44 protein-coding genes and 4 tRNA genes (2 of these 48 cut by a window edge) are annotated in these 57,671 nt (G+C 66.3%); 14 read left to right on the forward strand and 34 right to left on the reverse strand.

What is annotated here, in order from left to right:
- The 4 genes from recJ to HT136_RS12005 all read left to right on the forward strand — a co-directional run.
- Window positions 1-1,251, forward strand: partial view of a single-stranded-DNA-specific exonuclease RecJ gene (gene recJ / locus HT136_RS11990; protein WP_214200003.1) — the 3' portion only. Its footprint begins 546 nt before the window's first position; 1,251 of the gene's 1,797 nt are visible here — the last part of the coding sequence; its start codon lies beyond the left edge, outside the window; its stop codon occupies window positions 1,249-1,251.
- 104 nt (window positions 1,252-1,355) lie between these two features.
- Window positions 1,356-1,431 (forward strand) — tRNA-Glu (locus HT136_RS11995).
- 39 nt (window positions 1,432-1,470) lie between these two features.
- Window positions 1,471-1,546 (forward strand) — tRNA-Glu (locus HT136_RS12000).
- A 32-nt stretch (window positions 1,547-1,578) separates the two neighbouring features.
- Window positions 1,579-1,654 (forward strand) — tRNA-Glu (locus HT136_RS12005).
- 62 nt (window positions 1,655-1,716) lie between these two features.
- Here the strand turns inward: HT136_RS12005 and HT136_RS12010 are convergent.
- From HT136_RS12010 to HT136_RS12020, 3 genes are all read right to left on the reverse strand, one after another.
- On the reverse strand, window positions 1,717-2,454 hold the full coding sequence (locus HT136_RS12010) for an extensin-like domain-containing protein (RefSeq protein WP_214200004.1): 738 nt from the start codon (window positions 2,452-2,454) through the stop codon (window positions 1,717-1,719).
- A 48-nt stretch (window positions 2,455-2,502) separates the two neighbouring features.
- A complete protein-coding gene (locus HT136_RS12015) occupies window positions 2,503-2,703 on the reverse strand; it encodes a hypothetical protein (protein WP_214200005.1) in 201 nt (66 codons plus the stop codon).
- A gap of 86 nt (window positions 2,704-2,789) precedes the next feature.
- Window positions 2,790-6,338: an error-prone DNA polymerase gene (locus HT136_RS12020; protein WP_214200006.1), complete on the reverse strand. Its 3,549-nt coding sequence runs from the start codon at window positions 6,336-6,338 to the stop codon at window positions 2,790-2,792.
- A gap of 169 nt (window positions 6,339-6,507) precedes the next feature.
- On the opposite strand from HT136_RS12020, the gene HT136_RS12025 reads away from it, so the two are divergent.
- Window positions 6,508-7,356, forward strand: coding sequence for a pirin family protein (locus HT136_RS12025; RefSeq protein WP_214200007.1), 849 nt, complete (start codon window positions 6,508-6,510; stop codon window positions 7,354-7,356).
- Window positions 7,357-7,371: 15 nt separating this feature from the next.
- Here the strand turns inward: HT136_RS12025 and HT136_RS12030 are convergent, their stop codons facing one another.
- The 5 genes from HT136_RS12030 to HT136_RS12050 all read right to left on the reverse strand — a co-directional run bounded on the left by HT136_RS12030 (window position 7,372) and on the right by HT136_RS12050 (window position 12,207).
- Window positions 7,372-7,566 carry a hypothetical protein gene (locus HT136_RS12030; protein WP_214200008.1) on the reverse strand — a complete coding sequence of 65 codons (195 nt, stop codon included), beginning with the start codon at window positions 7,564-7,566 and terminating at the stop codon, window positions 7,372-7,374.
- A gap of 73 nt (window positions 7,567-7,639) precedes the next feature.
- Complete coding sequence (locus tag HT136_RS12035) at window positions 7,640-8,023, reverse strand: reverse transcriptase-like protein (RefSeq protein WP_214200009.1); 384 nt, start codon at window positions 8,021-8,023, stop codon at window positions 7,640-7,642.
- Window positions 8,024-8,082: 59 nt separating this feature from the next.
- On the reverse strand, window positions 8,083-9,648 hold the full coding sequence (locus tag HT136_RS12040; RefSeq protein WP_214200010.1) for a Y-family DNA polymerase: 1,566 nt from the start codon (window positions 9,646-9,648) through the stop codon (window positions 8,083-8,085).
- A 6-nt stretch (window positions 9,649-9,654) separates the two neighbouring features.
- Window positions 9,655-10,413 (reverse strand): hypothetical protein, encoded by a 759-nt coding sequence (locus tag HT136_RS12045; RefSeq protein ID WP_246543640.1) that lies wholly within the window; start codon window positions 10,411-10,413, stop codon window positions 9,655-9,657.
- Window positions 10,414-10,656: 243 nt separating this feature from the next.
- Window positions 10,657-12,207, reverse strand: coding sequence for an amino acid permease (locus HT136_RS12050; protein ID WP_214200011.1), 1,551 nt, complete (start codon window positions 12,205-12,207; stop codon window positions 10,657-10,659).
- A 162-nt stretch (window positions 12,208-12,369) separates the two neighbouring features.
- On the opposite strand from HT136_RS12050, the gene panB reads away from it, so the two are divergent.
- Entirely contained in the window at window positions 12,370-13,239 is an 870-nt protein-coding gene (gene panB / locus HT136_RS12055; RefSeq protein ID WP_214200012.1) for a 3-methyl-2-oxobutanoate hydroxymethyltransferase, read from the forward strand.
- Window positions 13,240-13,269: 30 nt separating this feature from the next.
- On the opposite strand, the gene HT136_RS12060 is transcribed toward panB, so the two are convergent.
- From HT136_RS12060 to HT136_RS12075, 4 genes are read right to left on the reverse strand one after another with little or no spacing between them, the layout of a single operon-like run.
- Window positions 13,270-15,123, reverse strand: a complete 1,854-nt coding sequence (locus HT136_RS12060; RefSeq protein WP_246543642.1) for a tetratricopeptide repeat protein — start codon at window positions 15,121-15,123, stop codon at window positions 13,270-13,272.
- Window positions 15,107-16,483, reverse strand: a complete 1,377-nt coding sequence (gene prsR / locus HT136_RS12065; RefSeq protein WP_214200013.1) for a PEP-CTERM-box response regulator transcription factor — start codon at window positions 16,481-16,483, stop codon at window positions 15,107-15,109. Before prsR ends, HT136_RS12060 begins: the two co-directional genes overlap by 17 nt.
- A complete protein-coding gene (prsK, locus tag HT136_RS12070; RefSeq protein ID WP_214200014.1) occupies window positions 16,483-18,618 on the reverse strand; it encodes an XrtA/PEP-CTERM system histidine kinase PrsK in 2,136 nt (711 codons plus the stop codon). The genes prsR and prsK overlap by 1 nt, the downstream gene beginning before the upstream one ends.
- Window positions 18,615-20,000, reverse strand: a complete 1,386-nt coding sequence (locus tag HT136_RS12075) for a TIGR03013 family XrtA/PEP-CTERM system glycosyltransferase (RefSeq protein WP_214200015.1) — start codon at window positions 19,998-20,000, stop codon at window positions 18,615-18,617. Before HT136_RS12075 ends, prsK begins: the two co-directional genes overlap by 4 nt.
- A gap of 300 nt (window positions 20,001-20,300) precedes the next feature.
- On the opposite strand from HT136_RS12075, the gene HT136_RS12080 reads away from it, so the two are divergent.
- Window positions 20,301-20,840 carry a hypothetical protein gene (locus HT136_RS12080; RefSeq protein WP_214200016.1) on the forward strand — a complete coding sequence of 180 codons (540 nt, stop codon included), beginning with the start codon at window positions 20,301-20,303 and terminating at the stop codon, window positions 20,838-20,840.
- A 12-nt stretch (window positions 20,841-20,852) separates the two neighbouring features.
- Here the strand turns inward: HT136_RS12080 and HT136_RS12085 are convergent, their stop codons facing one another.
- The 6 genes from HT136_RS12085 to efp form a co-directional block, all read right to left on the reverse strand.
- Window positions 20,853-22,208: an amidohydrolase gene (locus HT136_RS12085; RefSeq protein WP_214200017.1), complete on the reverse strand. Its 1,356-nt coding sequence runs from the start codon at window positions 22,206-22,208 to the stop codon at window positions 20,853-20,855.
- 61 nt (window positions 22,209-22,269) lie between these two features.
- Window positions 22,270-22,353, reverse strand: a tRNA-Leu gene (locus HT136_RS12090).
- A gap of 82 nt (window positions 22,354-22,435) precedes the next feature.
- On the reverse strand, window positions 22,436-22,795 hold the full coding sequence (locus HT136_RS12095) for a hypothetical protein (RefSeq protein WP_214200018.1): 360 nt from the start codon (window positions 22,793-22,795) through the stop codon (window positions 22,436-22,438).
- 136 nt (window positions 22,796-22,931) lie between these two features.
- Window positions 22,932-23,768 carry an inositol monophosphatase family protein gene (locus HT136_RS12100; protein WP_214200019.1) on the reverse strand — a complete coding sequence of 279 codons (837 nt, stop codon included), beginning with the start codon at window positions 23,766-23,768 and terminating at the stop codon, window positions 22,932-22,934.
- A gap of 110 nt (window positions 23,769-23,878) precedes the next feature.
- The gene (locus tag HT136_RS12105; RefSeq protein WP_214200020.1) at window positions 23,879-24,280 is read right to left on the reverse strand and encodes a hypothetical protein; all 402 of its coding nucleotides are present in this window, start codon (window positions 24,278-24,280) and stop codon (window positions 23,879-23,881) included.
- A gap of 2 nt (window positions 24,281-24,282) precedes the next feature.
- Window positions 24,283-24,846 carry an elongation factor P gene (gene efp, locus HT136_RS12110; RefSeq protein ID WP_214200021.1) on the reverse strand — a complete coding sequence of 188 codons (564 nt, stop codon included), beginning with the start codon at window positions 24,844-24,846 and terminating at the stop codon, window positions 24,283-24,285.
- A 142-nt stretch (window positions 24,847-24,988) separates the two neighbouring features.
- On the opposite strand from efp, the gene HT136_RS12115 reads away from it, so the two are divergent.
- The 3 genes from HT136_RS12115 (at window position 24,989) to HT136_RS12125 (ending at window position 27,580) form a co-directional block, all read left to right on the forward strand.
- Window positions 24,989-25,402: a hypothetical protein gene (locus tag HT136_RS12115; protein WP_246543643.1), complete on the forward strand. Its 414-nt coding sequence runs from the start codon at window positions 24,989-24,991 to the stop codon at window positions 25,400-25,402.
- Between the two features lie 112 nt (window positions 25,403-25,514).
- Window positions 25,515-26,582 (forward strand): ABC transporter substrate-binding protein, encoded by a 1,068-nt coding sequence (locus HT136_RS12120; protein ID WP_214200022.1) that lies wholly within the window; start codon window positions 25,515-25,517, stop codon window positions 26,580-26,582.
- A 17-nt stretch (window positions 26,583-26,599) separates the two neighbouring features.
- Complete coding sequence (locus HT136_RS12125; protein ID WP_214200023.1) at window positions 26,600-27,580, forward strand: cation diffusion facilitator family transporter; 981 nt, start codon at window positions 26,600-26,602, stop codon at window positions 27,578-27,580.
- A 3-nt stretch (window positions 27,581-27,583) separates the two neighbouring features.
- Here the strand turns inward: HT136_RS12125 and HT136_RS12130 are convergent, their stop codons facing one another.
- The 3 genes from HT136_RS12130 to HT136_RS12140 all read right to left on the reverse strand — a co-directional run bounded on the left by HT136_RS12130 (window position 27,584) and on the right by HT136_RS12140 (window position 32,496).
- Window positions 27,584-28,747 (reverse strand): GGDEF domain-containing protein, encoded by a 1,164-nt coding sequence (locus HT136_RS12130; protein ID WP_214200024.1) that lies wholly within the window; start codon window positions 28,745-28,747, stop codon window positions 27,584-27,586.
- 222 nt (window positions 28,748-28,969) lie between these two features.
- Window positions 28,970-31,486: a penicillin-binding protein 1A gene (locus HT136_RS12135; protein WP_214200098.1), complete on the reverse strand. Its 2,517-nt coding sequence runs from the start codon at window positions 31,484-31,486 to the stop codon at window positions 28,970-28,972.
- Between the two features lie 125 nt (window positions 31,487-31,611).
- Window positions 31,612-32,496, reverse strand: a complete 885-nt coding sequence (locus HT136_RS12140) for an N-acetylmuramoyl-L-alanine amidase family protein (protein ID WP_214200025.1) — start codon at window positions 32,494-32,496, stop codon at window positions 31,612-31,614.
- A 658-nt stretch (window positions 32,497-33,154) separates the two neighbouring features.
- Here HT136_RS12140 and HT136_RS12145 point away from each other — a divergent pair.
- From HT136_RS12145 to zapE, 3 genes are all read left to right on the forward strand, one after another.
- Window positions 33,155-35,980: an Rne/Rng family ribonuclease gene (locus HT136_RS12145; protein ID WP_214200026.1), complete on the forward strand. Its 2,826-nt coding sequence runs from the start codon at window positions 33,155-33,157 to the stop codon at window positions 35,978-35,980.
- Between the two features lie 345 nt (window positions 35,981-36,325).
- Window positions 36,326-37,111 carry a succinate dehydrogenase iron-sulfur subunit gene (locus HT136_RS12150; RefSeq protein ID WP_214200027.1) on the forward strand — a complete coding sequence of 262 codons (786 nt, stop codon included), beginning with the start codon at window positions 36,326-36,328 and terminating at the stop codon, window positions 37,109-37,111.
- Window positions 37,112-37,208: 97 nt separating this feature from the next.
- Entirely contained in the window at window positions 37,209-38,324 is a 1,116-nt protein-coding gene (gene zapE / locus HT136_RS12155; protein WP_214200028.1) for a cell division protein ZapE, read from the forward strand.
- Window positions 38,325-38,715: 391 nt separating this feature from the next.
- Here the strand turns inward: zapE and HT136_RS12160 are convergent, their stop codons facing one another.
- The 13 genes from HT136_RS12160 to HT136_RS12220 form a co-directional block, all read right to left on the reverse strand.
- The gene (locus HT136_RS12160) at window positions 38,716-41,010 is read right to left on the reverse strand and encodes an EAL domain-containing protein (protein ID WP_214200029.1); all 2,295 of its coding nucleotides are present in this window, start codon (window positions 41,008-41,010) and stop codon (window positions 38,716-38,718) included.
- 236 nt (window positions 41,011-41,246) lie between these two features.
- Window positions 41,247-43,142 (reverse strand): XrtA/PEP-CTERM system amidotransferase, encoded by a 1,896-nt coding sequence (locus HT136_RS12165; protein ID WP_214200030.1) that lies wholly within the window; start codon window positions 43,140-43,142, stop codon window positions 41,247-41,249.
- 11 nt (window positions 43,143-43,153) lie between these two features.
- Complete coding sequence (xrtA, locus tag HT136_RS12170) at window positions 43,154-44,728, reverse strand: exosortase A (RefSeq protein WP_214200031.1); 1,575 nt, start codon at window positions 44,726-44,728, stop codon at window positions 43,154-43,156.
- Window positions 44,718-45,950, reverse strand: a complete 1,233-nt coding sequence (locus HT136_RS12175; RefSeq protein WP_214200032.1) for a TIGR03087 family PEP-CTERM/XrtA system glycosyltransferase — start codon at window positions 45,948-45,950, stop codon at window positions 44,718-44,720. The genes xrtA and HT136_RS12175 overlap by 11 nt, the downstream gene beginning before the upstream one ends.
- 9 nt (window positions 45,951-45,959) lie before the next feature.
- Entirely contained in the window at window positions 45,960-47,036 is a 1,077-nt protein-coding gene (locus HT136_RS12180; protein ID WP_343222175.1) for a FemAB family XrtA/PEP-CTERM system-associated protein, read from the reverse strand.
- Window positions 47,033-47,926 (reverse strand): XrtA system polysaccharide deacetylase, encoded by an 894-nt coding sequence (locus tag HT136_RS12185; RefSeq protein WP_214200033.1) that lies wholly within the window; start codon window positions 47,924-47,926, stop codon window positions 47,033-47,035. Before HT136_RS12185 ends, HT136_RS12180 begins: the two co-directional genes overlap by 4 nt.
- 26 nt (window positions 47,927-47,952) lie before the next feature.
- Window positions 47,953-49,242, reverse strand: a complete 1,290-nt coding sequence (locus tag HT136_RS12190; protein WP_214200034.1) for an XrtA/PEP-CTERM system-associated ATPase — start codon at window positions 49,240-49,242, stop codon at window positions 47,953-47,955.
- Window positions 49,243-49,262: 20 nt separating this feature from the next.
- The gene (locus tag HT136_RS12195) at window positions 49,263-50,975 is read right to left on the reverse strand and encodes a preprotein translocase subunit YajC (protein WP_214200035.1); all 1,713 of its coding nucleotides are present in this window, start codon (window positions 50,973-50,975) and stop codon (window positions 49,263-49,265) included.
- Complete coding sequence (locus HT136_RS12200) at window positions 50,975-52,105, reverse strand: P-loop NTPase family protein (RefSeq protein ID WP_214200036.1); 1,131 nt, start codon at window positions 52,103-52,105, stop codon at window positions 50,975-50,977. The genes HT136_RS12195 and HT136_RS12200 overlap by 1 nt, the downstream gene beginning before the upstream one ends.
- 14 nt (window positions 52,106-52,119) lie before the next feature.
- Window positions 52,120-53,637 (reverse strand): XrtA system polysaccharide chain length determinant, encoded by a 1,518-nt coding sequence (locus HT136_RS12205; protein ID WP_214200037.1) that lies wholly within the window; start codon window positions 53,635-53,637, stop codon window positions 52,120-52,122.
- A gap of 22 nt (window positions 53,638-53,659) precedes the next feature.
- Window positions 53,660-54,304, reverse strand: coding sequence for an XrtA/PEP-CTERM system exopolysaccharide export protein (locus HT136_RS12210; RefSeq protein WP_214200038.1), 645 nt, complete (start codon window positions 54,302-54,304; stop codon window positions 53,660-53,662).
- Between the two features lie 126 nt (window positions 54,305-54,430).
- Entirely contained in the window at window positions 54,431-55,714 is a 1,284-nt protein-coding gene (locus tag HT136_RS12215) for a pyridoxal-dependent decarboxylase, exosortase A system-associated (RefSeq protein ID WP_214200039.1), read from the reverse strand.
- The gene (locus HT136_RS12220; protein WP_214200040.1) at window positions 55,711-57,273 is read right to left on the reverse strand and encodes an acyl-CoA ligase (AMP-forming), exosortase A system-associated; all 1,563 of its coding nucleotides are present in this window, start codon (window positions 57,271-57,273) and stop codon (window positions 55,711-55,713) included. Before HT136_RS12220 ends, HT136_RS12215 begins: the two co-directional genes overlap by 4 nt.
- A 24-nt stretch (window positions 57,274-57,297) precedes the next feature.
- On the opposite strand from HT136_RS12220, the gene HT136_RS12225 reads away from it, so the two are divergent.
- Window positions 57,298-57,671 carry the 5' portion of a GNAT family N-acetyltransferase gene (locus tag HT136_RS12225; protein ID WP_214200041.1) on the forward strand. It continues 658 nt past the right edge of the window, so 374 of the gene's 1,032 nt are visible here — the first part of the coding sequence; its start codon is at window positions 57,298-57,300; the stop codon falls past the right edge of the window.

Below are 57,671 nucleotides of genomic sequence, written 5' to 3' on the forward strand. Positions count from 1 at the left end.
CACAAGTGCTCGCCCGAACTTCCCAAGGCCGTCGCCCTCGTCAACCCCAACCGGCTCGATGAAAGCGACGCGGCGGCCGCGCACGGCAATCTCGCCGCCGTGGGCGTCGCCTTCCTGCTCGCGGTTGCCACGGTCCGCACGCTGCGCGCGCGCGGCTATTTCAAGGACCGCGCCGAGCCCGACCTCTTCGCCCTGCTCGATCTCGTCGCGCTCGGCACCGTCGCCGACGTCGCCTCGCTCCACGGCCTCAACCGCGCCTTCGTGGCGCAAGGTCTGAAGGTCATGGCGCGGCGCGAGCATATCGGCATGGCCGCGCTCATCGACGCGAGCCGGCTCAGCCGCGCCCCCACCTGTTCGGACCTCGGCTTCGCGCTTGGCCCGCGCATCAACGCCGGAGGGCGCGTGGGCGAATCGACGCTCGGCGTACGCCTGCTGACCACCACCGACCCGCACGAGGCGCAGGACATCGCCGCCCAGCTCTCGCAGCTCAACGACGAGCGCCGTGCCATCGAGCAGGCGGTACAGGAGGCCGCCGAGGAGCAACTCGCACGTCAGGACAACCGCTCGGTCCTCGTGCTGGCCGGCGCGGGCTGGCATCCGGGCGTGATCGGCATTGTCGCCGGGCGCATCAAGGAAAAATCCGGGAAGCCTGCGCTGGTGATTGCGCTCGAGGCCGACGAGGCCGGTAACGGCAAAGGTTCGGGCCGCTCGATCGCGGGCGTGGACCTGGGCGCTGCGATCATCGCCGCGCGCGAGGCGGGGCTCCTCGTTGCGGGCGGCGGCCACGCCATGGCCTGCGGGCTCACCATCGCGCCGGGCAAGCTCGACGCGCTTGCCGACTGGCTCGACGAGCGGCTCGCCGCCGACGTGGCGCGCGCCAGCGCCAACCAGTCGATCCGGCTCGACCTCGCGCTGGCGCCCTCGGGCCTCACCCCTGCGCTGGTGGAGACGCTGGATGGCGCCGGTCCCTATGGCATGGGCTGGCCCGGACCGCGCGTCGCGGTAGGCCCCGTGCGCGTGTTCAAGGCCGATGTCGTGGGCAAGGACCACGTGCGGCTGATCGTGGGCGGGCAGGACGGCGGGCGCTTCAAGGCCATGGCCTTCCGCGCGGCCGAGAGCGAAATGGGGCAGGTCCTGCTCCACGCCACCGACGGGCGGCGGCTGTGGCTCGCCGGGCGCACCAAGATCGACGACTGGGGCGCGCGTCCCCAGGCCGAACTCCATATCGAGGACGCCGCTTTCGCCGACTGAGACGCGCATTTTCGCACGAATGTCATTTTTTACGATCAGAGGGGCTTGACCCCCCCGGAGACCCCCGCTAGAGGCGCGGTCCTGCCTCCGGCGCAGCTCGGAATGGCCCCTTCGTCTAGCGGTCTAGGACGCGGCCCTTTCACGGCTGAAACACGGGTTCGAGTCCCGTAGGGGTCACCATCCGGTGCTGCACCTGGCAGGTTTTGAAATGCCTTTTTTGGCCCCTTCGTCTAGCGGTCTAGGACGCGGCCCTCTCACGGCTGAAACACGGGTTCGAGTCCCGTAGGGGTCACCAGGCATTTCGATACGCCATACATGGCCTTTGATGGCCCCTTCGTCTAGCGGTCTAGGACGCGGCCCTTTCACGGCTGAAACACGGGTTCGAGTCCCGTAGGGGTCACCATTCTTGCCGGTCAAACCGGCTTGGGCGCTTCGAGGCGCCCTTCCCCACATTTGGAACCTCGCTCAGCGGCAGACGCTCGCCCTCAGGGTGCGCTGCGCCTGGTCGAGGTGCAGGTGATCGGCGTGCGCCGCGTTGTAATCGGGCGAGAGCACGGTGGCGAACGGACGGCAGGCCGCATCGCGCACGGCGTGGAGAAAGGCGCCCTTGCCCTCCGCGCCGCCCCAGTCGTCGCGAACCCGCACCCGCCGCCCATCGGCGAGGACAAAGCCCGCAACGTCGATGGCGTTGCCGCGCGCGTGCTCGCTCCAGTTGCCCGCATCACCGCCCCCGATCCTGCGGCAATTGACCGTGCCCAGATGCTCGATGCCGGTCACACGCGAGCCGAGATACTCGCGGGCGGCGTCCTGCACGCCGTGGCGCAGCCACCAGGCGAGCGCCGCATCGACAGCGCACGTCCCCTCCGCCGCTGCGGGCGAAAGCGCAACCCCCAGATCACCGGCCGCCCCGAGGCGCTGGCGGTCGGCGCGGCGGCATTCACCTTCTCCAACCGGCGGCAAGGGCTCTGCCGCAAGGCCGCTGCGGGCGAGGAACCCGGTGCAGGCCACGCGGTCGCGGCGCAAGTCGGCCAGCTTTGTGCCGGTTGCCCAGCCCGCGCGCTGGTCGAGCGCCAGCGGCGCGCGCGGATCGTGTTCGGGATGGTCGGCGAGCCAGCCTTGCACCAGCGCCAGGGCACTCGCCGCAAGCAGAAGGACAAGGGCGATCGCGTCGTAACGATCGAGGGCGGAACGCAGGCGGGCCATGGCGGCTACAATGCCCCACCTCCGGCTTTGCTCCGCCCGGTCTCGCGATCAGTCGCGCAGCATGCTGAAGATGAACCAGGCCAGCCCCGTTGCGGCCAGGAACAGCGGCCAGGACCAGAAGAACATATAGCCATCGATGGTGTCGCGCTCGAGCATCAGCATGCCTCCGCGCATGCCCTGCGAGCCCAGAATGCCGGCCACGACCCATGTCAACACGCCGGCAGGAAAGAGCGCCTTGATCAGCGCCATGCCACATCTCCTGCAAGTAACATCCGAGCCCACATTGCCACACAATGGTTAATCCGACGCAAACAGTGGGCCTTTGCAGGCGATATTCAGTGGAAATCGCGTGACTTGGGGATGACCCGCAGATCCCGCGGATGCCCCTGGTGGTAGCCGCAATCGCGGTTGCCCGGTCCCGGGGGCCGCCACGCCTCGACCGGTTCGAAGGCTCCAGAACCCTCGCCCCCACTCTCGCCCCCGCTCCCGTCCTGCGCCTCCCCGCCGCGCGTGCCCGGCCGCGCCATCTGCTCGGCGCGGCTGGGGAGCGGGTTCGCGACGTGATCGGCGCGCGCAGGCGATGCCGGCAACAGATCGTGCGAAAGGTGGTGCAGGTCCTGCGTGGCGTCGGTCAGGTGCGCGGCGATGACGTGGATCACCTCGTCGTCGTATTCCACCCGCCCGCGCACTTCCATCAACCGCGCGCCCATGATCACGCGGCGCTGCTTCTCCATGAGATCGGGCCAGACGACGAGGTTGGCCACCCCGGTCTCGTCCTCGAGCGTGATGAAGCACACCCCCTTGGCGCTGCCCGGACGCTGGCGGATCAGCACCACGCCCGCCACGTTCACCATCGCGCGGTACTGGCGGCTGCGAAGGTCCGCGCAGCGCACGAAGCCGCGCTCGGCCAGCGATGCGCGCAGAAAGGCCATGGGATGCGCCTTGAGGCTGAGGCGCTGGGTCTGGTAGTCGGCGACCACTTCCTCGCTCAGCGGCATGCGCGGGAGGTGCGTGGGGGCCTTCTCGGCCCCTTCGTCGCGCGCCGCGGCGGCGGCGAAGAGCGGCAGGTCGGGCGCGGCGATCAGGCTGCGCGCCTCCCACAAGGCCTGGCGGCGCGGCAGGTTCATCGAGGCGAAGGCATCGCCCGAGGCCAGCTTCTCGACCAGCGCGGGCGAGAGAGCGGCCCGCTCGCGCAAGGCCGCAACGTCGACAAAGGCCCCGTCCTGCGCACGCGCGGCGACAAGCCGCGCCGCCGCGTGTTCGGGAACGCCGTCGATCTGGCGAAAGCCCAGGCGCAAGGCCACCCGTCCCTTGCCCTCGCTTTCCAGCGTGCAGTCCCAGTGCGAATGGTTCACGTCGACGGGGCGCACCTCCACCCCATGCTCCTTCGCGTCGCGCACGATCTGCGCGGGCGCGTAGAAGCCCATGGGCTGCGAATTGAGCAGCGCGGCCGCGAAGGCCGCCGGGAAATGGCATTTGAGCCAGCTCGACACGTAGACGAGGTGCGCGAAGCTTGCCGCGTGGCTTTCGGGAAAGCCGTATTCGCCAAAGCCCTTGATCTGGTTGAAGCAACGCTCGGCGAAGTCCGGATCGTAGCCGCGCGCGATCATGCGCCCGACCATCATGTCCTGCAATTCATGCACCATCCCGCGCGAGCGGAAGGTCGCCATGGCCTTCCTCAAGCGGTTGGCCTCTGCGCTCGAGAACTTCGCCGCGTCGAGCGCGATCTTCATCGCCTGCTCCTGGAAGATCGGCACGCCCAGCGTACGCGCAAGGATGCTGGTAAGCTCGTCCGGGGGGCCATGCTCGGGCGCGGGCGCAGGGATCGCCACCGCCTCCTCGCCGCGCCGGCGCTTGAGGTAGGGGTGCACCATGTCGCCCTGGATCGGGCCCGGACGCACGATGGCGACCTGGATGACGAGATCGTAGAACTCACGCGGGCGCAGCCGCGGCAGCATGTTCATCTGCGCGCGGCTTTCCACCTGGAACACGCCGAGCGAGTCCCCCCGGCGCAGCATGGCATAAGTCTCGGGATCCTCGCGCGGGACACTCGCCAGCGTCAGGTCGCGCCCATGGTGCGCGCCCAGGAGATCGAGGCACTTGCGGATGCAGGTGAGCATGCCGAGCGCGAGGACGTCGACCTTGAGAATGCCCAGCGCATCGATGTCGTCCTTGTCCCACTCGATGAACGAGCGTTCGGGCATGGCCCCGTTGCCGATCGGCACGGTCTCGCTGAGTGGTCCCTGGGTGAGGATGAATCCCCCCACATGCTGCGACAAATGTCGTGGCATACCAATCATTTCATCGGTCAACCTCAGAACACGCCGCAAGTGCGGATCGCTGAGGTCCATGCCCGTTTCCCGAACGTGCTTCTCGCCGATCTCGCGGCCGTACCCGCCCCAGACGGTACGTGCGAGCGCGCTCGTCACGTCCTGCGAGAGCCCCATCGCCTTGCCCACTTCGCGGATCGCCATGCGCGGGCGGTAGTGGATGACGGTGGCGCACAGGCCCGCGCGATGGCGGCCATAGCGCTTGTAGATGTACTGGATCACCTCTTCGCGCCGCTCGTGGTCGAAATCGACGTCGATGTCGGGCGGCTCCTTGCGCTCCTCGGAGATGAAGCGGTCGAACAGCAGCGCGTGCTTCGCCGGGTCGACCGCGGTGATCTCGAGGCAGTAGCACACCGCCGAATTGGCCGCCGAGCCACGCCCCTGGCACAGGATCGGCGGCTCCTGCGCGCGCGCGAAATCGACGATGTCCTTGATGGTGAGGAAGTAGCGCGCAAGCTGGAGCTTGCCGATCAGCGCCAGTTCGCGCGCCAGCGTTTCGCCCACCGCCTCGGGCACGCCCTCGGGGTAGCGCCGCTGCGCGCCCTGCCAGGTCAGCGTTTCCAGATGCCCTTGCGGATCGAGGCCGCCCGGGCAGATTTCCTCGGGATACTCGTACTGCAGTTCCTCGAGATGGAAGGTGCAGGCATCGGCCAACTCGCGCGCGGCCGCGATCGCGTGGGGCCAGCGGGCGAAGAGCCGCGCCATCTCCTGCGGTGACTTCAGGTGCCGCTCGGCGTTGGCCTGGAGCGCCCACCCGGCCCGCGCAACGGTGGTCTTGTGGCGGATCGCGGTCATCACGTCGTGCAGGGGGCGTCGCTCGGGCGCGTGGTAGAGCACGTCGTTGGTGGCGAGCAGCGCCATCCCCTGCCCACGCGCCAGGGCATCGAGCGCCTCGATCCGCGCGACGTCGTCCCCGCTGTGAAGGTAGCAGGCGGCAAGGTGGCCCAGCGTGGGCAGTTGCGCGGCGAGGTGCGGCAGGATCTCGGCCAGGCTGCCGCTCACCCGCATGGGCGACGCGCCCCCACCTCCTCCAAGCGCCACGACGTTGCTCTCGACCATGATCGTGAAGCGCGTGCGCAAATCGCGCGCAGGCACCAGCACCAGGTGCACACCCTCGGCGCGCGCGGCCAGCCTCGCAAGCGAGATGTCGCACACCCCCTTCTCCTGCCATTCGCCCTCGAGCGTGCCCATGCGCCCGGCCGTGATCAGCGCGCAGAGGCGTCCATAGGCCGCACGGTCCTGCGGATAAGCGAGGAAGCTCAGGCCCTCCACGGTCTCGATGCGGCAGCCGATGACGGGGCGCAATTTGAGCGCACGCGCCTCGGCGTGGATGCGCACCACGCCCGCCATCGAGTTGACATCCGCGATCCCGATCGCGTCATAACCGAGCCGCTGCGCCTCGGTGACGAGGTCCACCGCGTCCGAGGCCCCGCGCAGGAACGAAAAGCAGCTGACCAGCCCGAGTTCGACGAAATCCGCGCGCGCAGGCGGTACGACACTGTCGGGGTCCAGCGTCACGCGGCGACGGTCAGGGGTGAGCGGGGCTTCGGGCATGGTTCGTGTCGCGGTCGCAGGGGGAATCGCAAGAGAATATGTTCCCTATACGTTCTCATTGATCGCAACGCCAGCAAGGCTTTTTCCCTCGCAAATGCCTAAAGGCTTCCTATCTTGCAGCCTTTCCCCCAGCCTCTTTGCCAGACCCCTGAAACGAACAGGAAATTCCATGCGCCACGTGCTCCGCCAGCACCCCGCCCTGCGCGACGACATCGCCGACCTCACCACCCGCCGTCCGCTGCCGAGCCGCGACCTGCCCCAGCTCGACCCCTTCCTGTTCCTCAACCACCACGGCCCCCAGGTCTACCCGCCCCACAACCGCGGCCTGCCCTTCGGCCCGCACCCGCACCGCGGCTTCGAGACGGTCAGCTTCATCCTGAGAGGCGAGATGGCGCACCTCGACAGCGGCGGCCACGAAAGCGTGATCGGTGAAGGCGGCATCCAGTGGATGACGGCGGGTTCAGGCCTCGTCCATGCCGAGATCAGCCCCGAGAGCTTCAAGGCTGCGGGCGGCCCGCTCGAGATCCTCCAGCTCTGGGTCAACCTGCCCGCGCGGCTCAAGATGGCCGAGCCCGCCTACACCGGCCTCCAGCGCGCGGACATTCCCGCGATCGCGGTTCCGGGCGGCACGGTGAACCTCATCTCGGGGGCTTTCGAGGGCCACGAAGGCGCATTCACCTCGCTGACCGGGGTGGCGATGATGACGGTGGAGCTCGAAGCTTCAGCGCGGATCACGCTGCCCGCGCCCCAGGGGCGCACGGTGTTCCTCTACGTCGTTGCGGGCGCGCCGGTGATCGCGGGCACACCTTGCAAGGAGGCGCACCTCGTCGAGCTCGATCAGGGCGGCGACGGCGTGGAAGTGGAAGCCCAGGGCCCGGTCACGCTGCTCTACGGCCATGCCGATCCGATCGGCGAGCCGGTCGTTGCGCACGGGCCCTTCGTGATGAACACCCGCGAGGAAATCCTCGCCGCGATCCACGACTACCAGGCCGGAAAGTTCGGGGCCATCGCCGGATAGGCCGCCCCGGCGGACCTACTTCGCCGGCTGCGCGGCGGGCAGGTCGACGGTGAAGGATTGCGTGGGGACGGGCATGGCAAGCAGCCCTACCGCGCTGGCGATCCCGATGACGGCCCAGACATAGCGCTTCGCGCGGAAATCGAGGACGGCGCGCACGAGGCAGGCAAGGGCAACGAGGATCGGAACGGCAAGCCAATAGAACGTGGTCATGACCCCCGCCTTATGGCTTGCGGACGCGCGAGGCCAGCGCCTTTCCTCTCCGGGCGGGGTACCCGTCCTTACCTCAGCGCGGATGGCGCCGGGCAAGCGCGATCCCGGCAAGGTTCTGCTCGCGCTTGATCCAGCGCGGGCGCAGGCGCGGTCCGTCCTGCGCCAGCTCGCATAGGCGCGCGGCGTAAGGTCCACTCCCCGGATCGCCCGCGAGCGCCCTCTGCGCCTCGCCGATCACCGCTCGCGCATCGCCCAGCAGCACGACTTCGCCAAGGTTCGATTCGCGCGCGAGGCGGGCCGCGTGGAGCAGCGCCAGCCATTCGGCCTCGAAGCTCCCGCCCTGCCCCATGTCCTCGAAAAGATGGACCACGCCGCGCACGACGACGGCGGCCTCCATCCGGCCGGGATTGGGGCGGCAACCGCCATCGAAATAGATCTTCACCCGGCGCGGCTGCATGGCGTGGCCTGTCCTCCTCACCGCCCCTTAGGGCATGGCGCCCCGTCCGAACAGGGGCCCTATCCGAACAGCCCCTGGAGGAACCAGGCCGGCACCCCGCCGCGTCCATCGCCCACCACACCGCTGCGGTAGATCCAGTAGCGGCGCCCCATCGCGTCCTCGATCCGGTAATAGTCGCGCAGCCGCACCGCGCCGCGCTCGCGCCACCACTCGGGCGCGATCCGCTCGGGCCCTTCCGAGCGCAACACGTCGTGCGTCTCACCGCGCCAGCGAAAGCGCTTCGGCAATCCGTCGGGGGTCTCGTAGATCACCGATATCTGCTCGGGCTTATCAAGCATCTTCAATGGCCTGCAATGGAAATCGAAAGTTCCCTGCGAGGTTTTTTCGGGTTCCAGCGGGCCCTGCCAGCGCTGCGCCCGTTCGGGAATGTGGCTGGCGAAGAGGATCGGACGGCGCACCGCGTCATGCCCCAGTCGCACCGTCAACCGATCGACGCAGGCGGCCAGGCTGGTGCCGCGCTCCTGCGCGGCGTGCTCGATATCGCCCTGCGCCAGCGCGAGAGGCTCGCACCAGGGGCTGCGCAGGCGGACCATCTCGATCCCGAAGCCCGCATCGACATCCTCCAGCCGCCGCGCGAAGAGCCCGGCCAGGTGCGCCGCCTCGCGCGAGGGCGCGGCCATCTCGACGCGGCGCACCACCACTTCGCCATCGACCTTCCACAAGCCCAGCTCGAGCCGCCGCGCGCCCTGCCCCGCGCCTTCGAGCACGCGCTCCATGTCCCCGGCAAGGTCGGCCACCACCTGTTCGAGCAAGGCCCGATGGCGGATCGGCTCCATCAACCGGCGCTGGACCAGCGGAGCGTGGGTGACGAGCACCGGCAACAGCGGTTCGGGGACGCGACCAAGCAACTGGTCCATGCGCAGGAGCGGATTGGCGCTGGCCGAACGGCGATTGCGGAAGCGCCGCACCAGCGCCTCGCGCGCCACTGCGTCGAGATCGCCCAGCCGCTTGAGGCCGAGTCGCCGCAGCACGGTGAGCACGTCCTCGTCGAGCCGCAAGGCCGCGACCGGCAACCCGGCAAGACGCTGTGCGGGATCGTCCCCGGACCGCAGGATCGCACCGTCAGGACCGTGGTGCGCCAGCGCCCAGGCCGCCCCCGCCGTCGGCGCGATGGCCATGCGCACGGCAAAGCGTCGGCGCGCGAAGGCGGCGCGGGCATCGGCCAGGAGCGCCTCCTCGCCCCCGAACAGGTGCGCGACACCGGTCACGTCGACAAGCAGGCCATCGGGCGGGTCGAGCGCGGACCAGGGCCCCCAGCGCAACGCCCAGCCCGCCAGGTGCTCGAGGAAAGCGAGATCGCCCGCCGGGTCGGAGGCGGCAACGGCAAGTTCGGGGCACAGCGTGCGCGCATCGGCGAGCATCATGCCGCCTTGCGCGCCCGCCGCGCGCCCGGCGGCGTTGGCCGCGGCGATCCGGGGGCCATGCGCAGTCTCGGCGATCAGCGCGAGCGGCTGCGCGTCGGCGCCCTCGCCCGCCGCCAGCCCTTCGCCCAGCCGCCAGCGATCGAGCGCGAGCCGGCACAGCCAGATGGCCAGGATACGGCGCGAAGGAGAAGGCGCGAGCATCGCGGCTCAGCCCGGACGGGGCTTGGCGCCGCCCTCGCGCCTGCGTTGCAGTTCGGCCGCCGCACCAACTTTCTCGGCGACGAGCCGCCCGTCCTCGCGCAGGATCCACTGTCCGGGCGGATGGCGACGGGCGCGGAACAGTTCGGCCTGCCAGCTCTGCGTGCCCGGGGCCTGCGCGTTCCAGCCCGGCGCGGGCGACGGGGCCGAGGCCACCTCCCAGCGCATCCGCGCCGAGGAAAGATCGCGCCGGGCATCGAGCCGCACCAACCACAGCGGCACCCCATGCCGCTCGGCGGCAAGGCCGAGGCGGCGTGACGCGGTCATGTCGAGCGCGCGCGGGTTGCCAGTGATCTCGCCGATGACGAAAGCCAGGTCACGGCAGCGCAGCCCCTCCTCGAGCGCGAAGAGAGCGTCCTGCGCCGTCTTGACCGCGACATGGATCAGGCGGTGGCGCAAGCCCTCGGGCAGCCCGGCGCGGTAGGGCCGCCCGCTGCGCTGGATCGCCCGCGCGTCCTGCACCCAGAGCCACATGCGCTCGTCGGGGGTGTCGGCGAGCGGGTCGGCCGAAGGGCCCGCGCGCACCGCCCGCTGGCGATCGAGCGCGAGCGCCAGCGCCAGCGCCGCGCCCGCCCCCTCATCGCCCGAGGCGAAGATCTCTCCGTGCGCGGTCGCCTCACCCACCTGCCCCGGCTGCCATTGCAGGCCCTGGGCGTCGGCAAGGCGGACGGCTGCAGACACGCTGTCCATCGGCAGAGAAAGGGTCATGGGCAAAGTCATCAAGGAGCACCGTCATACGAACAATGTTCTCATTATGTTCTTTTTGACGACGATTGCAATCATCCTCCCGACCATGCCCCTGTGGACCGCCTTGTGGAAAAACGGAGGACAAGAGTGGGACAAGCTGAGGAAATGCCCTGTGCGCCGCGCGATTGCGCGCCCCGCTCCAGCCACGAAAAAGGGGGCCCGAAAGCCCCCTTTCCCAATTCGATGGCGCGTAGAGCGCGGTGCTCAGTCGATCGGTGGGACCGGCTGGGGCGGCACGTCGGAGTCGCCTTCATGCACTTCGACGAGACCGCGCCCGACGTGGCTCTTGCGGTAGCCGTAGGCAAAATAGACGACCAGCCCGATACCACCCCAAACCGGAAGAACCATCTTCGATTCAAACGGCAGGTTGAAGAATAGCCCCAGACATCCCAGGGCCGCCAGCGGCGCCACGACCCAGACCAACGGGGTGCGGAAGGGGCGCTTGCGGTTGGGCTGAGTGCGACGCAGGATCAGGACCGCGATCGCGACCATGAAGAATGCGAAGAGCGTGCCCGAGTTCGAGATGTCCGCCAGCTGGCCGACCGGCAGGAACGCCGCGAAGAGTGACACCGCGGCACCGGTGATCATGGTCACGATGTGCGGCGTCTTCCACTTGGGATGGATCGACGCCAGCTTCTCGGGCAACAGGCCATCGCGCGCCATCACGAAGAAGATGCGAGTCTGGCCAAAGAGCATGATGAGAATGACCGAAGGCAGCGCCAGGAAGGCCGCCACGCCGATAAGGTCACCCACGCGTTCCCACCCAATCGAGCGCAGCACGTGCGCCAGCGCCTCGCGCGAGCAGACCAGGGGCTCGGCGCCCGCGGCGGTCAGCGTCTTGCACTGCTCGGCGAGCATGGACGTGCCCGGCGCGAGAATTTCGCCATGGGGGCCCGACACCGGCTGCGCGCCAATCGCGCCGATCGCGCCAGCAGCCACGAGCAAGTAGAACACGGTGCAGATCGCGAGGCTGCCGATCAGGCCGATCGGCACGTTCCTCTGGGGATCCTTGGTCTCTTCCGCCGCCGTCGAAACCGCGTCGAAACCGACATAGGCGAAGAAGATCGAGGCTGCGGCACCCACCGCGCCAAGGCCCGCGCCCTGGCCGTTGCCGAACCAGCCGTTGGGCATGAAGGGCTCGAAGTTGGCGCCCTTGATGACAGGGATCGTCAGGGCGATGAACACGGTCAGCGCCGTCACCTTGATCGCCACCAGGACAGCGTTCACGCGTGCGCTCTCGGTGGTTCCAACCATCAGCAGTACGGTCACCAGCAAGGCAATGACAAGCGCCGGAAGGTTCACGAAGCCACCTGCATAGGGCCCGACCGTCACCGCCAGCGGCAGATCGATGCCCCAACTGTGGAGCAGGCCGACGAAGTAGCCCGACCAGCCCACCGAAACCGCGCTCGCCGCCACCGCATATTCGAGAATAAGCGCCCAGCCCACCATCCAGGCGAGAAGTTCGCCCATGACCGCGTAGGTATAGGTATATGCCGAACCCGAGACGGGTACCATCGAGGCGATCTCGGAATAGCAGAGCGCCGCCACGCCGCAGACCAGCGCCGCAATGACGAAGGCCCACATCATGCCCGGCCCCGCCTTCTGGGCAGCTTCGGAAGTGAGCACGAAGATACCGGTGCCGATGATCGCGCCGACGCCCAGAAGCGTCAGTTGAACGGCCCCAAGCGACCTGTGTAGTGATTTCTTTTCCGCTGTCGCCAAGATGGCATCGAGCGGCTTTACGCGTCCGAACATGCGTGGATCCCTGAATTCGCTGATTGCGCGCAGGCTAGCCGACAGCGACCGCATGGCAAGAGCGCGTATTACGAAATTTCATGCCTTTGAACAGGAATTCGCCCTGATCCGGCCGTATTTCGCCATTTGCCCTCAGCATGCGGCGCGTCTAGGAAGCAAATCATGTCCACGACCTTCCAGCTCGACACGGCCACCAGCCGCGCCAACCCCACCCCCGCGCCGATGAAGCGCCTGACGATTCCCGCAATCCGCCGCCGCAAGAAGGACGGCGTGACCGAAGATCCGATCGTCATGCTCACCGCCTACACCGCGCGCCAGGCGCAGCTTCTCGATGCGCATTGCGACCTCCTGCTGGTCGGCGACAGCCTGGGCCAGGTGATCTACGGCCTCTCCTCGAGCGTACCGGTCTCGCTCGACATGATGGTCAATCACGGTGCCGCCGTGGTGCGCGGCAGCTACCACGCCGCGGTCATCGTCGACATGCCTTTCGGCAGCTACGAGCAGTCGCCCCAGCAGGCCTTCGAGAGCGCCGCGCGCCTGCTCAAGGAAACCGGCTGCGCAGGCGTGAAGCTGGAAGGCGGCGAGGCGATGGCCGAGACCGTGGCCTTCCTCACCCAGCGCGGCATTCCGGTGATGGGCCATATCGGCCTCACCCCGCAGGCGGTGAACCTGCTGGGCGGCTACAACGCGCGCGGCCGTTCCGAGGCCGAGGCGAAGAAGATCGTCGCCGACGCCAAGGCGCTCGACGAGGCGGGCGCCTTCGCGATCGTCATCGAGGGCGTGGTCGAGCCGATCGCGATCGAGGCGACCAGGGCCGTCGCCTGCCCCACCATCGGCATCGGCGGCTCGCCGCTGTGCGACGGCCAGGTGCTGGTCACCGAGGACATGTGCGGCATGTTCGAGCGCGTGCCACGCTTTGTGAAGCGCTACGCCGATCTCGCCGGAGTGATTTCGGGCGCCGCGGCGGACTATGCCGCCGAAGTGCGTGCGCGTACTTTCCCGGGCCCGGAGCAGACCTACCAGCCCAAGTAGGCCCCAGCCTGATGGTACCGGCGCGCGCCTTCAACTCGCGCGCGCGGGTACCTTGAGCATTTCGCGCCCTTGCGCGATCAGGCGCGTCCGACCCACCATCGCCTCGGCCTTGGCAAAGAGCGCGCGGGCCGTTTCCGGATCGCGACCGCTGGCGGCCAGGCTGAAGCCGAGCGCCTGCGTCGCCTCGGGGCTCGCGCGCTGGAGCAGGTAGGCCCGGCGCGCGGTGGCACTTGCGGCGTCATCCCGGCCAAGCCCCGCCTCGACGAGCGCGAGATCGGAAAGGACCTGGACGTCGCGCGCGCCGCCGTTGTCGCACAGCCAGCCGAGAATGGCCTGTGCGCGGATATAGTCCCCGTCCTCGATCGCGAGCCCGGCCGCCGCGCGCAAGGCCTCGCGATTGCGCGGGTTCTGCGCAAGGAAGCCTTCCACCAACTGGCGCGCGCCGCGTCGGTCCCCGGCCATGACGAAGGCCGCGTAACGGCGCAGGAACAGGCTCGCGGGCATGCGGATCGCGGCGGCTTCGCCATAGCGCACCTGCGCCGCGACCGCATTGCCCAACGCCAGTTGCACGTCGCCCGCCTGCGCCAGTGCATCGTACGAGCCCGGATTTGCGTGGCGGGCCGTCTCCGCCGCTGCCTCGGCCGCGCGTCCCTGCCCTTGCGCCAGGAGGCGCCCGATCGCGCCTTGCCGTCCCACGACGTGCAGCGTGGCCCGACGCGGACGGGCTGCCGCATCGAGCAGCGCTCCCGCCCTGTCGCGCTCGCCCAGCGCTTCGTAGGCGCGCGCGACCGTAGTCAGCATATAAGGCGAAGCATCGCCACGCGCGATATCCTCGGCGAAGCGCAGCGTGGCATAGCGGTACTGGCCCGAAAGATAGATCGTGCGCACCAGCAGATCCTTGGTGCGCGCGCTCTCGGGGCGCGTGCGCAGAACGGTTTCAAACGCCTCGCCCGCCGTTTGCGGATTGCCCAAGGCCAGTTCGGCAATGCCGCGCAACTGCACCGCGGCGGGATAACCTTCGAGCGCACCCTTGGTCCGAGCCAGAAGGCTGCGCACCAGGTCGAAGTTGCCCGCGCGCGCCGCGATCACAGCCTGGAGATAATAGGCCTGCGGATTGCCGGGGGCGAGTTCGAGCACGCGCCGCGTGAGCGTCACCGTCTGGCGCGAACGTCCCAGATCTCCCAGTGTTGCGGCGTAGTCGAGGAGTACCGAAACGTCGTCGCGATCGAGCATGATCGCCTTCTCGAACCAGGCCAGCGCCCCGACGAGGCCATAACGGTCGCGCACCAATTGCCCCATGAACTGGAGCGCGCGCACGTTCTGGGGATCGAGCTCAATCGCACGGCGCGCCGCTGCGATCGCGAGCCCGTGCTGCCCGCCAGCATAGCGCCAGCGCCCGATCTCGACCCACAAAGCGGGATCATCGGGCGTGATGCGCAGCGCCTCGTCGAACGCCGTTCCCGCCGCCTCAGGGTTGCCGTCCAAACGCTCTAGCCGCGCAAGAGCACGCCAGCCCGACGCGGAACTGTCGGGTGAAAATCGTCCCGAAGCCAGCCAGCGCCGCGCACCGGCGCGATCGCCCTGGTCAAGATAGGCCTCGCCCATCCACGCGGCCACGTCGCTTTGCGCAGCACCGGCGGCGAGCGCGGCGCGCAGCTTCATTTCGGCCGCGATCCCATCGCCCGAGGCCAGTGCGCGGCGAGCGGCCTCGACCAGCGCCGACGCGCCTTGCGGCTTGTCCTGCGCGACAGCCTCAGTCGAAATCGCGATCCCGTCCGCGACCATGCCGAGCGCCAGCCCGGCGATCAGCGGGGCCGTCCACCAGCGCCCCGTGCCCCTCCCGATCCGCTTGCCCGATGGCTGGGGATCAGGTTTGCAGGTCATACTGCTTGAGCAGGTCATAAAGCGTCGGCCGGCTGATCCCGAGCATCTTGGCCGTGCTCGAGATATTGCCCTCGCTGCGCGCCAGCGCGTGACGGATCACCTTGCGATCGGCCTGTTCACGTGCGGTCTTGAGGTTGAGCGCGTTGACGACCTGCTCGTCGGGATCGGCGAGATCGAGGTCGGCGGCCGAAACCAGCTTTTCGTCGGCCATGATCACCGCGCGTTTCACCCGGTTTTCGAGTTCACGCACGTTACCCGGCCACGACCAGGCATCGATCGCGGCGAGCGCGTCACTGGCAAAGCCGCGCACGCGCGGGTTCATCTCGGAGGCGTAACGGCCAAGGAAGGTCTTGGCGAGCAGCGTCGCATCGCCCGGCCGGTCGGCGAGGCTGGGGATACGCACGACGATCTCGGCGAGACGGTAATAGAGGTCCTCGCGGAAACGCCCATCGCCGATCATCGCCTCGAGGTCCTGATGCGTGGCGCACACGATCCGCGTGCCGACCGGGATCGACTCGCGCGAGCCGACGCGTTCGATCACGCGTTCCTGCAGGAAGCGCAGCAGCTTGACCTGGAGCTGGAGCGGGATGTCGCCCACCTCGTCGAGGAACAACGTGCCGCCGGCAGCCTGTTCGATCTTTCCCGGCGTCGTCTTGACCGCACCGGTGAAAGCGCCCTTCTCGTGCCCGAACAGCTCGCTCTCGAGCAGGTTTTCCGGGATCGCGGCGCAGTTGATCGCAACGAATTCGCCCTTGGCCCGGTCGCTCGCCTCGTGGAGCCCCCGCGCCAGGAGTTCCTTGCCGGTACCGCTCGCGCCCAGCAGCATGACCGAGACATTGGTGTTGGCCACGCGCTCGATGGTGCGCGCGACCTTGAGCATCTCGGGCGCGGCGGTGATCATCCGCCCCAGCACCCGCTCCTCCTTGGCGATCTTGGAGGCGAGACGGCGGTTCTCCTCCTCGAGCCGGTGGAGCTGCAGCGCACGGCGCACGATGAGACCCAGGGCGTCGATGTCGACCGGCTTCTGGTAGAAATCGTAGGCGCCGCGCGCGATCGCGGTGAGCGCGCTCTCACGCGCGCCGTGGCCGCTGGCGACGATCACCTTGGTGTCGGGTTTGAGCGCCATGATCTCGTCGAGCACGGCAAACCCCTCGCTCGTGCCGTCGGGATCGGGCGGAAGGCCGAGATCGAGCGTGACGACGTCGGGCGTTTCGAGGCGCAGTGCGGCGATCGCCGAGGCGCGGTCGCCCGCGACGATCACCTCGAAATCCTCGTAAGCCCACTTGAGCTGCGCCTGAAGTCCCGCATCGTCTTCGACGATCAGGAGCTTGGGCAGTTGCTTTGCGCGGTCATCGGTCATCACGCTACCTTCTGATCGTTCTTCGTGAGGTTCTGGTAAAGGTTGGTCGCCTCGCTCAGGGGAATGCGCACGACGAAGCGCGAGCCGAGCCCCTCGCGCGATTCCACGTCGAGGCGCCCGCGCATCGCGCGCACCAGTTCGCGCGCCTCGAAAGCACCGATCCCGAACCCTCCACTCTTTGTAGACACGAATGGCTTGAACAGGCCGTTGCGTACAAATTCCGCCGACATGCCGCAGCCGGAATCGAGCACCTCGAAGCGGGCATGCAAGCCATCGGGCGCGACCGAAAGGAAGACCGGGCTGTGCGCCTCGCTCGCGTCGATGCCGTTCTGGACGAGGTGGACCAGGACCTGTTCGATCGAGTGGCGATTGGCGGTGATGCAAAGGTCGGGCGATTCGACGAGCACGAACTGCCGGCTTCCCGAAAAGCTGGCTGCGACCGCCGCCAGGATCTCGCGCGTCGAAATGTTCTCCAGCTTCTCGACAGCGCCGGTTCCGTAGCGCCCCAGCCGTGCGATCAGCGCATTCAGCTTTTCGGACGAATTGCGCAAGGTCACCAGCATGTCCGCGCGGAAGGCGGGCTTGTCGGCGTGCAGTTCGGCGTTGCGGGCCAGCAGGCTGAACTGGCTGGCGAGGTTCTTGATGTCGTGCATCACGAAGGCGATGCGGCGGTGGAAGTCGTCGAAGCGGCTCGCCTCCGCGAGCGCCAGCTGGCTGGCGTTCTCCGCAAGGTAGCTCGCCACCTGCTGGCTGATCACGCGCAGGAGGTCGAGGTCCTCCCAGTCGAAGGTGCGCGCCAGTTGCGGGCGCGCGAGCACGACGGTGCCGACCAGCCGCTCGAAATGGATCAGCGGAATGACCGCCCAGCTGCGGGCATCCTCCATGAGCCAGGAGGGCATCTCCAGCTCGGCGGCGGTTCCCCCCTCAACCTGGCGCCGCGTCTCGTCGAGATCCACGATGTAGCCGGTCCGCTCGAACATGGCCTGCACCTGCAACGACATCGCGATGGCCGGAACCTCGACTTCGGGCCAGTTCCAGCGCGCGGCCAGCGTAAGCTCCCCGTGCTCGCCCGGAGCCAGCAGCAGGCCGCCCGGGCTCTCGAACAAGTCGGCTACCGATTTCACCACGCGTTCGCCAAGCGGCGAGGCGTTGGTGCCGCCGCTGCCGATGGTGCGGGTGAAGCGCAGCCACTCCTCGCGGTAGTCGTAGCGGTGCTGGAAGAAGTGCTTGGCAAGCGTGACCTTGAGCCAGCTGCGCAGCCGCCGCGAGGGCAGCACGACCAGCGCAATCGCGCTCGCCAGCGTCAGGAAGGCAAGTTCGATCAGCCGCGCGAAATTGCCGCCCGCATAGGCCAGCCACTGCGCCACCGCGACCATGCCGACGAGATAGGCCCCGATCACCAGCAGCGAAAACGTCTGGAAGGTCACCGCGCGCGAGGGTCGGATACGCAATTCGTCGCGGTTGGCCGAGACGGAAAGGCCAATGAACAGCGCCAGCGTGAGCGTCGCCAGCCCGCGCAACGCGGCGATCTCGCTCGGCCAGGCGCTCGCGAGATAGGAGATCGTGTAAAGGTTGAGATCGAAGGCCCACAGCACCGCGAGCCCGATCGTCGGCCAGCGCAAGGCCGGACGCGCCTCGTGCGAGCAGCCTGCGTAGAGATTGTGGACCAGCACCAGCCCGCCCACCGTCACCAGCAGGCGGAACATGACATTGAACTCAAAGGCGACGCGCTTGGCCGCGTCGGGCAAAGGCATGCTCATGAGCCCGTAGTCGATGCCGAGATGGAAAACCTCGACAAAGCACAAGGCCGCGATGACCGGCCGAATCGGCGCAAGCGAGGTGTCGCGCCCGTCGCCGCCGAACAGCCGGAAGACGACGTAAAGCCAGCCCAGATTGCGCGCGGTTTCGAACAGCGAGGGTACGAAACCCGCGATCGCGCCGGCCGCCGCCGCCGCCAGCGCAATGCTCCACAGCGACGTCAACGCCAGCGCCAGCAGCACCGCCGGTCCCGCCCCGGCGAGGCGCTGGCGGCGCGGCCAGAGCGAAATCGCCACCGCCGCCGTCGCGATCGCTCCGGTGAGGTCGAGCCCGACGCCGATGGTGGCCCAGATATCGGGAGCACCCGTAGCGATCATCGTGCGCCCTCGCTCCACAGGATCACCCGCAGCGTCTGCAACAGGATCAGCAGGTCGAGGAACGGCGTGTAGTTCTTGGCGTAGTAGAGGTCGTACTCGAGCTTGTTGCGCGAATCCTCGACCGAGGCGCCATAGGGATAGTTGATCTGGGCCCAGCCGGTAATGCCCGGCTTCACCATGTGCCGCTCGGCGTAGAAGGGCAGATGCTCCTCGAGATCGGCAACGAATTCGGGGCGTTCGGGACGCGGGCCGACGAAGCTCATCTCGCCTTTCAGCACCGTCCAGACCTGGGGAAGTTCGTCGATGCGCACCTTGCGGATGAAACGGCCGATGCGGGTGATGCGCGGATCGTCCTGGGTCGCCCATTGTGCGCCGGCGCTTTCGGCATCGGTGCGCATCGAGCGCAACTTTACGACGTTGAAGGGCACGCCGAACAGCCCCACGCGCGACTGCCGGTAGAAGGCGGGCCCCTTGCTGTCGAGCTTCACGAGGACCGCGAAAAGCACAACCACCGGCCCCGTCACCACCAGCACGAGAAGGCTCGCAAGAATGTCGAACACGCGCTTGACCGCGCTCGACACCGCCCGTCCCGAGGAAAAGCCGTCCGAGAAGATCAGCCAGCTCGGGTTGACGGTGTCGAGGTCGATCCGACCGGTCTCGCGCTCGACGAGGCTGGAGAAGTCATTGACGTGTACCCCGGCGGTCTTGATCCGCAGCAAGTCCTTGAGCGGCAGCGCGTTGCGCCGCTCCTGCAAGGCCAGCACGACTTCGCTGACCCCGCGTTCCTCGACGAAATTGGTCAGGTTCTCGATCTGCCCACGCGGCGTCGCGTTGGCGACGAGCGCGGTGGCTTCGCCCATGTGCACGAAACCGGCCACGGCGAAGCCGCTCTCGGGACGTTCGGACAGCTTCTGGATGCGCAGTGCCCGCTCCCCGCTGCCCAGCACCAGGATCCTGCGCCGGAAGGCCGCCGCCCCGAACACCGCCTTGAAGACGAGCCGGTTGGCCATGAGCAGAACGATCGCCGTCACCATCGAATAGGCCAGCGTCGAACGCCAGAACTGGTCGCTGGCGACAATGAAATCGAGAAAGGCCAGCGCGATCACGCCCAGCGATACGGCCACCAGCAAACGTGCCGCGGCAAAGCGCATCGACCGCAGTGCCTCGGAGCCATAGACACCGATCGCGGTCATCGCGAGCAACATCGTCACCGCGAAGGCGCCGTGCGAAACGACGCGGTCGACAAGACTCCCCGGCTCCATGCCGATCTGTCCGATCCTCAGACGCCAGGCAACCTCGCTCGCGAGCCCCAGCAAGAGGAAATCGACTGCACACAGCAGGATCACCGCGTAGGAGATGTAGTGTTTGAACAGACGAACCATCGTCCTCGCTCGCCTTCCCGTGCAGCCTCGTTAACGCTTTCCCCCGCAGCTTACTGCAAAGGCGTAAACTGTCGGTAAAGCTGACAAAAAGCCTATACCCGCCCTCTCTACAGCCTTGCCTCAAATATACGAATAACGCGACTTTTTTCGAAATCAGGACAGACCATGTCGGATGAGTTTACACCTTACACCATCGATCCGCGTTAGCCTGTGAACACCTTCACGGGCACCTGAATTAACAATTTGTAAGGCACGCCTGAAAACCATGGAATCACGAGTTCGCAGCTAGAAGCACGCCCCATGGCTGGAATTCGCAACCGACGCAGGTCATCGGGCAAGCTTTCGCTGCAATCGATGTCCATTCATTTCGCCGCGGTGACCCTCGTCGCCACGGGACTCCTCGCGCTGTTCGCCGGCGGCGAATCGACAAAAGCAACCGCCGCGCAGGCCGTGGCCGCCGGCCCTACCGAAGATGCCATCAGCAAGGCCGCGCACGGCCAGGGAACGAATGCGATCGTCATTCGCCCAGGCACGCGCAGCGAAGGCAGCTTCGGCCCCGACGGCGCACCTCCGGAATCGACCGGCTCGCTGGCCTACGCCAGCGGCCAGGAGCTCGGCTACGAGCCCGGCCAGGACAATCCTTTCGCCCAACCCCCGGTCACTCCGCCGGTTGCCCTACCCGCCACCCTGCCCCCGGGCATGACGCTCGAGGAATGGCTCGCGCGCAACAAGGACCCGGACAAGGACGTGACGCAGATCCAGTTGAGCCCCGCCGAACTCCAGGCCATGGCGGCCTCGCCATCGGCCAGCACGATCAGCCCCGTGGCGCCGCAGCCCTGAGGCGTGCATTGCTCACTTCTTCAGGATATCTAGCGCTGTCAGCGTAAGTGCCTGCGCCCCCGAGGCGATTACCTTGTCCGCTTCGGGAGCCCAACTTGCGCTGTGCAGCGATGGCAGCGGCGTGCCATTCGCCTTGGCCTCGGCCATCGCCTTGGCGGGCACGCCACCGACCCAGAAGATGATCGAGCGGATCGCATCCGGATCGGCCAGGCGGTATTCGCCGAAATCCTCGCCGCCCATGACCGAAGGCAAGACGCCGGCCCATCTGTCGCCCAGCGCACCTTGCAAATGGGTCAACTCCTTCTCGGTGAAATCGGGCGTGTTCCAGGTCGCCCGGGTATAGAGTTCCTTCACCCCCACCACCGGAAGGTCCGGCTCGGCAACGCCCGATGCAAGGGCTTCTCCGCGTGCGATGCGGGAAATGCCTTCGAGCAGATGCTTGCGCGTTTCGTCCGAATAGCTGCGCACGGTCAATTCGAGCTTCGCCTGGTCGGGAATGATGTTGTGCTTGGTGCCCGCGTGGAACGAGCCCACCGTGACCACGACCGGGTCCTTGGGATCGATTTCCCGACTGGCGAGCGTCTGCAGTCGCATCACGATCGCGCTGCCCAGCACGATGGGGTCGATCGTCGTGTGCGGATAGGCGCCGTGCCCGCCACGCCCCTTCACGAGGATGTCGACGCTGTCGACGTTGGCGAAAGCCCAACCCAGTGCCGCCCCGACCTTGCCCGCCTCGAGCCCGGCCGAATCGTGGAAGGCCAGCGCATAGTCGGGCTTGGGAAAGCGGGTGTAGAGCCCATCGGCCAGCATTGCGCGCGCGCCGACACCCAGTTCCTCGGCTGGCTGGCCGATCATCACCAGCGTGCCCGACCACTGGTCCTTGCGCGCCGCAAGCAGGCGCGCGGTCTCGATCCAGGCGGTCATGTGGGTATCATGGCCACACGCGTGCATCACGCCGCTTTCGACGCCCGCCGTGGAAACGCCCTTCACTTTCGAAGCAAACGGAAGCCCGGTCTGTTCGGTGACCGGCAATCCGTCCATGTCGCTCCGGATCAGGACCGTTGGCCCTTCCCCGTTGCGCAAGACCGCCACGACCCCCGTGCCGCCCACACCCTCTGTGACAGTGAAGCCCGCCTTGCGAGCCGCCCCGGCCATGATCGCGGCCGTCCGCTTCTCCTGCAGGCTGAGTTCGGGGTGCGCATGAAGATCACGGTAGATCTCCATTAACCCCGGCATGTCAGCCGAGATCGTGCGAGCCAGATCGTCCCCGGCCACGGCTTGCGCGTGGGCAGGCCCGGCCAGCGCCAGGGTGGCAAAAAGGGCCGCTCCAATAGCTGGCCCCAGGTGTCGCGATGTTCGAAGTCCCATGCCGGCAAGGCTATGCGAGCGCTGGAAAAAGGCAAGTGCCCGCAAGCCTTGCACGATATCCTGGTGCCCCTGGCCCGACTCGAACGGGCACGCCTTTCGACAAACGATTTTGAGTCGTTCGCGTCTACCATTCCGCCACAGGGGCACGGGATGAGGCGAGACGCTTAGCCGCAGCCTTGACGGCATTCAAGGGGACAAAAACGATTCCGGCCGCTTTCCCACCGACTTCAGAACGACCAGTCCATCCCGATGTGAAGCAGCTTGCGCCGGCCTGCTCCCTTGCTCCCTCCCAGCGCCCCGATCTCGAAGCGCGGACCGCCTTCGAGCGGTACGTCCTGCCAGCGAAGCGACAGCTTGTCCGTTGCGGTCTCCGGCGGCTCGGGCAAAGTGACCCGCTCGGACCGCTCCAGACGACCGTCGCGCGCGTCGCGGCGGGCAAGATCAGCCAGAGCGAAAGGCGCGGCCGTTCCGGCGGCTGCGAAGGACGCCGGGTTCCGGCTCGAAGCGCTCCCTTGCGCCTGAGCATGTCCCCCCTGCGCCAGAACGCCGTAGAGCAATCCAAAGAAGAAAGTGCCGCGCTTTCCCATGGCGGAAACAATACCACAGCCTCGGCTTGGTTCCCGGCACAAATTTGCGCCAAACGACAAAACCCCGCATCGAAGCTCGAAACTTCGATGCGGGGCTCGACTTGTCGCAGCGAATGAACGGCTCGCGCCGAGGCGATCAGTCCTTGATCGCGGTCGCCAGGATCTTGTGCAGGCGCGAGTGGAGCACGTCGTTGCCGGCCAGGATCTGCGAATCGCAGTAGGGAAGCGAACGCCCCTTCCAGTCCGACACGAAGCCGCCAGCCTCGCGCACGAGGAGGCACCCCGCCGCCGTGTCCCACGGCTTGAGATCGGCTTCCCAGAAGCCCTCATAGCGGCCGGCCGCAACCCACGCGAGATCGAGCGCAGCCGAACCGAAGCGGCGAATTCCCGCCACCTGCGGTGCGAGTGCCTGGTAGATGCGCGACCATTCCGCCACGTTGCCGTGCCCTTGGAAGGGCATGCCCGTCGCGATCAGGCTCTCGTCGAGGTGGCGGCGCGAGGAGACGCGCAGGCGCGCATCGTGCAGCCAGGCCCCGCGGCTCTTTTCGGCCCAGAAGCTCTCGTCGGTGACCGGCTGGTAGATGAGACCCGCGGTCACTTCACCCCAACCGCCGTTGATCGACTTGTTGCCGTCGAGGCGCGGTTCCTGCACCGCGATCGAGATCGCGAAATGCGGGATGCCGTGGAGAAAGTTGGTCGTGCCGTCGAGCGGATCGACGATAAAGCGCGGCTTGGTCGGGTCACCCTCGATCGTGCCGCCTTCCTCGAACAGGAAGCCCCAGTCGGGCCGCGCGGCGCGCAGTTCGTCCCAGATGGTGCGCTCGGCCGCACGGTCCGCCTTCGACACGAAATCGGACGGACCCTTGCGCGAGACCTGAAGGTGTTCGACTTCGCCGAAGTCGCGACGAAGACGGCCACCGGCCTTGCGGGCGGCCTTTTCCATGACACGGATGAGACCGGAAATTGCGGCCATAACCTATACTCTGCTCCTGTTGCCGGTTTGCCCCGGCACATCAATAACGTAACGCGCCGGGCGCAACCAGACGGGATTGAACGCCTGGTTCGCCCCGGCGGTTCGGGGGCTCAGCGCCCCTTGCCCCCGGACGGGGCGGCGGGCTTGCCTTCGGGGCGGTAGCCGCACACGACGGCCATCGCCTGCAACACTTCGTTGGGCTTGTCGCGGTGGATCTTGTCCCCGTTCTGCGCGATCAGCCCGTCCATCGACTTGCCGATCGTACCCAGCGAATTGTTGTAGAGGCAGCCCACCAGCGCGCTCTTCACGGGCTCTTCGACGTCCTTGGATTCCAGGGCGGCGATGAGCACGTGCAGATAGAGAACCGCGTTCTGCACGTCTTCCTGCTTGGGCTCGGCCTTGGCCGCGGGGGCCGAGGGAGCCTTGGGCTGTGCGGCGCCGGCCGGTTCGGCGATCAGCGCCAGAACACCGGCAAGCGCCAGGGTACGGGTTACAAAACGCAGTTTCTTCATGATCAGTCCGCCTTACGCACGTAGGCCTTTTCGTAGACATCGACGACAATGCGCGTGCCGCTCTCGATGTGCGGCGGAACCATTACGCGCACGCCGTTGTCGAGAACCGCCGGCTTGTAGCTCGAGGACGCCGTCTGGCCCTTCACGACGGCATCGGCCTCGACGATGGTGGCTTCGACCTGCTCGGGCAACTGCACCGAGATGGGGCGTTCTTCCCACAGTTCGAGCAGAACCTGCATGCCGTCCTGGAGGAAGGCCACCGCATCGCTCAGAAGGTCGGCGGGAAGCTGGATCTGGTCGTAGGTCTCGATGTCCATGAACACGAGCTGGTCGCCCTCGACGTAGAGGAACTGGAAGTCCTTGGTGTCGAGGCGGACCTTCTCGACCGTGTCGGCGCTGCGGAAGCGCACGTTGGTCTTGCGACCATCGATGAGGTTCTTCATCTCGACCTGCATGAACGCACCGCCCTTGCCGGGCTGGGTGTGCTGCGTCTTGGCAACTTTCCAGATGCCTTTTTCGTATTCGAGAATGTTACCGGGACGAATGTCGACGCCGCTGATCTTCATGGGAACCTGCCTTCGATGGGAAAGAGCTGATGGAAACGAGAACACGCCGGGCACGGCGGTCACCCGTTTCACATATCCCGCGCCCCTTAGACGAGCCAGACGGGCATGGCAATTGCCTCGCACCAATGCTAGCGCACGCGGCATGATCCCAGCCGCTCTCTCGCGCCGCCATGGCACCGTGTCGATCGCAGCCCTCGCCCTGGCGCTGGGCGCCATTTCCACTGGCGCGCAGGCCGGGCCGGCGAAAGCCCCTCCCGTTCCCGGAGGCCGGATCGACACGCTGGAACAGGGTGCCTACGCCTGCGAACTGCCCGGCGATGCGGGCGGTCTCGTCGGCGAGCCCGTGCCCGAGTTCAACTTCCGGATCGTCAACGCCTCGAGCTATCTCGCCGGCGGCGTGCGCGGCAGCTACCTGCACACGGGCACCAAGGTCGTCATGACCGGGGGCAAGTTGAAGGGGCTGGAATTCAAGCGCATCAGCAACGGCTTCCTCGAGAAGACGGGAGAAACTGGCGAGGCAGGAGCGATGCGCTGCCTGCTCGCTCGCCGCAAATAGTCGTCCACGCCGCGCAAGGGGGGGAGCCTTTTGCGCGCTGAGCCATTCTTCCTCGCACGGCAAAACTGAGGCGGCCCGCATGCGGCCCACCTCGGGCAGGGGTTTGGTAGACATGAGCGAAACAATCAGGGTCGGCGTCCTCAACGACATGGCGGATCCGCTTGGGCTGGACGAAGCGGCGCCCGAGGAGGCCGACATCGGCTTCTGGCTCGAGCGCGAAACCCGCCGCCTCCATGCCGCGGGACGTCTTCGTGCTCCGGTCGAGATCGTGCACGCCTACGCGCTCGGCCTCCCCACGGGCACCAGCGAGGCAGTCGAGAGAGCCTACCACCAGCTTGTCGACGCGCAGGCCAGCCTCATCGTCGGCCCATTCCTCGCCGACAACGCGATGATCCTCGCTCCCCTTGCCGAAAGCCTGCGCGTGCCCACGCTAATGTGCTCGAACGAGGAGCGGGCCCGCTCGCGCCACGGCTTCCAGTTGCAGTCGGGCAGCCCCGAAGACGAGGCCGCGCTGATGATGCGCCAGCTCGCCCGGCTTGGCTGCACGCGCATCGCCGTCATACACGAGGCATCGCGGCAAGGCGAGCGCATGGTGAAATGCCTGCGGAGCGAGGGGGCGGCTGTCGGCGGCGAACTCATTGCGCGCGTGCCTCTCGAAGCGAGTGCCCTCGCCCCCGAAGACCTCGATGCAGCGCTTGCCACCGCTTTTGCCGAACGTCCGGATGGCTGCATCTTCATCGTACACGGAAAGCCGCCGGCCGAACTGGCGCAAGCGGTCATGCGGGCGGGCTTCACCGGCCCCTGCTTCCTCAATCTTGGCACCACGCCCGAAGAGGGCTGCGAATTGCCGGCGGATTTTGCCGGCTGGTTCCAGGTCGCCCTGACCTCGCCCGGCAACGCGACCCTTGCCCACCTGCTGGCCGAACACCCGATTGCCACGCGCCATCGCGCCGCAATTGCGCGCGCCTACGACCTCGCCCGTCTCGTCGCCGAGGGACTGGCCCGCGCGCCCACGCCCGGCACTTCGGGAGCGCGCCTCGGCCTCGAACAGGTGCGTGCGCTTCCCGCAGCGCAGGGCGAGGACGGCACCCTGCTCGGCTTTGGCGTCCACGATCGCGGCGCGCTTCATGGCGCGTACCTGACGATCCGCAAATGCCCCTGTGAAGCCCCCCCTGCCTGAGGCATACCCCGCGTACCATGACCGACCCCAACGCAGCGCGCGAAGGCACCTTCGCCCACATCCGCAAGAACATTGTCCTCTACGGTGCACTCGCCGCGAACCTGGGCATTGCCGTCGCCAAGTTCGTGGCGGCCGCGATCAGCGGCTCGTCCTCGATGGCAACCGAGGCGATCCACTCTCTCGTCGACAGCGGAAACCAGGTCCTGCTGCTCTACGGCCAGAAGCGTTCAAGCCGCCCACCCGACGCGCAGCATCCCTTCGGCTACGGCCGCGAACTCTATTTCTGGGCGCTGGTCGTCGCGATCCTGATCTTCGCGGTGGGTGCGGGAGCCTCGATCTATGAAGGGATCGTCCACATCGCCGATCCCCACGCCATCGAAGATCCGACACTGAGCTACATCGTCATCGGCATCGCGTTGGTGCTGGAAGGTACCAGCTGGACGATCGCGGTGCGCGAATTCAACGCCGCGCGCGGCACGCAAAGCTGGTGGCAGGCGATCCATCGCAGCAAGGATCCCGCGACCTTCATTGTCGTGTTCGAGGACAGCGCGGCGCTGATCGGCCTGCTGATCGCCGCAACGGGCGTCTGGGCGAGCATCCATTTCGCCGACCCGCGCATCGACGGCGCCGCATCGGTGCTGATTGGCCTCGTCCTCGCCGCCGTCGCGATCCTGCTTGCCCGCGAAGCCAAGGGCCTTCTCATCGGCGAGGCTGCCGACCCCGAACTTACCGCCCGCATCCGCGCCAAGGCGCAGGAGCAGCCGGGCATCACTTGCGTCAACCACGTGCGCACACTGCACAGCGCGCCCAACGCCATCTTCGTGGCGATCAGCGCGGACTTCGACGACGACCTGCCGATGGGCGAGGCCGAGCGTCTGATCGAGGACCTGGAAACACGCATGAAGCAGCTCTCGCCGGCGATTTCATCGATCTACATCCGGCCCGAAAGCCGCGACGAGGCCGTCAGCGACGAGGATTTCGCGCGCGCAACGCAATAGAGCTCAGGAAACCACGCGCATTGCACGCGCGCTCGCGGGCTTGGGCCGCACCGTATCGCGACCCGCATCCTTCGCCCGATAGAGCATCTTGTCCGCGTTCGACATTGCCGAGACATAGGGCCGTGCACCATCGAGATCGATCTCCGCGACGCCCGCGCTGATGGTGATCTGGCGCGGTTCCTCGCCCGCCAGGATCGGCTCCGCCGCCACCGCCTGGCGCAGCCGCTCGGCCATCTCGCAGGCCTCCGCCAGCCCGGTCTCGGGCAACAGGATCGCGAACTCCTCGCCGCCCAGACGCGCGATCACGTCCTCGCGGCGTGCCTGCGCCTCCATCGTTCGTGACAGCGTGACGAGCACCGTATCGCCCGCAAGGTGTCCGAGACTGTCGTTGACGCGCTTGAAATGGTCGACGTCGACCAGAACCACCGAAACTGGCCGTGCATAGCGACGCGAGCGCTGGATCTCGGCCTCCGCCCGAACCGTGAAGGCCCGGCGATTGAGCAGCCCGGTAAGGTAGTCATGGTCGGCCTGGTTGAGCAGGAGGCCGACATAGCCCGAGATCGCCCGGACCATCGGACGAAAGATGAAGCAGGCCTCGACGGCGAGGGTCACCAGCACGATCAACAGGATCCCCCACTGGACCCGGACCATGCGTTGCGAGCGGGCCTCGCTCACCGACTGATGGATCGAAACGACGTCCTCGAGCCCGGACAGGAGCGGCCCGCGCGCGAGGTCCGAGAGGACCTGCAGGTCCTGGCTATCCTCCGCATCGGTCAGCCGTGCAGGAGCAACCTTGCGCGCGGCGATCCGCTCGCCCGCGGCCAGGAAGCGGGTCATCAGGCGGTCGATTTCCGCGTTGCCGTAGTAGACCTCGTAAAGGCGCCGCTCGGCTATGGTTCCCTTGGCGTCGGCAAGCGCGGCCAGTCGCTCATGGGTCTGGCGAAACTGGTTCATCGACGTGATGAGCGGTTCGCGGGCGACCTCCTTGCCGCTGTGCAGGTCATCGGCCAGCCCCCGGATGCGCTGCGAAAGCATCCGCTGGCGTCCGCTCATGTTGATGATCGCGGCCGACCCTTCGTTCGCCTTGAGTGTTTCGGTCAGGACGAGATGCGACACGATGCTGAGCAACGCGATGAGACCAAGGGCAACGACATAACGAAGCGTCATCCCCCTCGGTGTAACTTCCGACATGCTCAAAGCCCCCGCGAATCAAATCGATTGCAGGATATGCCATAGACAAATTAACGCATTGTAATAATACCTATTACCGAGCGCAAAGCCGCCGGATTGCGGATGATCGGCATAGGGATGGACGGGAAGGGTCAACACACGAGACCTGCCCCTCCATCGATGCCTGATGCGCGCGATGCCCTCGCGCGCAACGCGCGATCAGTAGATGCCGCCCTGCTCCTCCGCGAAGTTCTCGCGCGCCCCTTGCGCGGCCTGCGCCGCCGAGGCCTCGCGCGCCTTGCGGGCATTGTCGATCTCCGCGACCAGCGCGTCGCGCCGCTTGGTGAACTCGTCCTCAGCGGTGTACTGGCGCGGTTCGGTGTCGGGCTTGAACGCCTCCCAGATGACCGAGGCCTTGGGTTCGTCGCTCGGTTCCACGCCCATCACCTGCTTGCCGGTGACGCGGTCGATGCGCACCATGCGCACGCCCGGCGGGGCGACGAAGGGCTGCTGGCTCCAGCGCTCGCGCGTCGCCTCGACGACGTCCTTGAAGATCGGCGCGGAAATACGGCCACCCTGCGCCCAGCCCCCCAGCGAACGCGGGCTATCGTAGCCCACGTAGACACCGCCCACGTAGTCCTGGTTGCCCCCCATGAACCACACGTCGGTCGGCCCGTTGGTCGTGCCGGTCTTGCCGAAGAGCGGCAGGTTGAGGCTGCGCAGGCGCACTGCGGTCCCGCGAATGACCACGCCTTCGAGCATGTGGATGGTCTGATAGGCGGTGTCGGCGTTCATCACCTGCTTGCCGCGACGTCCGATGCGCGGCATCGGCTTGCCGTCCCACTCGGCCATGTTGCAGCCATCACAGTTGCGCTTGTCCGACTTCCAGATGACCTTGCCATTGCGGTCCTGCACGTAGTCGATCAGCGACGAGGAAAACTGGACGCCGTTGTTTGCCAGCGCCGAATAGGCGTTCGCCATGCGCGCGACCGTGGTCTCGCCGGCACCGAGCGCGAAGGACAAGTAGGGCTTGTACTCACCGATCCCCATGGTCTTGAAGGTCTTGACCACCTTGCCCATGCCGATGTCGTTGGCGATGCGCACGGTCATGAGGTTGCGCGACTGCTCGAGCCCCCAGCGCATCGTGCGCGAACCCGCGCCGCCCTCGTTGCCGAAGTTGCGGAAGCACTTCTGGCCAAGGTTCGCGCCCTGATAGACGCAGAACGTGCCGTCGAGGACTTGCGTGGCCGGGGTCATGCCGTTGTCGAGGCCTGTCGCGTAGACGAAGGGCTTGATCGTCGAGCCCGGCTGGCGTTCGGCCTGGATCGCGCGGTTGAACGAGCCCAGCCCGGAATCGAAGCCGCCCTGCATCGCCAGGAGGCGTCCCGAATAAGGCTGCTCCATGATCATGCCGCCCGAGACCTCGGGGATCGTGCGTACTGCGAAAGTACCCGAAGACACCGGTTCGGCCGCGACGAAATCACCCACGTTGGCCGCATCGGGTACATTCGTCAGCGTGGCGATATTGCCGTCGGAGAAGCCGATGCGCGCCGCGCCACTCGTGGCATCGAGGATCACCCCGACGCGCCAGTCCTTGTAGTCGATTGTCTTGTTCGAGACGATCAACTGTGTCTGCCAGTTCTCGAGATCGTTGATGTGGGCGATCGGCCCGCTCCAGCCACGCTGGCCGTGGTAGTTGAGCAGTCCCTTGCGCAGCGCCGCGCGCACGGCCTTCTGCAGTTCGGGGTCGAGCGAGGTCCGCACCCACAATCCGCCCGCGTAGACGCTGTTGGGACCGTCCTCGGCCTTTTCTCCATACTTTTCGATCAGGCGACGGCGCACCTCTTCGATGAAGTAGCCGTTGGCTGGATCGTAGTCGGTGCCGCGCTGGGTGACGAGGCCGAGCGGTTCGGCCTTGGCCTGTGCCGCGTCCGATGCCTTGACCCAGCCATTGCGCACCATCTGGTCGAGCACCCAGTTGCGCCGTTCGATCGCCCGATCCTCGTTCTTCTTGCGCCCGTAGACTTCGGGCGCACGCGGCAGGATGGCGAGGAACGCCGACTGGCTGAGGGTCAGCTCATCGACGTCGCGATCGAAATAGGCGCGCGCCGCGGCCTGGACGCCGAACGAGCGACGGCCCAGCGGAATTTCGTTGAGATAGAGCTCGAGGATCTGCTGCTTGGTGAGCACCCGCTCGATGCGGAAGGCCAGCACCATTTCCTTGAGCTTGCGCGTCACCGAGTATTCGTCGCCGATCAGGATGTTCTTGGCTACCTGCTGGGTGATCGTCGAGCCGCCCTTGGCGCGCTGGCCCGACCCGTACTTCGACACGTAGTCGAAGACGGCGCCGATGAAACCGCCGAAGTCGACACCGTTGTGCGACCAGAACGTGCGGTCCTCGGCCGAGAGAAACGCGTTCACCAGCGGACGCGGCAAGTCGACATAGCGCAGCTGGACGCGGCGTTCGCGCGCATAACTGTAGGCGATCTCGCCATCGATGTCGCGCACCATGGTCGGGAGTGGCGGCTGGTAGGCCAGCAGCGAACTGGCATCGGGCATGTCGCGGGTCACCACGACCCACAGTCCGGCAAGCGCCACGAACCCGGCAAGGCACAGATAGCCGAAGCGCCGCAGCCATTTGCTCGAGCGCCACAAAGCGCCGATTCGATGGCCCAGACCATTCCCCGAGCCGCCGCCGCGTCCGCGACGAAGTCTGAAATGGGTATCTTCGGGCATGCCTTCGTACGAACGTTCGTGCGAACCCGGTCCGGTATCAGTGCTCTTGTCGGTCATCGTGCAAGCCCTCTAGCACGGCCTTTTCGCGCAAGGCCAGTCGCTCGGTGCTCGATTGGCCGATTTCATCACAGGCCTGACTTGCGGGCGAAAAAGCGCCGGATGGCCCGCGCGGCCGCATCGGCGACGTCGCTGCGACCTTTCGCCGACTGGAGAAACGCGGCATCCTGCGCATTGTTGATGTAGCCCGTCTCGAACAGAACCGAGGGAATATCAGGCGCCTTCAGCACCGCGAGAGCGGCGGTCTGGGCCCGGCTACGGTGCAGGCGGACGCCAGCATCGCCCAGTTCCTCGATCAACAGATCGGCCAGTTGCGCCGAATCCTCCTGCGTGCCGCGTTGCGAAAGGTCGAGCAGGATCGAGCGCACCTGGTCGCCGGTATCGGCAAGCACAATGCCGTTGACCCGCGCGCCCTCGCTCTTGCCCGTCTCGCGCGCACTGGAAGCAAAACGCTGCGCCGCCTCGCTGCTGCCCTTTTCCGAGAGCACGTAAGCGCTCGCCCCGCGCGCCTGATCGCTCTCGGCGCTGTCGGCGTGGATCGAGAGGAACAAGTCCGCACCCAGACGGCGCGCAATGTCGGGACGCTGGCCTAAGGGGACGAAGCGGTCCTCGTCGCGGGTGAGCGCCACGCGCACGTCGCCATGGCGCAGCAGTTCGGCACGGATCGCACGCGCGATCCGCAAGGCCACCTGCTTCTCGCGCACCGCGCCATTGCCGGCACCGGGATCGAAGCCGCCGTGCCCCGGATCGATCACGACGAGCGGCTGGCTCGCGTCGGCCGGACCTTCAACGGGGGGCAGATCGGCCGGTTCGCCGATCGCGGGAAGCTTCATGCGGATCACGTAGTCGTAGCCGCCATCGGCCTTGGCGAGCGTGGCGTTAAGCACGAAGACGCAAGCCAGCAGCGCCACGGGTGCCAGCAGGAGCAAGGAGATCTGAACCACGCGCAACATAGCAGGGCTGTCGTTAACCGCCGCCCTGCCCGGCGGCAATGGCCTTGCCCCCACAAATCCCGAGTTCGCGAAGCGAAGCGACCATCTGCCGCCTCTTTCAGCGAACGCGAGAAGATCGGGCCTGGATGCAATCGAATGGCAATGTCGCGGCGATGCAGGTGGTCAAGCAACTTGCCGATCGACACGTTGGGTGCTAGGCACATCCGATCCGCGACTGTCCACGTCGATCCTGGATGCAATTTCACCCCGTTTTGGGCTTGCACTTTTGGATCTGGGGCGACAGCCTGCGCGGACCACAGAATTGATCCGGCAACTTTTTTGCCCGGCTCCAACAGGTTGATGCGAGAGATGAGAAGCCAATTGCCGCCTTGCCAGCCGACGCCCCACGGGGCGGTGGCGGTGTGGCCGCAATTTTCGGCGTGTTGGGTTTCGCCACGCGAACTTCCGCTCGCAGACGCAATCGCTGCCCATCCGGCAGTGGAATTCCATACGACATTCGGAGCGATGGATTGCTCCGACACCTTCACCAATCCGGTCAGCTTCGCAGAAGAGACGGCCCGTCCAGACGACGGCCTCGCACTCTGCGGTGACCACCACGACAATCGACGCGCGCCACCGGCTGATCCGGCCGGAAGGCAGCGCGTCCGGAGAATTACCAATGGCAACGCGCATGCTCATCGATGCGCGCCACCCGGAAGAAACGCGGGTGGCGGTACTCAAGGGAAATCGCATTGAAGAGTTCGATTTCGAATCGACCGAACGCAAGCAGATAAAGGGCAACATCTACCTGGCGAAGGTCACCCGCGTGGAACCTTCGCTCCAGGCGGCCTTCGTCGACTTCGGCGGAAATCGGCACGGTTTCCTCGCCTTCAGCGAAATCCACCCCGACTATTACCAGATCCCCAAGGAGGACCGTGAGGCCCTGCTGGCGGAAGAAGCCGCCCACGCCGAAGAAGAAGCCGCGCTGCGCGCGAGCGAAGCCGACGACGAGGACGACGATGCCGACGGCGAGGACTACGAAGACGGCGGCCTGACCGAAGTCGACACCTCCGAGAAGGACGATGTCGCCACGATCGAGGACGGCAACGTCGAAAAGGGCTTCGAGGACAGCGACGATAGCGACGAGGATGGTTCCGAGGATCAGGGCCGTTCGGGCCGCGGTCGCGGCCGCGGTCGTCGTCGCCAGGGCAAGGCGCGCTCGAAGGAAGCCGAAGAGCTTCGCTCCAAGCGCCTCGCGCTGCGCCGCCGCTACAAGATCCAGGACGTGATCCACCGCCGTCAGGTCCTGCTCGTGCAGGTCGTGAAGGAAGAGCGCGGCAACAAGGGCGCGGCCCTTACCACCTACCTCAGCCTGGCGGGCCGTTACTGCGTGCTCATGCCCAATTCGAGCCACGGTGGCGGCATCAGCCGCAAGATCAGCTCGGCTTCGGACCGTAAGCGCCTCAAGTCGATCATCGCGGAAATGAACCTTCCGCGCTCGATGGGCTGCATCGTGCGCACCGCCGGCCTCCAGCGCACCAAGACCGAGATCAAGCGCGACTTCGACTACCTCGCCCGCCTCTGGGACGAGCTGCGCGAAAAGACGCTGCACTCCGCCGCACCCGCGCTGATCCACTCGGACAGCGACCTGGTGAAGCGCGCGATCCGCGACATCTACAACCGCGAGATCGAGGAAGTCGTCGTCGAGGGCGAGGAAGGCTATCGCGCCGCCAAGGACTTCATGAAGCTCCTGATGCCCAGCCACGCACGCCGGGTTAAGCCATATTCCGATCCCGTGCCGCTGTTCCAGCGCTATGGTGCCGAAGACCAGCTGACCGCGATGTACGATCCTGTCGTGCAGCTCAAGTCGGGCGGCTATATCGTCATCAACCCGACCGAGGCGCTGGTCTCGATCGACATCAACTCGGGCCGCGCCACCAAGGAGCACGGGATCGAGCAGACGGCGGTCGCCACCAACCTCGAAGCCGCGCGTGAGATCGCCCGCCAGCTGCGCCTGCGCGACATGGCCGGCCTCGTCGTGATCGACTTCATCGACATGGAATACGGCTCGAACGTCCGCAAGGTCGAGAAGGCCATGAAGGACGCGCTCAAGAACGACCGTGCCCGCATCCAGGTCGGCCGCATCTCGAGCTTCGGCCTCATGGAAATGAGCCGCCAGCGCCTGCGCACGGGCGTACTCGAAGCCACCACGCGTTCGTGCCCGCACTGCGACGGCACCGGCCTGGTGCGCACCGCCAGCTCGGCCGGCCTTTCGGCACTACGCCTGATCGAGGACGAAGCCGCCAAGGGCAAGGGCGTCGTCATCTCGCTCTTCGCCAGCACCGAAGCCGCGGTCTACCTCCTCAACGCCAAGCGCACGGACCTTGCCGACATCGAGGAACGCTACGGCGTCACCGTCGAGGTCATCCCCGAGGGCGAGAACGAAGGCGCGAAGATGCGCGTAGGATCGTCGGGTCCGCGCAACGACTTCGTCCCCCGTTTCGATCCGATCGCCGACGATGTCGACTATGACGACATTCCCGAGGACGACGAGGACGACGAACTCGAGGCCGAGGAAGCCCGCGAGCACGACGAAGGCGATGGCGAAGGTGGCTCGCGCCGCAAGCGCCGTAAGCGCCGTCGCGGTCGCGGCAGCCGCGACCGCCGCGAGGAAGGCAGCGAAGACGTCGAAGGTGAAGGCGAGGACGAGGCCGAGGTCGCTTCCGAAGGTGGCGAGGACATCGCCAGCGAGGCAAGTGACGATGCCGAGGCTCCGCGCAAGCGTCGCCGCCGTGGAGGTCGTCGCCGTCGTGGCCGTCGCAACGCTGAAGGCGAAAACGCGTCGAACGAGGGCGAAGAGGCCCAGGATGACGAGGGTTACGCCGCTGGTGAAGACCAGGGCGAGGTGACCGAAGCCGAGCCCGAAGCCGCCGAGGCGGTCGTCGAAGCCGCGCCGGTGGTCGAGGAGACCGTCGCCGAGGAAGAGCCTGCCGCAAAGCCCAAGCGCGCGCGCACGCGCCGCAAGAAGGCCGAACCGGCTGCCGAGGACGTCGCCGCCGCCGAAGCTCCCGTGGCCGCGCCCGAAGTGCCTGAAGTGGTTGCCGAGGAAGCCGAAGTCGAGGTCAAGCCGAAGGCCAAGCGCGCCCCGCGCCGCAAGAAGGCGGCAGAGCCCGAAGCGGAGATCGTGACCGCCGAAGCTCCGGCCGAGGAAGCGGAAGCCGAAGTCAAGGCCAAGCCCAAGCGCGCACCGCGCCGTAAGAAGGCAGCCGAACCGGCCGTCGAGGCCGAAGTGGTCGAAGTGCCGGCCGAGGCCGCGGAAGCCAAGCCCAAGGCGAAGCGCGCGCCGCGCCGCAAGAAGGCCGAACCGGCCGTGAGCGAAGCGAGCGAGGAGCCGGCAGCGGCGGAACCGATCGCGCAGGAAGAGCCGGCGCCCGCCGAAGCCGAAAGCGTTGCGCAGACTGAAACGCCGCGCCGCGGCTGGTGGCAGCGCACCTTCGGGGAATAATCCGGACCAGGTTTCCTTCGAGAAACACAACAGAAAGGGGCCTTTCGCCATCCGGCGGAAGGCCCCTTTCGCATGGCTATTCAAGCCAGGTTCGCGGCGGCTTGCGCGAACCGGCGTTGAACGACTCGTCGTCCAAGTACCGGCTCCGCCCGCCTAGCACCGACATCATACGGCGCCCCGCCAGGAAAAAATCCGACAGATGCGCAAAGCGCACGTCAAATAGCAGCATTCCCCATAGGGAAACGCCCGCATGGCGCACTGCCCTCTTGCCCCGCGCCGCGTAATCGCTAGAGGGGGAACCAATGAAGCGGTTATGCCGCAATGCAAGATAACGGGGATTCGTTCATGGCGCAGTTCACCCTTCCGGCCAACAGCAAGATCAAGAAGCAGGGCCACGTCCACAAGGCCGAAGGTGCGACCCGCGTCAAGAAATTCACCGTCTATCGCTACGATCCGGACTCGGGTGAGAACCCGCGTTATGACACGTTTGAGATCGATCTCGACAACTGCGGCCCGATGGTCCTCGACGCGCTCATCAAGATGAAGAGCGAGATGGATCCCACCCTCACCTTCCGCCGTTCGTGCCGCGAAGGCATCTGCGGCTCGTGCGCGATGAACATCAATGGCGCCAACGGCCTCGCCTGCACCACCGCGATCGAGGACCTCAAGGGCTCGCAGGTGCGCATCACTCCGCTGCCGCACATGGACGTGATCAAGGACCTTGTTCCCGACTTCACGCACTTCTACGCGCAGTACGCATCGATCCGCCCCTGGCTGCAGACCGTCTCGACCACACCCTCGGGCAAGGAACGGCTCCAGAGCCCCGAACAGCGCGAGAAGCTTGACGGCCTCTACGAGTGCATCCTGTGCGCCTGCTGCTCGACTTCCTGCCCGAGCTACTGGTGGAACTCGGACAAGTTCCTGGGCCCCGCCATCCTGCTTCAGGCCTATCGCTGGCTGGCCGACAGCCGCGATGAGATGACCGGCGAGCGCCTCGACGAGCTGGAAGATCCCTTCCGTCTCTACCGCTGCCACACGATCATGAACTGCTCGAACGTGTGCCCCAAAGGCCTCTCGCCCGCGCGCGCGATCGCTGAAATCAAGAAGATGCAGGCCGAACGCCAGATCTGATCCTCGGATCTCGCGTTTTCCCGATGATTATTGGCATGCCGCGCGCTCATCCCGTAAACGGTTTCCTGCCGTTTGAGGCCGATCCGGAGTGCACGGCATGACCGCGATGCTCGAACGTTACGAGACCCTGATCGCAACCGGCGAACTGCGCCCGGATGCCGAGCAGGCTGCGGCCGCCGACCGCCTCAACCAACTCCAGCGCGAATTCTACAAGGCCCGCAATTCGACGGGCTTCATCGGCAAGCTGCTGGGCAAGAAGCCCCCTGCCCCGCGCGGCGTCTACATGTGGGGCGGCGTGGGCCGAGGCAAGTCGATGCTGATGGACCTGTTCCACCAGACCCTCGACATTCCCGACAAGCGGCGCGTGCACTTCCACGCCTTCATGCTCGAAGTTCATGCCCTCCTCAACGAGGAACGCAAGAAGGAGAGCGGCGACCCGATCCCACCCGTGGCCACCACGATCGCGCGCAACGTGCAGTGCCTCGCCTTCGACGAGATGGTCGTCAACAATTCGGCCGACGCCATGATCATGAGCCGGCTGTTCACCCAGCTCATCGAGAACGAGGGCGTCACAATCGTGACCACCTCGAACCGCGCGCCGAAAGACCTCTACAAGGACGGCCTCAACCGCGAGCACTTCCTGCCCTTCATCGACCTGATCGAACGCGAGCTCGACGTGCGCACGCTCAACGGGCCGACCGATTATCGGCTCGAACGCCTTGGCGGCATGGCCACCTGGCACACGCCCTTGGGCGAAGCTGCGACCGAGCAGACCCGCGAGGCCTTCTACCGTCTGACCGACTACCCCCCCGAAGACGCGGAGCATGTTCCGCCAGCCGATATCGACGTCGGTGGCGGGCGCATGCTGCACGTCCCCAAGAGCCTCAAGGGCGTGGGCGTATTCAGCTTCAAGCGCCTCTGCGCCGAAGCGCGCGGGGCATCCGACTACCTCGCCATCGCGCATGCGTATCACACCGTGATCCTGGTCGGGATTCCGCGCATGGGCCCGGACCGGCGCAACGAGGCGGCCCGTTTCGTGACGCTGATCGACGCCCTTTACGAGAACAAGGTCAAGCTCATCGCCGCCGCTGACGCGGCGCCCGAGGAACTGTACGAGGCCGGCACTGGACGCTTCGAATTCGAGCGCACCGTAAGCCGACTCAATGAGATGCAGAGCGCCGATTACCTCGCCCAGGGGCATGGCGAAGCCTGATTCGCGCCGTCTCGCGCGAATCGACCACCTAACTTCGTTAGTTAAATACGCGCTCGCAAATCAGAGCATGCCCGAAACGCCGGTCCATATTCGTTCGAATTTGGCTTGCCTTCACATGTCCCGAAAACCACTCTGGCTTCAAACCGAACTAATGAAGCGAGATCATCTGGACAATCGACAAACAAAAACCCCCGAAAGTACCCAAAATGTACTTCCGGGGGTTTTCTTTAAATTGGGCCACCATTCAATTCAACTGAATGGTGTGACGCAAATTACGCGCCAGCAGCGCCCCACCAATAACCACCAAGCATTGTATTTCCCCATGTGAACCGTCGCTTATCTGCGACAGCTAACAGGGATAACGCTCAGTTAACGTTTCATCAATAAATTTTTAACCAATGAGCTGGTGTGTCTCCCGGGAAGTTGCCTCGAGCATTTCCCGAAATGGGACGGGACGGCCGATGTAGTAGCCCTGCACGATATCACAGCCGCGCTCCTTCAGCATCTCCAGACTGCGCAGGGTCTCGACACCTTCCGCCACCACGGTGCGATCAAGCGAATGGGCCATTTCGATGATGGACTGGACGAGCACCAGATCGTCCTTGTTCGCCTCCATCGACGAAACGAACGAGCGATCGATCTTAACCTCACTCGCGGGAAGATAGCGCAAGTAGTCGAGTGTGGCGTTTCCTGTCCCGAAGTCGTCGATCGAAAGGCGAAGGCCCGATTGCACCAGCCGCTGGAGCATCTGGTAAGTGCGCGAGCTGCGGTCGAGGCGATCGGTTTCGGTAATCTCCAGGATAAGCCGGTCGGCCGGCAGGCCGTGCAGCGCAAGAATGTCGGAAATCAAGCCCGGAAGTCCGGGATTGCGCAAGAGCTGCGCCGAAATGTTTACCGACAAGGTCATGTCCAGGCCTCGGCGCATGAGTTCCACACCGCAGCGCACCGCATCGTCGATGACGAATCGGGTGATGCGTTCGATGCGATGGAACTCCTCGGCAATCCGGATGAACTTCTCGGGCGAAATGGGGCCGCGCTCGGGATGGGTCCAGCGCACCAGAGCTTCCGCACCGCAAATCCGGTTCGACCTCAGGTCGAACTTGGGCTGGTACGCCACCCAGACCTCGCCGTTGTCGATGGCCCGGTCGAGCGAGGTGAGCAGCGAGATTTCCCACTGCGCCTCGTTGCGACGGCTATCGTGCTGGTAGACGAGTTCGTCGTTGCGAACCGCTTCCTCGGCCGACTGCATCGCGCCCGCGACACGGGTGGAGAGTGGCCGATCGAATTCGGAATCGACACCGCAGTTGAACGAAAGGTCGATATCGAGCCCGCCGACCTGGATGCCGTTCTGAACGATGCGATGCAGCCCCTCCAGGTTCTCGAACAAGTCGAAACTGCTTCGGATCGAGGACAGCCACATGAACATGCCGCCTTCGTGGTAGACCGTCACGGCATCGTCGCTGATCCGGATGCGGCGCACGATTTCGCGCGCGACGCTGGCCTCGACCGTTTCCGCGAAACTGCCGATGATCGCCCCATAGTTGCGGATCTTGAGCGCAACGAGAATGAGGTTCGACTTGTCGTCCGAATTGCGCAGCGCCTGGACGCTGGGCAGGCCGGAACCGGTGTTCGTCTCGCCCGCCACTTCGACCCGGTCGAGGCTGCGCATGCGCAGCACCGCTATGACCGCAACGATCAGCGCTGGCGCGATGTCCATGCGCACACGCATGAAATCAAGCAGGAACGGCGCAGCCACGATGACCGTGACGAGCGCGGCCGATCGTTTCCAATCGAAGACCCGACCGCGCCCGGTTCCGGTTACGACAATCGCCACGACGATCACCAGCGGCAACAGCCATCCAAAGTTGCGCGGCAAGCCGCGCATGAGGGTCTCGGCCGCAATGGCTTCGATATAGCCGCCCGGAACGGCTTCATCACGGCCCGGGATCTTGTGAATATCGTTGTAGGTGACCGCAGCGGGCGCAATGATGATGTCCCGCCCGCGGATGACCGTGGGATCAAAACGGCCATGAAGAACATCGCCGTAGCTCACCGCACCAATCGTATCCACGTCGATCGAGAAATCGGGCATGAACAGTTCGTCCGTCCCCTTCGTCACTCCGGCAATGCTGGCGGCCAGCGTAGGCACGGTGCCGATCGGGCTGCGCGAGGCATAGGGCATTTCGACGCCCAGATTGAAGGGATGGTGCAGCAGCAGCAGCGACACGACGTTCTCGGGACTGCGGAAGCTCGCTCCTGGAAGGCGCGCTGCGAAATTTCCGAAATTGCCATTGCTGCTCGGCAACGCGCCGATGAAGACCTTGCCCTTGTAGTGCAGAAGCGTGTCGCGAAATGTTTCGCGGGCGGTCTTGTCGCCGCGATCGGGAATGCGCCGGTCGAAATAGACCCGCTTGGCCCCCGCGCGAAAGAGCGCATGGAGGACCTGGGTGTCCTGCTGCAATCCGACGTCGACGATATCGAGTTCTTCGAGCGTACTGTCATCGAGCAGCACCATCGCGATCTTGCCGTCGGATGGATGCAGCCGCAGCGGAATGCGCATGTTGCGCAGAACGTCTTCGGCCGGCACGCTCAAGCCACTTGCGCCGAGCAGGAGCCCGGTCACGGTGGCCCAGAACACGATCCGGAATCGGGCGCTGTTCCAGAGTTGACCGAAAAGCGCGGTCATCGCCGGTCCATCCTTTCACCGCCGACAGCCTGGCCTGCCAATCGCAGGCGCACATCCCCGCGACGCCCTGTGGACGCTGCGAACCTCCGGAGATGCATATCATTCTGTGTCATTGACGTCCCGAAATGACGCTTGGTGAATTCGCTCTATCGGGAAGTTCCTAAGAATATGTGTAGTTAATCGCACACCTAGGTTCTGCGTTTGCGATCCCGCACGGATTCTGGGCCAAAAGCCCGTTAGACGAGCCCCAGATTGGTAAACGATCTTTCGAGCATCGTTAGCTGCCACAGCAACCGGGCGTGGTTCGCCTGGCCGGAAATGTGGCTCTCGACAAGCTGGGCAAGACGCCGCTGATCGAACCAGCCGGTCGCCGCAAGGGCCTTTCCAGCGGCGATTTCGCGCGCGGTCTGCTGCAGCGGCCCTCGAAACCAGTGTTCGATCGGAGTGACGAAGCCCTGCTTGGGCCGGTAAAGGATGTCGTGCGGCAGCGCGCGGCGCATGGCACGCTTCATCAGCCACTTGCCCTGTCCCGAGCGAACGCGCAGCGATTCGGGCAACCGCGCGCCAAATTCGATGAGGCGGTGGTCGAGCAGCGGCTCGCGCGCCTCAAGCCCGACGGACATGCTCGTGCGATCCACCTTGGTGAGGATATCACCGGGAAGCCAGAACTTGAGGTCGGCGTATTGCGCGCGGTCGAGGCCCGAGCGCACGGGCGCAAGGCGCATCAATTCGACAAGGGGTTGTTCGGCCCGGTAATCCCTGCGCTCGCGTTCGAAATCGGGAGAATAGAGCGTGCTGCGAAGCTCGGGCGGACAGTAGGCGAGCGCCCGCGCATAGCCTTCGGCGCTGTCGCCCGCGAGCGCCAGCAAGGTGGTCTTGGCACGCAAAGGCCTCGGTGCCCAGTCGGCCTTGGGGTAGACCGCCCCCAATGCGCCGAATACCCGTGTGCGCAAACCTTGCGGAAGCAGTGCGCGCACGCGATCCTCGCCCCGCTGGAACAGGTGTCGACGATACCCCGCCAGCGCCTCGTCCGCTCCATCCCCCGACAGCGCGACCGTCACCGATTCGCGTGCCAGCTGGCAGACCCGCCAGGTCGGCAGTGCCGACGCATCGGCAAAGGGCTCGTCGAACATGGCCGCCAACGAATCCATCGCGCCGTAATCATCGGGAGAAACCCGGCGCGTGGCGTGGTTGGTCGCGAAAAGACTTGCGACCTGATCTGCATGGACCGTTTCGTCGAGGCCCGCGACATCGAAGCCGATCGAGCAGGTCCGGACCGGGTTCGCGCTCACTTCGGCCATCAGCGCGACCACGCTGGAGCTGTCCACTCCGCCCGACAGGAAGGCACCGAGCGGAACGTCCGCGACCATGCGCGATTCGACGGCCTGGCGCAGGCGATGCAGCAGCTCAGCCTCAAGATCGGCGGCGCTCCCGCGATGCCGTTCGGAGAACGAAACGTCCCACCACTGGCTGGGCCGTGGCAACGGACTGTTGTGGCGCAGCAGCAGGCTGTGCCCCGCCGCCAGCTTCGACACGTTCCTGAGGATCGAGCGATGATCGGGCACGTAGCCCCAGGTGAGGTAATCCTCGACCGCCAGTGGATCAATCTCGCGGCGCAACAGGGGATGTGCCGTCAGCGCCTTGAGTTCGGACCCGAAGATCAGACTGCCATCGCTGAGCGTGGCGTAAAACAGGGGCTTCACGCCCAGCCGGTCACGCGCCAGAAACAGCGTACGCGCCTCGCCGTCGTAGAGCGCAAAGGCGAACATGCCGTGAAGGCGCTCCACACATGCCGGCCCCCAACGCTGCCAGGCGGCGAGGATCACTTCGCTGTCGCCATCGGTGCGAAATTGCGCGCCACTCGCCTTCAGTTCGCGGCGAAGCTCCCGAAAATTGTAGATCTCACCATTGAAAACGAGCACCGCGCGGCCATCGGGAGAAACCATGGGTTGGGGCGATCCGGCGATGTCAATGATCGAGAGCCGGCGATGCCCCAGGCCGACCCCCGGCCCGGTCCACACCCCCTGTCCGTCCGGCCCCCGATGTGCGAGCGCATCGCGCATGACTTCGACCCGCGCCGGATCGACCGGCTTGGGTGTATCGAGATGGAATATGCCTACGATCCCGCACATCGCCGAGCGCCCTACCTGAGCCCCGCGAGGGCGTCCATCCATCGCGCGAGATCACCCGTCGATCCGACGAACCGGGCAATGGACTGCGCGGCGGGCCGATCCCCACGCTCCTCGGCCGAGACGATCAGCATGACCGTGGGCTCGGCGCGCAGGAACAGCTGGTCGTCGATGACCGCCAGTTTCAGGCCGAGATTGCTGCCCGAAAGCAGCGTTCCATTGCGGTACCAGGTCACCGCGACACGTTCGAGGGTGCCGTTGGCGAGGAGACGTTCCCCGCGCCCCCCCGAGGGGCCAACTGCCGGCGCTTGCCACGACCAGGTGCTTTCGCGCATCAGCGCCCCTTCGCCGAACCCCCCGGCCTCGCGCCCTTCCCCCTGCCCCGAATAGAGCGCGACGAATACGTCGACTACACGGCCCTCGCCGTCGGCGTAACGTCCCAGCAGGCGGTGTTCGGCCCCTTGCGCGCGCGGTTCCCACCAGACGCGAGGATCGTAAGGTACCCGGTGCCATCCCGTAACATCGGGCAAGGCGATGCGCGCAGGCAAGGGCGCGGCGAGCCTATCGGCCGCTTGGGCCCATACGCGCACCCCTGCGACGAGAACCAGGCAACTTGCCAGGGCCAGGGCCAGTGGCATGGCCCCCGTGCCGCCGAGCCAGGCCAACGTCCGGTTGCCGGTTATCGCCGCAAGGTCGATCATCGGTGCATCGGCCGGCCTATCGAAGAAGCGCCAGGCACCCAGGATCACCAGGGTCAGGATGATGGCGAAGAAGAACCAGCCGTAGACGATGTGATCGAAGCCGGCCGCAACCTCCACCCCGAAGATCTGCGCGGCGTAGATCGTCCCCCATGCGCGCACTCCGTTGGCCAGAATTGGAACAACGAGGCAGGCCAGCAGGAGCACCAGCCGCCGCGGCCAGCTCACGAAACAGACATTGGCCGCGAGCACCCCGAAAGCAACCATCGCGATCAGGAACTTGACGCCCGAGCAGGCTTCGGCGACTTCGAACAGGCCGACTGGCGTATCGATGAATACCCCGTCGATCACCGCCGCAATGCCGCTGAGATGCGTGAGCGCAATGGTGATCTCGGCCGTGATCATCTGGAGCGGCTTCACCAGTTCCTCGCCAAAGGGCACGATGAAGACGAGATAGAACAGCGGGAACAGCACGGCGGCGGTAACCTGTGCCCCCAGCAGCAGCGGCACGCTGGCCGCCAGCATTGCAACGACACCCGCCTGCCGCAGGAGGTCGAAGCCGGAAACGCCGCCAAGCAGCCAGAGACACGCGGCCAGCGCGAAAAGGACCAAGCCTGGAGCCCAGGCCCGTGGCGTCAGGCGCGCGAGTTCGCGGCGCCGCTGCCATACCAGCCAGACCTCGACGAGGGGGATCAGCAGCATATGGTTGTAGGTCGAGATGTCCCACCACTGGCGCACCATCGCGCCCCAGTCCGCCGCGAAGGCGCCGAACTGGACAAGCCAGGCAAGACCAAGCGCGATCAATGCGCTGCGCCAGGGGCGCGATAGCGCTACGAGGCCAGGCCCATCCGCCGCAGTCGGCGCGTGCGGGCGCGAGATGTCATGCGACATCGCACATGCCTCCAGCCTTCGCATCGAACCCGCAGTAGGCTGGCAGGTTTGCCAAAGCCGCTTCCCAACTGGCATTTTCCTCGATCCACGCGCGCGCCGAACGACCCAGTGTCCGTGCCAGTCCGGCGTCGCTCGCAAGATCGATCACGGCATCCGCCATAGCCTCATCGTCCTCGCGCACGAGGAACTGGGTACCGTCGGCCGCGGGAATGCCGGTGGCCGCGCCCAGGCTTACGACCGTTGGCACGGCCATCGCCATCGCTTCGAGCACCTTATTCTGCACCCCGCGCGCCAGCCGCAACGGCACGAGCGCCACGTCGGCGGCGGCGAGATAGGGGCGAACGTCGGGGACCCGGCCCCAGACCCGCACACCCGGCAACGTCCCCAATGCTTCCACCGCGCGCGTCGGATTGCGCCCCACGACATGCAGGCTTGCTTCGGGAAAGGCGCGGCGCACGCGCGGCAGGATCGCACGCGCGCCACGTTCGACCGCCGCAATGTTGGGTGCGTAATCCATCTGACCGGTGAAGACGATGCGCGGAAATCCGGCCGCTGCCATCGCAGCGTCAGGCGGGCAGGCACCGGGCGCAAAGGCCCTGGCATCAATGCCATTGCCCATGACCCTGACGCTTTTGCCAGCTTCGGCCAGCCGATCGCGAAAGAGCTGCGCTTCCGGCTCGCTGACCAGCAGCGAGACTTGCGCGCGCGCGGCGATGCGCGCTTCCTCGCAGCGCAAGAGCCGGGCCTCGCGCGCCTCCATCCAACGTCGGGGTGCTCGCCCCGCCGCGGCGTAGGCTTCGAACTTGGCCGAATCGACATCGACGAGATCGGCCACCACCCGCCCCCGGAAATCCTCGGGCACATACTGCGCCATCTGCCCGGAGAAGACGTAGATCGCCTCGATCGGGCGGGTGGCGAGGACGTGGCGAACATAATTCGCGACAGGCGCTGCGTGAAATGCCGTGAGACTGACCGGCTTGCCGGTGGCCAGCGCTTCGAGCGCGGCCAGGGCCAGCGGCTTACGGCGCGCAACCAGACAATGGCTCGCGGCGAGCTGCACCAGTTCGGCCTCGCCGGCCCAGTCCGCGTCCTCGTCGGCGAATGTCGCCACATGGACCGGGGCCAGACGCGCAAGCGCCTTGAGCACGTGGTGCGAGCGGATCTTGTCTCCCCGGTCGGGCGGAAACGGCATCCGGTGCGCCAGGAACAGGATTTCCCCCATGACCCGGCCCTATCCCAGCCCGCGCGCGATCAACGGGCCGAACCGGTTCGCGAGGCCGAGTGGCAGGCGCTGCCAGAGCTTGATCTGCAAGGAAAGCTTGCCGCTCGCCGGATTGGCCTCGCGCGACTTCGCGCCCGGAGCAGTCCACTGCGCATAAGTCAGGGGCTCAGGGGTAAAGCCCCAGTTGCGCTTGAAATGATAGGCCCCGCTTGCCGTCTTCGAGCGGCCGAAATCAAAATGCGTCATGCCTTTGCGGCGCGCGTGCAGCATGAGTTCGTAATACATCCGATCGTTCGCCCGCAGGCGCCGCGCCTCCCAGCAGCCCCCGCCCCAATAAGGCATGACCGCGCGCTTGTGATAGAGGCTGATCACGCTGGCGACGGGCCGGCCCTCGTGGCGTACGGTCAGGATGTCGGCGTCCTCGCCGAACGCATCGAGCACGCCGTCGAGCAGGGCGCGCGGGAACACGGGCGTGCCGAGGTTACGGTAGCTTTCGCAGAACACGGCGTAGTGCGCCGCCCGCTCGCCTTCGCCCCGCCCGACGGTGACGCTCAGATCGTCCGAGAGGCTCTTGCGCACCTCGGCGCGCTGCTTGCGCGGGATCGCGAGCAGTTCGGCCTCGTCGTCCGCTGTGAGAGCGCGCGCGAAATTGCAGTGCGATTCGCGCTGGAGCGCCCAGCCTTCGCCATCATCGGGCAGCACACCTCCACGCAGTTCGATCGCGGTGCAGGCGAGACGCCCGGCGAGCTCCGCCGCCGCGTCGAAGAGCGCAGCCGGCTCGGCCCCTTCCCCTGCCAGCACTCCGCCTCCTACGGCAAAGCCGCTCGAGGCCAGGACACGTCCGAAGATCGGCGATTCGATGCAGTCGAGCGGCAGCAGGGCGACGAGTTCGCCTGCCTTCTCCTGCACGAGGGCAAAGGCACGGTTGCCCGTGGCTCTTGCCACCGATACGAACCAGGCCGGACGATGGAACGGACTCCCTTGCGGGTGCGCTGCAACGAAGGCGTCAAGCCGGGCGCATTCGCCCGCATCCCGCAGGTCGACAAGCCGTACCTTGGCCTGCGCGATCCGCATCGGCGCATTCACGCCGCGCGCCTTTCCAGTCGCAGATTTTCGCGCGCCGCGAGCGCGTCCATCCGCCCCCAGCCAAATTCGCGCGTCAGACGGGCGAGTTTGTCCGCCATGACCGAAAGATTGGTGTAGTGGCGAAGCCGCGAGCGCAGCGGTGCATCCTCGACACGGGGCTGATCCGGATCGATCTCCCAGGGGTGAAAATAGAACACCGCCGGGCGGCCTTCGGCATTGACCTGGCGGATCGCCCAGCGGGTGAAACTATAAGGCAGGACGCGAAAGAAGCCACCTCCGCCCGCCGCCAGCCGCCGCGAGCCGAGCCTTGCAGTGGTGACCGGAATCTCGACGAGAGCGCTGCCCTCAAGCGGCGCGAACGCAAAGCGCGGGGCCTCACGCCAGCCGTAGTGATCGTGGACCACCGGGGCGACGCTCGAGGAATAGGCATAGCCCTCCTCGGCCAGTGCTTCATGAGCCCAGGGCGTGCGGGCATCGATCGAGAAACTGGGCGCGCGATAGCCGGTAACCGCCATGCCGGAGCTGTCTTCGATCACCTTGCGACTGCGCTCCAGATCGGCGCGAAACCCCTCGGCACCGAGGCGGAACACCCGTTCGTGCGCCCAGCCATGGCTGGCGATCTCGTGGCCCGCCTCGGCGATCCGGCGCATCATCGCGGGTGCGCGCTCGGCGATCCAGCCTAGCGTGAAGAACGTACCCTTCACCCCGGCCTCGTCGAACATCTGGAGGATCACGTCGCAATTGCGCTCGACCCGCAAGGCAAGGCCATTCCAGTCTTCGCGCTCGATCACGTTCTCGAACGCACCGACCTGGAACCAGTCCTCTACATCGACCGAAAGGCCGTTGATCGGCCTACTGCCATCGCTCGCACGCTGGTTTGCCGCTGTCATTGCGCGGTCACTCCCCCGCCGCTCGCTCACGCGGCCGAACGCTGACCCTCGCCGCTCTCGATCCATTCGATCAGCATGGTGAGAACATGGCGCAAGGTTCGCTCCTGCTCGCCAAGGCGCGCCTCGAGCTGGGTCGCGTGCTGGGTGACATCGGCCAATTGCGCCTGAAGCGCGGCCACGAGCTCGGCCTGCGGATCAACCCTCTCAAGCGCGTCCGCCTCGCGCTGCTCGGCGGCGTTGGCGAGTTCGACCACGGCCTGCTGCAATTCGGAAATCTGCGCATCGCGATCGGCCAGCGCGTTCTCGATGAGCGCGACGGCGGCGGCGGCGTCGAGCCCCGCCGGAGCGCGTTCCTGCCCGGACGGCGCGCCACGGGTCGCCGCATCTTGCGCAAGTGCGACCGCAGCCGGGACCGTGCCGTCAAGATCCGCCACGCCAGCCGACGGATCGAAGACGCGCGAAGTCGGAGCGACTGCCTCCGATGCCTCGCGTGCGCCGATCGTGCCATCGTCCTTCATCTCGTCAAGGACTTGCGTGAGCATCGCGTTGTCGATGCGCGTGCGTTGCTCAACCGAGCCGAGCAGCAGGAGGCGATTGGCCACCTGGTTGATCTTGCGCGGGATGCCCCCGGTCGCCTCGTAAATGCCCGAGAACACCTTCTGGTCGAAACTGGGGTTGCCGTTCCAGCCGACGCAGGCCAGGCGATGCTCGATATAGGCCTGCACTTCCTTGGGCTGCATTGCCGTGAGGTGGTGCGTCGCGATGACACGCTGGCGCAACTGCTCGAGGCGGTCGCTTTCCATCAGCGTGGTGCGAAATTCGGGCTGGCCCAGCAGCAGCGTCTGGAGCAGCGGGTGCGAGCCGAGCTGGAAGTTCGACAACATGCGCAATTCTTCCAGCGCGGTGATCGAGAGGTTCTGCGCCTCGTCGACGATCAGGAGCGAGCGGCGGCCCGCTCGCGCCTCCTCGTGCAGGAACCCTTCGATCGCGCCGAGCGCGGAGGCCTTGTCGTGCCCATCGACGGCAAGCCCGAAGGCGCGCGCAACGACGTGAACGATCTCCTCGCCGTCAAGCGCGCTCGTCACCACATTGGCGGCCGTCATCCGGCCCGGATCGATCGTCGCCATGAGATAGGCGACGAGCGTCGACTTGCCCGAGCCCACCTCGCCGGTGATCGCGACGAAACCTTCGCCTTGCGCCAAACCGTAACCCAGATAGGACAGCGCCTTCCTGTGCGTGACGCTCTCGAAATAGAAGGTCGGGTCGGGCGTGAGCTGGAAGGGTCTGGCTTCGAGCCCGTAGAAATCATCGAACATCGTCAACTTCTCCCTCGAAGTCAGAAACTGTAGCGCAGGCCGGCCAGGCCCGTCGCCGACCAGATATCGTCCACCGAAACCAGGTCGTAATTCAAGCCGTCGACCGAGACGGCCAGTGTACCACGCAAGCGCGGCGTAATAAGCTGATAGTAGCTGGCGGAAAGGCCATAGGAGGTCAAATCGCCATTAATCGTGTCGCTGGAATTGATCCAGTTGACATAGGCGTTGGTCGACCAGCCCGCGCTCGGCCCCAGCGGACCGCCGAGATAGGCCGTCAGCCAGGTATTTTCGTCGACCAGCCCATTGGCGCTGGCGAGGATCGTGCCCTCGGCGCCGATGTACTTGCGTCGGTCGTAGCCTGCCCCGATCCCGGCGCTGAGCCGTCCGATCTGCATCACGTAGCTGGCCGCGATCCCGCGCGCGCGGAACGCGGACGAACGCACCGAGCCGAGCACGCCCGAAAGGCAGTTGCTGCCATCGAGCGAGTTCACGCAGCCGGTGAGCTCGCCGGTCACCGGATCGCGCACCGCCTCGAAATCGTCGGGCAATTCGTAAAGCGCCCGGTTGATCTGGCCGCCGAAGCCGGCGACGTTGTCGTAGACCACGACGCTCAGCGTCTTGCGGTCATCGGGCGAGTAGACCAGCGTCCCGCCGAAGCTCGTCGAGCCGTAGCGGCGCCCGACATGCGCGGAAAGCGAGGTGCGGCGGCTGGGGCGCCACATCACGGCCGCGTCCCAGATCAGACCTGAGGCGTCATAGGACAACTGGCGCGGCGAGCTTTTGTCGGTGACGTACTGGCCATCCTTGCCGATCACGGCGTTGCCATCGCCGTCATAGAGCACGTCGCGGTTGGAAATCTCCACGTCCTCGTAGCCGATCGCGCCGACCACCTGGACGGTGCGGCTGACCGGAACGGTTACCATGGCGCGCGCCTGCATGTCGCGGATGCGCTGATCGAAATCGGAGATATCTTCCTGGTTGTAGCTTGCGCCGACGCCCAGCCCCACCGGCAGGACCACTCCAGGTGCCACGCCCGCCTGGAGATCGGCCGCCTGCACAAGGCTGTCGTCGTGGACGTCGACCGGATCGCTGTCGGCGGTGGCGCGGTAGGCATTGGCCTGTTCGAGCCGCGAGTAGCCGATGCGGTAATTGGCCTTGAGGTCGACATTCCCCGTCCGCGTGGCGAAGGAAGGCCCCGCGTAGACCGAGTAGACCGACTGGCGATTGTCGCCGAGCGCGTAGTTCGAAGCGCGGCCCGAATAGCTCGTCTGCGTGGCAAGGCCACCCGCCTCGAGCGTCAGGCCCGGCGTCAGCGTCGCGTAACCGCGCGCGATGCCGCTGATCACGTCGCCGTCACGCGCATTGCGGCTCCAGCCGATCTGGCGTGCATAACGCGCGGAGATCGAGCCACCGGTGTTGCGCCCGGTGACGCTGGCATCCACCCCGACCGCCGCCTGGGTATAGGTGAGCACGTCGTTGCCCGGCGAAAGCTGGGCGGTGACGATCTGGTCGACCTCGATGTAGGGCGTGACCTCGAGCTTGCGGCCCTTCTTGCGATTTGGGTCGCGCGAACGCGGACCATCCTCGTCTCCAGGCGAATAGCTTCCGGGCGAGGACGCACTTTCGCTGCCGCCCGCCATCGCACCATAGTCGATCGACTGCGCCTGCGCGGTACCGGCGAGGCCCAGGGCGAGCGCAAGCGGCGCAATTACGCTGTATCGTGACGCGCGCATCAGTCCTTGTATCCGTAATAGGAGCCGAAGCGGCGACCGCTCGGGCTGAACATCGCGCCATTCAGCAGAAGCTGGACGTTAGGGCAGCCGTCCAGCAGCTTGATCGCGTCCTCGAGCGCGCCGTGGCCGGTCTTGTCCGCGCGAACGATGACGATGGCCTGGCCGACCCGCTTGGCCAGCTCGGCGGCGGGCGATGCCGCGAGCGCGGGCGGCGAATCGAAAATCACGATGCGTTGCGGCGACCCTTGCGTCAGCCGGTCGAGCACGCGCGTCGTGCGCGAACTGGACAAGTATTCGCTGTCGGTATTGGTGTCCTCGCCCGCTGGCAGGACCCATAGACCCGGCACATCGGTGCCCAGCACGCAGTCGGCGACGTCAAGCGTCTCGTCGATCAGCGCGTCCATCAGCCCGGGCCCGCCCGGCAGGCCGAGCATCGAGAGGATCGAAGGCTTGGCGAAATCAGCATCGACGAGGAGGACCTCGCTTTCCTTCTCCGCCGCGATCGAAAGCGCGAGGTTGAGCGCGCAATAGGTCTTGCCCTCGCCCGGATGGGGCGAGCTGATCAGCACGCGTTGCGCGATCGCGCCCGCCTTCTGGCGCCGCAAGTCGGCCGCCTGGAGTAGAATCTGCCGCTTGACGATGCGAAACTCCTCGAGCAGCGCGGTGACCTGACCTTCGGGTACAATGAGCCCGTTCTCGGCGAGCCGGGTCCGATCGACCGGGTGACGCGTCGCAGCAAAGACAACCGGCTCCTCGACCGGCTCGGGCGCCGGAGCAATGGGAGCAGCGGGTGCGGCCAGCGCCGGATCGACATCGCTGGCGCGGCGGCGCGGCGGCGGTGCACTCGCCTCGGGCGCAGCGGGAACGACCGGACCTTCCGGTGCGCTGGGCGTCGGCGCATTGTCGTTGCGCACGATCTTGGCCTTGCTGCGCGCGGCCGCCTTGGCGGCAACTTCGGGCGGGAGCGGATCGGGGCGGGCGATGAAGCTGCCGAAGTCGAACCGGCGCGCGGCGCGCTCGATCAGCGACCCGCGTCCGGCCTTGCCCTCGTCCGTGCCGTCCTCGCCGCCACTGCTCGCCACGTCTGGATCGGGTTCGCCTTGCGGGGGCACCTTGTTCGGTTCGTTCATGTCGCTGTTCCCGCTCACGCCACCATGCCCCGCTGAACGAATTCCACCGCCAGGAGAATGCAGCACAAGCCGCCAAGTGCCGCCGTGGCACCATAAAAATACTTCAGCCGACGTCGACGCAGCGCCTTGGCGCTGTCGGTCAGGTTTTGCGAGATTGCGCCGAGCACCGGCAGCCCGGTCGCCCGCTCGAGCCCCGCCGTCGTGGCGTAGACCGAACGCACCTTACTGAGCGCAAAGGCCGCCGCGCAGCCGCCGCCCAGCCCGACGATGAGCACGCCCACCAGCAGGATCGGACGGTTGGGCGCGACCGGCTTGCGCGGCGTCGTCGGCGGATCGACAACCTCGAACTTGACCGCCTCGCGCTCGGTCTTGACCTCACCGCGAATGCGCAGTTCCTCGCGGTCCTGCAGGAGCTTGTCGTACTGATCGCGCAGCACGTCGTAGTCGCGCGCGATGCGCGTCGCCTCGGCGGCAAGCTCGGGGTTCTGGATGGCGTTCGCGGTCAGGGTCGCCACGTCGGACTGGAGCGCGGCCTTGCGCGCCACCAGCGACTGGACATTGGCAAGGCGTTCCGCACGGATCGACTGGAGCGAGGTATAGGCCGGGTTGGGAACCCCGCCCCCGCTCCCCTCGGCGGCAGCCGCGCCCTTGAGCGCGGCGACCTGGTTGCGTGCGGCGATCACGTCGGGGTGGTTCTCGGTAAGCCCGCGCGCACGCATGCCGGCAAGGTCCGACTGCGCCTTGGCGAGTGCGGCCGTCGCCGTGCCGGTGGCGCCGCCCGGAAGCGTGCGCGGCGTACTGGCAAGCTGCCCCTCGATCGCGGCCTGTGCACTCTGCGCGGCGGACAGGTCCGCCTCGATGTCGCGCAGCTGCGAGCGCGAAGTCTCGAGCCGCTGGCTGTTGAAGGCGCCGCCCTGCGCCAGTTCGGGATGCTGCGCCTCGAAAGCCGAGCGCTTGGCTTCGGCCGTTTCCAGCTCGGTTTCACGCTGCTTGAGCTGCTGGTTGAGGAACTGCATGCTCTCGGCAACTTCGCCGCGATCGCCCGAAAGGTTCTCCTCGCGGAAGATGTCGATCAGCTTCTGCGCCACGTTCTGCGCCAGCTTGGCGTTTTCGGCATCCGAGAACGAGGCATTGCTCGCACTCGCGCGGATCTCGAAGAGGTTGTCCTGCTGGCTGACCACCGAGACGTTGTTGCCCAGCGCCAGCACGGCGGCTTCCATCTGCTTGGGACTGTCGATGGTGTCGCCAAGACGGGTGGCGCGCACGACCTTCTCCAGGTTCACCGCGCTCGTCAGCGTCTGGCGGATGCGCTCGATGTCGCGCTTCTTGTCGGCAACCCCGATACCCACCTGCTCGGCAAGCGCGTCGTCGAGCTGGATGAAGATACGCGCGCGCGATTCGTAGGAATTGGGGATTAGCGCAACCGCGAGCCAGCCGACCAGGCAGATCACCCAGGCGCAGCCAAGCGCGATCCAGCGCCGATGCCAGACGCTGTAGATCGCCGCCAGGGCTTCTTCATAGAGGCTGTTCATAGTCGCGCCGCCCCCATCTCGCCTAGAACATGCTTTCGGGAATGATGATCACATCGCCGGGGGCCAGCATCACGTTGGCCTTGCTGTCGCCGTTCTTGAGCAAGTCGGACAGGCGCAGCTTGTATTCCTTCTGCTTGCCGCTCGTCTTGTCGAACCGGATCAGGCGCGCGCGGTTGCCCGCCGCGTATTCCGAAAGGCCGCCCACCGCGATCATCGCATCCAGCACGGTCATGTTCGCGCGATAGGGGATCGAGGCGGGCTTCTCGGTCGCACCGACGACGCGGATCTGCTGGCTGAACGTACCCGAGAAGCTGTTGACGATGACCGAGACAAGCGGGTCTTCAATGTATTGCGAGAGCTGCAGGCGAATGTCCTCGGCCAGCATCGCGGGCGTCTTGCCGACAGCGGGCATATCGGTGATCAGCGGAGTGGTGATGCGGCCGTCGGGGCGTACCTGCACCTTGGCGCCAAGCTCGGGATTTCGCCAGACGAAGATCGTCAGGTCGTCGAGCGGGCCAATCACGTATTCCTCGCCCGGACCTTCCTGCATCGCCACGAACGTCGCGGGCGGCAGTTCGGGGATCGAGGACGAGCCCGCACACCCGGACAACGCCAGGCTGGCCAGCGCACAACTGGCCCCGAGTGTGGCGATACGGCTAAACGACATGAACTCTTCCCTTTTTCCGCCTGGATCCCCGCCACCCTCCGCCTGCGCTGCAAACGAATGAGGTTCCGGACAAAATCCTCTAGGCGCTATGCGCAAAAAGGGTGAACATTGCGTTAGCCTTATGCGCTAACTCCGGAACAGTCCCGATTTGGGACGCCGCCGTTCGCTCGTCACGATGCCCTCTCCCACCAGCATCTCGAAGGCCGGCCCCTGCCCGAGGAACGCGGCCGGACTGGCGCTCGCCCCATAGGCTCCGGCGCAGAACACGGCCACCAGGTCACCCACTTCGGCGCGCGGAAACCCGGCTTTCTCGGCCAATTTGTCGAGCGGGGTGCAAAGGCATCCGACGATCGAGGCTTCTTCCTCCACAGGCGCATCAAAGCGCGTCGCGATGGCGACGGGATAGTTGCGCCGCACCACCGTGCCGAAGTTGCCCGAGGCCGCCAGCTGGTGGTGAAGCCCCCCGTCGGTCACGAGAAAAGTCTCGCCGTGGCTCACCTTCCGATCAAGAATGCGCGTGATGTAAACGCCGGATTCGCCGACGAGATAACGCCCCAATTCCATGCAGAAGCGGGTCTCGGCAAGGATATCGGGCAAGGCGGCGAAGCGCTCGGAAAGGCGTACACCGACTTCGGCGATGTCGACCGGGGTGTCCGAGGCGAAATAGGGAATGCCAAGGCCACCGCCGAGGTTGCAATGCGGAAGTGGCGCGCCGCTCTCCTGCGCCAGCCGTGCGGCGAGGTCGAGCGCCTGGCCCTGCGTCTCGGCGATCGCCGTGGCATCGAGAGCCTGGCTGCCCGCAAAGATGTGGAAGCCGCGCCATTCGGCACCGCTTCCCAGGATCGTGCGGACAAGTGCGGGCACCCGCTCGGCATCGATGCCGAAAGGCTTGGCGCCGCCGCCCATCTTCATCCCCGACCCCTTGAGATCGAAATCGGGGTTCACCCGGATCGCAAGCCGCGGCGCAAGACCCAGGCGGTTGCCGATGGCCAGCGCGCGCGCCGCCTCACCCTCCGATTCCAGGTTCAAGGTCACTCCATGGACGATGGCCGCCTCGAGTTCGGTGTCGCGCTTGCCCGGCCCGGCGAAGCTGATCTGCGGGCCGCTTACGCCCGCCCCCAGCATCGCGCGCAGCTCGCCCCCCGAGGCGATGTCGAACCCGTCCACCAGCCCGCTCATCAGCTTGAGCAGAGGGGCGAAGGGATTGGCCTTGACCGCGTAATGGATGTCGAGACCATCGGGCATCGCCGCGCGCAAGGCCGCGATGCGGCTGCGCACAAGGTCGGCGCTATACAGGAACAGCGGCGTATCGGGCGCCTGGTCCACCCACTGCGTGACCGGCCTTCCACCCACCGCGAGCACGCCATCGACCGCCGAGAACCCGGCCGGGATCGGACCCAGCGGCTTCATGCCGAAGCCTGCCCGGCCAATTCGGAAACGATCTGTGCGGCAAGAGCTGTGCGATCGATCTTGCCATTGGGCCCGATGGGCATGGCATCACGCCAGTGAATGACTTTGGGCTGCATGAAATTCGGCAGTTCCTGCATGAGTTTGCGTGGCAATTGAGTGGGTGCTTCCGGTGCCCCCGGGGCCTCGCGGACGACGAGATGGACGACCTGCCCCAGCCGCGCATCGGGAACACCGAGCGCGACAGCCTCGGCGACGAGCCCCGTCGCGAGCGCGGCCTCCTCGACTTCCTGGGGGCTGATGCGGTTGCCCGCGCTCTTGATCATCGCGTCGCGGCGCCCGATGAAATAGAGAAACCCGTGGGGATCGCGGCGTACCCGGTCGCCCGACCAGACCGCCGTCCCACCATAGCGCGAGGCGGCCGGCGCGGGCCTGTAGCGTTCGGCGGTCCGCTGCGGATCGTGCCAGTAGCCCTGCCCCACCAATGGCCCACAATGGACCAGTTCACCTTCCTCATCGTCCGCCGCCACGTTACCCGCCTCATTGATGACGAGGATTTCGGCGTGCGGCACGGCCTGCCCCATCGAGGTCGGCCTCTCGTCGATCAACGCGGGATCGAGGTAAGTCGAACGGAAGGCCTCGGTCAGCCCGTACATGGCAAAGAGCCGTGCTTGGGGAAACAGCGTGCGCAGCCGGCGCACGAGATCGACCGTCAGGGCGCCCCCGCTGTTGGTCAGACGGCGCAAGCGCGCGGCCGTCTGCGCCGGCCAGTCGAGCTCGCTGATCTGCACCCAGAGCGGCGGCACCGCCGCCAGAGTGGTGATCGCGTGGCGTTCAACCGCCTTCATCAGATCCCGCGGCATCAGGTACTCCAACGGCACCACACAGCCCCCCGCGAGCCAGGTCGAGAAGAGCTGGTTCTGCCCGTAGTCGAAGGCGAATGGCAACACCGCGAGGGTGCGGTCGTCGGCCGCGAGTTCAAGGTATTGCGCCACGCTGTCGGCTCCCAGCCACATGTTGGCGTGGCTGAGCATCACCCCCTTGGGCCGCCCGGTCGAACCGCTGGTGTAGAGGATCGCGGCAAGTTCGTCGGGGTCGGCATCCGAGGGCGGGCAGCCCGGCGCGAAGTCCTCGGCCCGGGCCAGTGCCTCGCCTTCGTCGAGCACGCGGCAGTCAGCGGGAAGATCCACGGCGCCCAGGCTGGCGAGCCGGGCGGGCGTGGCGATGAGCAGCACCGCACCACTGTCGGCCAGGATATGCGCCACTTGCGCGTGCTTGAGCAGCGGATTGATCGGCACGTGAACCAGCCCCGCCCGCGCCGCCGCAAGCGGCAAGAGGCAGGTCAGTTCACCCTTTGCCGCCCAGCTCGCCACGCGCGCGCCGTTCTGCGGCACTTGCCCCTTGAGCCAGGCCGCGAGACAAGCGACACGCGATCTTAAGGCCTTGTAGTCGAGAACCTTCTCGCGCAGCACGAGGGCCTCGGCCTCGTCCGCGCCGAAGAGGATCACGTGATCGAGCGGCCGGACCGATCCGGGAGCCAAGGAACTGGACGTAAAACTCATGGCTTTGGAAATGGCCCGCACTTCATGAACACTTCGGTTGTCACCTGCGTTTATCGCCACGCCGTACGCGAAGTTCAACCCGGCAGCGCGCTCGATACCCTGCTTTCGGATCAATTTCAGAGCGCGCCATTCGATCGGCTGTGGTGGTGGCAGGCACTCGACCGGCACTGCGATCTGCCCGGTACACTCTATGGCGCCGGCTCGCAGCAAGGCGAGGCCGTGCTGGCGCTTCATCCCATAGGACCTCGTCACCTCCATTCGCTGTCGAACTGGTACACCTTTCGGTTTCGCCCGATCGTGGAAGGCAACCCCGCCCTTCTCGTCGATCTAGCCCGTTCCTTGAGAAAACACGCCCGGCGCATCACGCTCGACAAGGTGCCCGACGAGGACGGCAGCGC

The sequence above is a fragment of the Novosphingobium profundi genome, from assembly GCF_018491765.1.
Classification (GTDB): Bacteria; Pseudomonadota; Alphaproteobacteria; order Sphingomonadales; family Sphingomonadaceae; genus Novosphingobium; species Novosphingobium profundi.

What these genes read in the sequence shown, in the direction of transcription:
- HT136_RS12215 (WP_214200039.1), bottom strand. Translation starts at nt 55,714, where the DNA reads ATGAAGCCGCTGGGTCCGATCCCGGCCGGGTTCTCGGCGGTCGATGGC.
- efp (WP_214200021.1), bottom strand. Translation starts at nt 24,846, where the DNA reads ATGAAGATCAGCGGCGTCGACATTCGTCCCGGTAACATTCTCGAATAC.
- HT136_RS12195 (WP_214200035.1), bottom strand. Translation starts at nt 50,975, where the DNA reads ATGCGCGCGTCACGATACAGCGTAATTGCGCCGCTTGCGCTCGCCCTG.
- HT136_RS12125 (WP_214200023.1), top strand. Translation starts at nt 26,600, where the DNA reads ATGACCGACCCCAACGCAGCGCGCGAAGGCACCTTCGCCCACATCCGC.
- HT136_RS12010 (WP_214200004.1), bottom strand. Translation starts at nt 2,454, where the DNA reads ATGGCCCGCCTGCGTTCCGCCCTCGATCGTTACGACGCGATCGCCCTT.
- HT136_RS12210 (WP_214200038.1), bottom strand. Translation starts at nt 54,304, where the DNA reads ATGTCGTTTAGCCGTATCGCCACACTCGGGGCCAGTTGTGCGCTGGCC.
- panB (WP_214200012.1), top strand. Translation starts at nt 12,370, where the DNA reads ATGTCCACGACCTTCCAGCTCGACACGGCCACCAGCCGCGCCAACCCC.
- HT136_RS12040 (WP_214200010.1), bottom strand. Translation starts at nt 9,648, where the DNA reads ATGCTCGCGCCTTCTCCTTCGCGCCGTATCCTGGCCATCTGGCTGTGC.
- HT136_RS12175 (WP_214200032.1), bottom strand. Translation starts at nt 45,950, where the DNA reads ATGGGGGAAATCCTGTTCCTGGCGCACCGGATGCCGTTTCCGCCCGAC.
- HT136_RS12145 (WP_214200026.1), top strand. Translation starts at nt 33,155, where the DNA reads ATGGCAACGCGCATGCTCATCGATGCGCGCCACCCGGAAGAAACGCGG.
- HT136_RS12160 (WP_214200029.1), bottom strand. Translation starts at nt 41,010, where the DNA reads ATGACCGCGCTTTTCGGTCAACTCTGGAACAGCGCCCGATTCCGGATC.
- HT136_RS12085 (WP_214200017.1), bottom strand. Translation starts at nt 22,208, where the DNA reads ATGGGACTTCGAACATCGCGACACCTGGGGCCAGCTATTGGAGCGGCC.
- HT136_RS12115 (WP_246543643.1), top strand. Translation starts at nt 24,989, where the DNA reads ATGATCCCAGCCGCTCTCTCGCGCCGCCATGGCACCGTGTCGATCGCA.
- HT136_RS12150 (WP_214200027.1), top strand. Translation starts at nt 36,326, where the DNA reads ATGGCGCAGTTCACCCTTCCGGCCAACAGCAAGATCAAGAAGCAGGGC.
- HT136_RS12100 (WP_214200019.1), bottom strand. Translation starts at nt 23,768, where the DNA reads ATGGCCGCAATTTCCGGTCTCATCCGTGTCATGGAAAAGGCCGCCCGC.
- prsR (WP_214200013.1), bottom strand. Translation starts at nt 16,483, where the DNA reads ATGACCGATGACCGCGCAAAGCAACTGCCCAAGCTCCTGATCGTCGAA.
- HT136_RS12050 (WP_214200011.1), bottom strand. Translation starts at nt 12,207, where the DNA reads ATGTTCGGACGCGTAAAGCCGCTCGATGCCATCTTGGCGACAGCGGAA.
- HT136_RS12015 (WP_214200005.1), bottom strand. Translation starts at nt 2,703, where the DNA reads ATGGCGCTGATCAAGGCGCTCTTTCCTGCCGGCGTGTTGACATGGGTC.
- HT136_RS12200 (WP_214200036.1), bottom strand. Translation starts at nt 52,105, where the DNA reads ATGAACGAACCGAACAAGGTGCCCCCGCAAGGCGAACCCGATCCAGAC.
- HT136_RS12220 (WP_214200040.1), bottom strand. Translation starts at nt 57,273, where the DNA reads ATGAGTTTTACGTCCAGTTCCTTGGCTCCCGGATCGGTCCGGCCGCTC.
- HT136_RS12080 (WP_214200016.1), top strand. Translation starts at nt 20,301, where the DNA reads ATGGCTGGAATTCGCAACCGACGCAGGTCATCGGGCAAGCTTTCGCTG.
- HT136_RS12035 (WP_214200009.1), bottom strand. Translation starts at nt 8,023, where the DNA reads ATGCAGCCGCGCCGGGTGAAGATCTATTTCGATGGCGGTTGCCGCCCC.
- HT136_RS12140 (WP_214200025.1), bottom strand. Translation starts at nt 32,496, where the DNA reads ATGTTGCGCGTGGTTCAGATCTCCTTGCTCCTGCTGGCACCCGTGGCG.
- HT136_RS12095 (WP_214200018.1), bottom strand. Translation starts at nt 22,795, where the DNA reads ATGGGAAAGCGCGGCACTTTCTTCTTTGGATTGCTCTACGGCGTTCTG.
- prsK (WP_214200014.1), bottom strand. Translation starts at nt 18,618, where the DNA reads ATGATCGCTACGGGTGCTCCCGATATCTGGGCCACCATCGGCGTCGGG.
- HT136_RS12120 (WP_214200022.1), top strand. Translation starts at nt 25,515, where the DNA reads ATGAGCGAAACAATCAGGGTCGGCGTCCTCAACGACATGGCGGATCCG.
- zapE (WP_214200028.1), top strand. Translation starts at nt 37,209, where the DNA reads ATGACCGCGATGCTCGAACGTTACGAGACCCTGATCGCAACCGGCGAA.
- HT136_RS12190 (WP_214200034.1), bottom strand. Translation starts at nt 49,242, where the DNA reads ATGTTCGATGATTTCTACGGGCTCGAAGCCAGACCCTTCCAGCTCACG.
- HT136_RS12165 (WP_214200030.1), bottom strand. Translation starts at nt 43,142, where the DNA reads ATGTGCGGGATCGTAGGCATATTCCATCTCGATACACCCAAGCCGGTC.
- HT136_RS12030 (WP_214200008.1), bottom strand. Translation starts at nt 7,566, where the DNA reads ATGACCACGTTCTATTGGCTTGCCGTTCCGATCCTCGTTGCCCTTGCC.
- xrtA (WP_214200031.1), bottom strand. Translation starts at nt 44,728, where the DNA reads ATGTCGCATGACATCTCGCGCCCGCACGCGCCGACTGCGGCGGATGGG.
- HT136_RS12045 (WP_246543640.1), bottom strand. Translation starts at nt 10,413, where the DNA reads ATGACCCTTTCTCTGCCGATGGACAGCGTGTCTGCAGCCGTCCGCCTT.
- HT136_RS12025 (WP_214200007.1), top strand. Translation starts at nt 6,508, where the DNA reads ATGCGCCACGTGCTCCGCCAGCACCCCGCCCTGCGCGACGACATCGCC.
- HT136_RS12130 (WP_214200024.1), bottom strand. Translation starts at nt 28,747, where the DNA reads ATGACGCTTCGTTATGTCGTTGCCCTTGGTCTCATCGCGTTGCTCAGC.
- HT136_RS12205 (WP_214200037.1), bottom strand. Translation starts at nt 53,637, where the DNA reads ATGAACAGCCTCTATGAAGAAGCCCTGGCGGCGATCTACAGCGTCTGG.
- HT136_RS12135 (WP_214200098.1), bottom strand. Translation starts at nt 31,486, where the DNA reads ATGCCCGAAGATACCCATTTCAGACTTCGTCGCGGACGCGGCGGCGGC.
- HT136_RS12105 (WP_214200020.1), bottom strand. Translation starts at nt 24,280, where the DNA reads ATGAAGAAACTGCGTTTTGTAACCCGTACCCTGGCGCTTGCCGGTGTT.
- HT136_RS12075 (WP_214200015.1), bottom strand. Translation starts at nt 20,000, where the DNA reads ATGGTTCGTCTGTTCAAACACTACATCTCCTACGCGGTGATCCTGCTG.
- HT136_RS12020 (WP_214200006.1), bottom strand. Translation starts at nt 6,338, where the DNA reads ATGCCCGAAGCCCCGCTCACCCCTGACCGTCGCCGCGTGACGCTGGAC.
- HT136_RS12060 (WP_246543642.1), bottom strand. Translation starts at nt 15,123, where the DNA reads ATGACCTGCAAACCTGATCCCCAGCCATCGGGCAAGCGGATCGGGAGG.
- HT136_RS12185 (WP_214200033.1), bottom strand. Translation starts at nt 47,926, where the DNA reads ATGACAGCGGCAAACCAGCGTGCGAGCGATGGCAGTAGGCCGATCAAC.